Source organism: Brevibacterium yomogidense (assembly GCF_900163715.1).
GTDB classification, from domain to species: domain Bacteria; phylum Actinomycetota; class Actinomycetes; order Actinomycetales; family Brevibacteriaceae; genus Brevibacterium; species Brevibacterium yomogidense_A.
On the sequence record NZ_FWFF01000013.1, the window covers coordinates 1 to 57,671 of the forward strand.

At 68.8% G+C, this 57,671-nt stretch carries 46 protein-coding genes (1 of these 46 running past the window's edge); 17 read left to right on the forward strand and 29 right to left on the reverse strand.

Annotation, left to right across the window (positions count from 1 at the left end; translation table 11 throughout):
- Positions 1-920: 920 nt before the first annotated feature.
- Both FM105_RS07295 and FM105_RS14790 read right to left on the reverse strand, forming a co-directional pair.
- Positions 921-1,148 carry a helix-turn-helix domain-containing protein gene (locus tag FM105_RS07295; RefSeq protein WP_087006823.1) on the reverse strand — a complete coding sequence of 76 codons (228 nt, stop codon included), beginning with the start codon at positions 1,146-1,148 and terminating at the stop codon, positions 921-923.
- 55 nt (positions 1,149-1,203) lie between these two features.
- Positions 1,204-1,566, reverse strand: coding sequence for a helix-turn-helix domain-containing protein (locus FM105_RS14790; protein WP_218777925.1), 363 nt, complete (start codon positions 1,564-1,566; stop codon positions 1,204-1,206).
- 233 nt (positions 1,567-1,799) lie between these two features.
- On the opposite strand from FM105_RS14790, the gene FM105_RS07300 reads away from it, so the two are divergent.
- Positions 1,800-3,164: a tyrosine-type recombinase/integrase gene (locus FM105_RS07300; RefSeq protein WP_087006825.1), complete on the forward strand. Its 1,365-nt coding sequence runs from the start codon at positions 1,800-1,802 to the stop codon at positions 3,162-3,164.
- Between the two features lie 167 nt (positions 3,165-3,331).
- Here FM105_RS07300 and FM105_RS07305 read toward each other — a convergent pair whose 3' ends face one another.
- The 4 genes from FM105_RS07305 to FM105_RS07320 all read right to left on the reverse strand — a co-directional run bounded on the left by FM105_RS07305 (position 3,332) and on the right by FM105_RS07320 (position 8,169).
- A complete protein-coding gene (locus tag FM105_RS07305) occupies positions 3,332-4,123 on the reverse strand; it encodes an isoprenyl transferase (RefSeq protein ID WP_087006827.1) in 792 nt (263 codons plus the stop codon).
- On the reverse strand, positions 4,120-4,848 hold the full coding sequence (gene recO, locus FM105_RS07310) for a DNA repair protein RecO (protein WP_087006829.1): 729 nt from the start codon (positions 4,846-4,848) through the stop codon (positions 4,120-4,122). Before recO ends, FM105_RS07305 begins: the two co-directional genes overlap by 4 nt.
- Positions 4,849-4,969: 121 nt before the next feature.
- Positions 4,970-6,730 (reverse strand): 2-isopropylmalate synthase, encoded by a 1,761-nt coding sequence (leuA, locus tag FM105_RS07315; protein ID WP_087006831.1) that lies wholly within the window; start codon positions 6,728-6,730, stop codon positions 4,970-4,972.
- Between the two features lie 185 nt (positions 6,731-6,915).
- Entirely contained in the window at positions 6,916-8,169 is a 1,254-nt protein-coding gene (locus FM105_RS07320) for a hypothetical protein (RefSeq protein ID WP_087006833.1), read from the reverse strand.
- 91 nt (positions 8,170-8,260) lie between these two features.
- Here FM105_RS07320 and FM105_RS07325 point away from each other — a divergent pair, with 91 nt between their 5' ends.
- The gene (locus FM105_RS07325) at positions 8,261-9,172 is read left to right on the forward strand and encodes a L,D-transpeptidase family protein (RefSeq protein WP_087006835.1); all 912 of its coding nucleotides are present in this window, start codon (positions 8,261-8,263) and stop codon (positions 9,170-9,172) included.
- 8 nt (positions 9,173-9,180) lie between these two features.
- Positions 9,181-10,002 (forward strand): dihydrofolate reductase family protein, encoded by an 822-nt coding sequence (locus FM105_RS07330; RefSeq protein WP_087006837.1) that lies wholly within the window; start codon positions 9,181-9,183, stop codon positions 10,000-10,002.
- Between the two features lie 44 nt (positions 10,003-10,046).
- Here FM105_RS07330 and FM105_RS07335 read toward each other — a convergent pair whose 3' ends face one another.
- Positions 10,047-10,916 carry a hypothetical protein gene (locus FM105_RS07335; RefSeq protein WP_087006839.1) on the reverse strand — a complete coding sequence of 290 codons (870 nt, stop codon included), beginning with the start codon at positions 10,914-10,916 and terminating at the stop codon, positions 10,047-10,049.
- A 68-nt stretch (positions 10,917-10,984) separates the two neighbouring features.
- Positions 10,985-12,199, reverse strand: a complete 1,215-nt coding sequence (locus FM105_RS07340; protein WP_087006841.1) for an alpha/beta hydrolase family protein — start codon at positions 12,197-12,199, stop codon at positions 10,985-10,987.
- A 245-nt stretch (positions 12,200-12,444) separates the two neighbouring features.
- On the opposite strand from FM105_RS07340, the gene msrB reads away from it, so the two are divergent.
- Both msrB and FM105_RS07350 read left to right on the forward strand, forming a co-directional pair.
- Positions 12,445-12,870, forward strand: coding sequence for a peptide-methionine (R)-S-oxide reductase MsrB (msrB, locus tag FM105_RS07345; protein WP_087006843.1), 426 nt, complete (start codon positions 12,445-12,447; stop codon positions 12,868-12,870).
- 29 nt (positions 12,871-12,899) lie between these two features.
- Positions 12,900-13,466, forward strand: coding sequence for a GNAT family N-acetyltransferase (locus FM105_RS07350; RefSeq protein ID WP_179207111.1), 567 nt, complete (start codon positions 12,900-12,902; stop codon positions 13,464-13,466).
- Positions 13,467-13,543: 77 nt separating this feature from the next.
- On the opposite strand, the gene hemQ is transcribed toward FM105_RS07350, so the two are convergent.
- From hemQ to FM105_RS07370, 4 genes are all read right to left on the reverse strand, one after another.
- Entirely contained in the window at positions 13,544-14,254 is a 711-nt protein-coding gene (gene hemQ / locus FM105_RS07355; RefSeq protein ID WP_087006845.1) for a hydrogen peroxide-dependent heme synthase, read from the reverse strand.
- 58 nt (positions 14,255-14,312) lie between these two features.
- On the reverse strand, positions 14,313-15,767 hold the full coding sequence (gene hemG, locus FM105_RS07360; RefSeq protein WP_087006847.1) for a protoporphyrinogen oxidase: 1,455 nt from the start codon (positions 15,765-15,767) through the stop codon (positions 14,313-14,315).
- A gap of 5 nt (positions 15,768-15,772) precedes the next feature.
- Positions 15,773-16,822, reverse strand: a complete 1,050-nt coding sequence (hemE, locus tag FM105_RS07365) for a uroporphyrinogen decarboxylase (protein ID WP_087006849.1) — start codon at positions 16,820-16,822, stop codon at positions 15,773-15,775.
- 64 nt (positions 16,823-16,886) lie between these two features.
- Complete coding sequence (locus FM105_RS07370) at positions 16,887-17,474, reverse strand: flavin reductase family protein (protein ID WP_087006851.1); 588 nt, start codon at positions 17,472-17,474, stop codon at positions 16,887-16,889.
- A 92-nt stretch (positions 17,475-17,566) separates the two neighbouring features.
- Between FM105_RS07370 and FM105_RS07375 the strand changes: the two genes are divergently transcribed.
- Together FM105_RS07375 and FM105_RS07380 are read left to right on the forward strand one after the other, a co-directional pair.
- Positions 17,567-18,181, forward strand: a complete 615-nt coding sequence (locus FM105_RS07375; RefSeq protein ID WP_087007047.1) for a DUF3000 domain-containing protein — start codon at positions 17,567-17,569, stop codon at positions 18,179-18,181.
- A complete protein-coding gene (locus tag FM105_RS07380; RefSeq protein WP_256970287.1) occupies positions 18,178-19,377 on the forward strand; it encodes an HRDC domain-containing protein in 1,200 nt (399 codons plus the stop codon). The genes FM105_RS07375 and FM105_RS07380 overlap by 4 nt, the downstream gene beginning before the upstream one ends.
- Positions 19,378-19,446: 69 nt before the next feature.
- Here the strand turns inward: FM105_RS07380 and dxs are convergent, their stop codons facing one another.
- Positions 19,447-21,351, reverse strand: coding sequence for a 1-deoxy-D-xylulose-5-phosphate synthase (dxs, locus tag FM105_RS07385; RefSeq protein ID WP_087006855.1), 1,905 nt, complete (start codon positions 21,349-21,351; stop codon positions 19,447-19,449).
- Between the two features lie 149 nt (positions 21,352-21,500).
- On the opposite strand from dxs, the gene FM105_RS07390 reads away from it, so the two are divergent.
- Positions 21,501-23,000, forward strand: a complete 1,500-nt coding sequence (locus FM105_RS07390) for a DUF5129 domain-containing protein (RefSeq protein ID WP_179207112.1) — start codon at positions 21,501-21,503, stop codon at positions 22,998-23,000.
- 116 nt (positions 23,001-23,116) lie between these two features.
- On the opposite strand, the gene acnA is transcribed toward FM105_RS07390, so the two are convergent.
- The 4 genes from acnA to dut all read right to left on the reverse strand — a co-directional run bounded on the left by acnA (position 23,117) and on the right by dut (position 28,723).
- The gene (acnA, locus tag FM105_RS07395) at positions 23,117-25,801 is read right to left on the reverse strand and encodes an aconitate hydratase AcnA (RefSeq protein ID WP_087006859.1); all 2,685 of its coding nucleotides are present in this window, start codon (positions 25,799-25,801) and stop codon (positions 23,117-23,119) included.
- 162 nt (positions 25,802-25,963) lie between these two features.
- On the reverse strand, positions 25,964-27,343 hold the full coding sequence (locus FM105_RS07400; RefSeq protein WP_087006861.1) for a class I SAM-dependent RNA methyltransferase: 1,380 nt from the start codon (positions 27,341-27,343) through the stop codon (positions 25,964-25,966).
- Positions 27,344-27,366: 23 nt separating this feature from the next.
- Positions 27,367-28,194, reverse strand: a complete 828-nt coding sequence (locus tag FM105_RS07405) for a DUF3710 domain-containing protein (protein ID WP_087006863.1) — start codon at positions 28,192-28,194, stop codon at positions 27,367-27,369.
- 88 nt (positions 28,195-28,282) lie between these two features.
- Entirely contained in the window at positions 28,283-28,723 is a 441-nt protein-coding gene (gene dut, locus FM105_RS07410; RefSeq protein WP_087006865.1) for a dUTP diphosphatase, read from the reverse strand.
- Positions 28,724-28,816: 93 nt separating this feature from the next.
- Between dut and FM105_RS07415 the strand changes: the two genes are divergently transcribed.
- A complete protein-coding gene (locus tag FM105_RS07415) occupies positions 28,817-29,278 on the forward strand; it encodes a DUF3093 domain-containing protein (RefSeq protein WP_087006866.1) in 462 nt (153 codons plus the stop codon).
- Between the two features lie 165 nt (positions 29,279-29,443).
- Here FM105_RS07415 and FM105_RS07420 read toward each other — a convergent pair whose 3' ends face one another.
- Positions 29,444-29,737 (reverse strand): DUF4193 domain-containing protein, encoded by a 294-nt coding sequence (locus FM105_RS07420; RefSeq protein ID WP_087006868.1) that lies wholly within the window; start codon positions 29,735-29,737, stop codon positions 29,444-29,446.
- Positions 29,738-30,019: 282 nt separating this feature from the next.
- Between FM105_RS07420 and FM105_RS07425 the strand changes: the two genes are divergently transcribed.
- Positions 30,020-30,253: a hypothetical protein gene (locus tag FM105_RS07425; protein ID WP_087006870.1), complete on the forward strand. Its 234-nt coding sequence runs from the start codon at positions 30,020-30,022 to the stop codon at positions 30,251-30,253.
- A gap of 63 nt (positions 30,254-30,316) precedes the next feature.
- On the opposite strand, the gene FM105_RS07430 is transcribed toward FM105_RS07425, so the two are convergent.
- Positions 30,317-31,432 (reverse strand): ferrochelatase, encoded by a 1,116-nt coding sequence (locus tag FM105_RS07430; RefSeq protein WP_256970288.1) that lies wholly within the window; start codon positions 31,430-31,432, stop codon positions 30,317-30,319.
- 168 nt (positions 31,433-31,600) lie between these two features.
- On the opposite strand from FM105_RS07430, the gene sepH reads away from it, so the two are divergent.
- Positions 31,601-33,016, forward strand: a complete 1,416-nt coding sequence (gene sepH / locus FM105_RS07435; RefSeq protein WP_143275846.1) for a septation protein SepH — start codon at positions 31,601-31,603, stop codon at positions 33,014-33,016.
- Here the strand turns inward: sepH and cydC are convergent.
- The 3 genes from cydC to FM105_RS07450 are packed head-to-tail and all read right to left on the reverse strand — an operon-like array spanning position 32,988 to position 39,182.
- Complete coding sequence (gene cydC / locus FM105_RS07440; RefSeq protein WP_087006875.1) at positions 32,988-36,491, reverse strand: thiol reductant ABC exporter subunit CydC; 3,504 nt, start codon at positions 36,489-36,491, stop codon at positions 32,988-32,990. The genes sepH and cydC overlap by 29 nt on opposite strands.
- Positions 36,492-36,509: 18 nt before the next feature.
- Entirely contained in the window at positions 36,510-37,565 is a 1,056-nt protein-coding gene (gene cydB, locus FM105_RS07445; protein ID WP_087006877.1) for a cytochrome d ubiquinol oxidase subunit II, read from the reverse strand.
- A gap of 30 nt (positions 37,566-37,595) precedes the next feature.
- Positions 37,596-39,182 carry a cytochrome ubiquinol oxidase subunit I gene (locus FM105_RS07450; RefSeq protein WP_256970289.1) on the reverse strand — a complete coding sequence of 529 codons (1,587 nt, stop codon included), beginning with the start codon at positions 39,180-39,182 and terminating at the stop codon, positions 37,596-37,598.
- Between the two features lie 251 nt (positions 39,183-39,433).
- On the opposite strand from FM105_RS07450, the gene FM105_RS07455 reads away from it, so the two are divergent.
- On the forward strand, positions 39,434-39,820 hold the full coding sequence (locus FM105_RS07455; protein ID WP_087006881.1) for a BlaI/MecI/CopY family transcriptional regulator: 387 nt from the start codon (positions 39,434-39,436) through the stop codon (positions 39,818-39,820).
- 77 nt (positions 39,821-39,897) lie between these two features.
- Positions 39,898-40,788 (forward strand): M56 family metallopeptidase, encoded by an 891-nt coding sequence (locus tag FM105_RS07460; RefSeq protein ID WP_087006882.1) that lies wholly within the window; start codon positions 39,898-39,900, stop codon positions 40,786-40,788.
- Between the two features lie 7 nt (positions 40,789-40,795).
- Here the strand turns inward: FM105_RS07460 and FM105_RS07465 are convergent, their stop codons facing one another.
- Positions 40,796-42,928: a DNA gyrase/topoisomerase IV subunit B gene (locus FM105_RS07465; protein ID WP_087006884.1), complete on the reverse strand. Its 2,133-nt coding sequence runs from the start codon at positions 42,926-42,928 to the stop codon at positions 40,796-40,798.
- 117 nt (positions 42,929-43,045) lie between these two features.
- Between FM105_RS07465 and FM105_RS07470 the strand changes: the two genes are divergently transcribed.
- Positions 43,046-43,912, forward strand: a complete 867-nt coding sequence (locus FM105_RS07470) for an N-acetylmuramoyl-L-alanine amidase (RefSeq protein ID WP_087006885.1) — start codon at positions 43,046-43,048, stop codon at positions 43,910-43,912.
- Between the two features lie 111 nt (positions 43,913-44,023).
- Entirely contained in the window at positions 44,024-44,815 is a 792-nt protein-coding gene (locus FM105_RS07475; RefSeq protein WP_087006887.1) for a VOC family protein, read from the forward strand.
- A gap of 281 nt (positions 44,816-45,096) precedes the next feature.
- On the opposite strand, the gene FM105_RS07480 is transcribed toward FM105_RS07475, so the two are convergent.
- Positions 45,097-46,629, reverse strand: a complete 1,533-nt coding sequence (locus tag FM105_RS07480; RefSeq protein WP_087006889.1) for an RNA polymerase sigma factor — start codon at positions 46,627-46,629, stop codon at positions 45,097-45,099.
- 216 nt (positions 46,630-46,845) lie between these two features.
- Positions 46,846-48,006 carry a DUF4192 family protein gene (locus FM105_RS07485; RefSeq protein ID WP_101599302.1) on the reverse strand — a complete coding sequence of 387 codons (1,161 nt, stop codon included), beginning with the start codon at positions 48,004-48,006 and terminating at the stop codon, positions 46,846-46,848.
- Between the two features lie 203 nt (positions 48,007-48,209).
- Between FM105_RS07485 and FM105_RS07490 the strand changes: the two genes are divergently transcribed.
- On the forward strand, positions 48,210-49,031 hold the full coding sequence (locus tag FM105_RS07490) for a spermidine synthase (protein WP_179207115.1): 822 nt from the start codon (positions 48,210-48,212) through the stop codon (positions 49,029-49,031).
- 149 nt (positions 49,032-49,180) lie between these two features.
- A complete protein-coding gene (locus FM105_RS07495) occupies positions 49,181-51,490 on the forward strand; it encodes a HelD family protein (protein WP_087006895.1) in 2,310 nt (769 codons plus the stop codon).
- Positions 51,491-51,693: 203 nt separating this feature from the next.
- On the opposite strand, the gene nrdR is transcribed toward FM105_RS07495, so the two are convergent.
- From nrdR to FM105_RS07515, 4 genes are all read right to left on the reverse strand, one after another.
- Complete coding sequence (gene nrdR / locus FM105_RS07500; RefSeq protein WP_087006896.1) at positions 51,694-52,167, reverse strand: transcriptional regulator NrdR; 474 nt, start codon at positions 52,165-52,167, stop codon at positions 51,694-51,696.
- A gap of 3 nt (positions 52,168-52,170) precedes the next feature.
- Entirely contained in the window at positions 52,171-53,529 is a 1,359-nt protein-coding gene (hisD, locus tag FM105_RS07505) for a histidinol dehydrogenase (protein WP_256970290.1), read from the reverse strand.
- Between the two features lie 51 nt (positions 53,530-53,580).
- Entirely contained in the window at positions 53,581-57,135 is a 3,555-nt protein-coding gene (gene dnaE, locus FM105_RS07510) for a DNA polymerase III subunit alpha (RefSeq protein ID WP_087006900.1), read from the reverse strand.
- A gap of 72 nt (positions 57,136-57,207) precedes the next feature.
- A protein-coding gene (locus FM105_RS07515; protein ID WP_087006902.1) for an RluA family pseudouridine synthase crosses the window boundary here: on the reverse strand, positions 57,208-57,671 show its final stretch. It continues 466 nt past the right edge of the window; 464 of the gene's 930 nt are visible here — the last part of the coding sequence; its start codon lies beyond the right edge, outside the window; its stop codon occupies positions 57,208-57,210.

The window sequence follows — 57,671 nt, forward strand, 5'->3', positions numbered from 1 at the left end:
AACGACACGGGCGGATCCCCGGCACCTGGGTCTACACCCTCATCTGCGAAGAGCCAGTTAATGCTGTTGCATTCATGAAACATCCTCGAATAAACAATGAGTAGAGAATTGAGCGCACGCCCAAGGGGCGTGCTCAAACAGGCACGGCTAAGCGCTCGCTACAGAGGGACCGCTTGCGCAAAAACGGCCCGGCCGCCCGGGTCGCCCGGGGGGAATGGGGGTACGGCGAACGCGACGGCCGACGCGGTGCCGTTCCCCGCTGTCTCGCTGGGAAACGACGAGAGCCACGGTTGGATACACTGCTGTATCGTTTGTATCCGGCACTTCGGAAGGAGTCGCCGGCGCGGTCGCCGGCAACGACTCGGGGAGCCTCGAGCACCAGCCAACGGGCAGACCATTCTCCTCGCAGAATGCCGCGAAGAATCCATTGTCGCGTGAAGCAACCTCGAGATTCACCCGCTCAACCGATGGCTTATACCGTCGATGCAATGTCTTGCCCGTCGGATATAGGTGGGCCGGATTGCAGCACGTTCCTCTGCCATTCCCGGCATTCCCGCCACCGCACAAATGATTCAGTTCGCCGCCATTCTTATGGCCGCCGAAGAATGCGACATACGCGAATCGATAAGGCAGCCAAGTAATGCCCCCGGCCTTGAACCGGCCTCGACGATTGTTGGTCGTCGAGCCTCGCCAGTACCAACAGCCCGTGACGGGATCCGGCTGGACCTGAGCCACGAACTCAGCGATCCGCTCTTTCATGTCCACGCCCTGCAGGTAGTCCGGTTCGTGCTTCCGGCAGTAGCCGGGGCGCTTGCGCATCGCCTCGGTCGTGCGCGTGTACCTCCTCGACCGGCACCGCCTGCCGTCATCGTCGCGATGCGAGCACTGGCCGTGCTCGACGAGGATCGCGCTGGACCGGCTCACGCGACCACGCGCTGCTGACGCGCCCAAGAGTCGAGATCCGTCCTGAGGTAGCGCACCTGGTTGCCGAACTTGACGTGAACCGGGGCGCGGGAAGTGCCCGCGTTGTCTGCCAACCAACTCGGGCGCACTCCGAGATACTGCGCGGCCTGCTTGCGCGTCAACGCGATAGGCACGATGTTCACGTGCTCGACCTGATCCGATGCTGTCGCTGTCGCTGTGCTCAATGAGTCTCCTGTGTCTGAGCCATCTCTATGAAGTTGTGTACTGCGCGGCCGTCGATCAGCCGACGCGGTTAAGGCGAAGCCACGCCTCAAGATCCGTGCGGCTGTACCGCACGTACCGACCCACCTTGCAAACCGGCGGATACCCCGGCCTGCCCGCGTTGTCGCGGAGCCAAGTCCACTTCACGCGCAGGAACTCAGCGGCCTCACGCCGCGTCATCATGTCGTCCACACTCACCTCCTCATGTCGGGAATCGTCTGCTGGTGTCGGGTGTGAGGGCACAAAAAAGCCACCGACCGAATCGGTGGCTATCGCTGGGTCAGCGCCCCTCAAGGTAATAAGGGTGTCCGATCCCCGGATCGCGGACATCAGACCCGCTGGGAGTTCGCTGAGCGAGGCGTCCCCGCTTTTCACCCTCATGGTAATAAGGGTGTCGTTTTCGCGAGTTAGCGACATCGGCCCCCCGTGCGTTACCAAATCGTTGCGTTACACCCAGAACGCACAGCGCCCACAGAACGCTCTGTGCGGGCACAGAATCGCCGCTGCGAACGCGAGTGCGGACGCGCCCCTGCTGTGCGCTCCTGGGTGGCACACAGAGCCCAACAACGGCATGCTGGCCGTCAAGAGCACAGGATGAGTGTTAACTTGACCCTATGCGCAGACCGATCATCGAAGACCGCAAACAACAGAACCCGGACATCAAGCCGACCGAATCACGATGGGTAGTCCGCTACTGGACCGGCAGCGGCTACAAGCGCAAACGGTTCAAGCGCCGCAAGGACGCTGAGGTGTTCCGCGACGAATACATACGCGAGCACGACGGGACCAGGACGTTCGACCCCGACGCGGGCAAAGACGTGTTCGTCTCCCAACTGTTCGCAGACTGGATCGCCGTAATCGAAGGCGGCGGAGGCCTCAAGGGCGAAGGCGCTGAACCGTCGACACTCAACTCCTACCGGACGATCTACCGGAACAGCATCGGTCCCCGATGGGACCGGACCGCGCTCGCCAACATCACCCGCGAAGGCGTGTCCGAATGGGTGACCACGATGACAGCGCCGGACGGCAAGCCAGCCACGACCGACCGCAAGAGGAAAGCGCTCGGACAGTTCAAGCGGATGCTCGCGTTCGCAGTCGAACGCGGCATCGTGCGGGTCAATCCAGCGGAGGGCGTGAAGGCGCCGCCAGCGGCGACGGCGACCCCGATCAGACCGCTTGCGCCACGGCAACTCATGCGGCTCGCCGCCCACTCCGAAGAGTGGGGCGACCTAATCCTGTTCGCCGGGATCACCGGCCTGAGGTTCGGAGAACTAGCCGCGCTCCGAGTCCAGGACATCGACACGTTCGACGGGGTAGTCGTCGTCACACGAGCCATCGGCGACGACAACGGGCGACGCTACGTGAAGACGACGAAGACCGGCGAAGAGCGGACGGTGCCGCTCGCGCCGAACGCGGTGCAGATCGCCACCGCGCGAGCGCGGGGCAAGAACGCCGACGACCTCCTGTTCCCCGCCAGCGGCGGACACTGGCTACACGGATCGAACTTCACGAACCGGGTGTTCCGTCCGCTAGTCGCAGACGCCTCAGTCGCCGTCCAGCGACTACAAGAAGCGCTCGGGGTGACGGAACTCAGGCGGGGCAGAGCGCGGTTCGGAGAAGTCACAGAACGCGCTGTGCGCGCCTACCAGGACGACAACGACCTAGACGTCACGGGGATCGCGGACGCGGCTACGCGCGCCGTTCTCGGACTTAGCGACAGCGAGCACCCGCTCGTGCTGCGCGTCGGCGATGAGGACTTCGAGCCGATCGGTTTCCACGGGCTACGACACACAGCCGTGAGCCTCGCCATCCAGGCGGGGGCGAACGTGAAAGCGGTCCAGCGGTTCGCGGGTCACGCGTCCGCGTCGATGACGCTGGACGTCTACGCGGAACTGTTCGATGACGACCTCAGTACCGTCGCTGAACGCCTCGGAACACTGTTCCGTCGCGAGGCCCCGGAACTCGCCGCTCTCGAGTGAGTGGCACTTTAGTGGCACTTGACCCAGCGCCATCCCCGCCAGCACTGGGCTGAGCGCAAGTCTCATAATCCTTTTGTCGCGGGTTCAAGTCCCGCCGGGGGCACCGATGTCCTGACCTGGTGAGGACCGTGACGATTGACAGCGCCGCGCGTGCTGGGCGCACACACTCACGAGCCCTCCGGCTGCGTTGCCACGCTGTCCACCGCTCCCCCGAACCGCCGATCGCGCTTCGCGTATTCGAGGATGGCGGCCCACAGCGTCCTGCGGTCGACGTCCGGCCAGAGCACGTCCTGGAAGACCATCTCTGCATAGGCCGACTGCCACAGCAGGAAGTTCGACGTCCGCTGCTCCCCCGACGACCGCAGGAACAGATCCACGTCGGGGACCTCGGGCGAGTAGAGGCGTGAGGCGATCGACTTCTCCGTCAGCTTCTCCGGTGCGAGGCGGCCCGCAGCGACTTCGCGCGCGACCTCCTTCATCGCGTCCACGAGTTCCGACCGGCCGCCGTAGTTCACGCAGAACTGCAGGACGAGTCCGGTGTTGTCCTTCGTCTGCTCCTGCGCGTCCTCCAGTTCCGTGATGACGGACTTCCACAGCCGTCCCGGCCTGCCGGACCACACGATCCGCACGCCCAGCTCGTCCAGTTCGTCCCTGCGGCGACGGATGACGTCGCGGTTGAAGCCCATGAGGAAGCGCACCTCAGCAGGTGATCGCTTCCAGTTCTCAGTCGAGAACGCGTAGGCGCTCAGGTAGTCGACTCCGGCCTCGATCGCCCCGTGGATCACGTCGAGCAACGAGGCCTCTCCCGCCTTGTGCCCCTCCGTGCGCGGCAGACCCCGCTCATTCGCCCAGCGTCCGTTTCCGTCCATGACGATCGCGACGTGGCGCGGTACGAACGCGCGATCGATCGCCGGCGGCCGCGCGCCGGACGGATGGGGCGGTGGTGCGGGGTAGCTCATGTGCGCTCCAGGACGTTGAGGGAGCGCACGCGGCGCTCCAGATGCCAGTGGACGTAGGCCGTGACGAGCCGCGATGCCTCCAGAGCGGTGTGCACCGGCGTCACTGCCGCGACGGTCCAGTCTCCGGTCAGCAGAGCCGCCATGTGATTGACGGCCGAGGTCGAGGTCAGCGCGGTGCCGTGAGGGCGGCAGTCCGTGCAGACGGTCCCGCCGAGCGCAGCAGAGAAGCCGCGATGCGGGCCGGGCATGCCGCACTGCGCGCAGTCGACGAGGCTGGGTGCCCAGCCGGCCAGCGACATCGCCCGCAGCAGGTAGGCATCGAGGCTCTGCCGCGGAGGATGCTCCATATTGCACAGCGAGCGGATCGCAGACAGCAGCAGGAGGAACTGCCCCCGTGTCCGCGGTTCGTCCTCCGTGAGCTTCTGAGCGGTCTCCGCCATCACCGTCGCAGCCGAGTACACGTCGTAGTCGGCCATGATCCCCCGGGCGAACGGCTCCTTCAGCTCCACCTGGGTGACGATGTCCAAGGACTTGCCGACGTGCGCCTGGAGGTCGACGAACATGAACGGCTCCAGCCGTGAGCCGAACTTCGACTTGGTCCGCCGGATGCCCTTCGCGACAGCGCGGACGAGCCCGTGCTCGCGCGTCAGCAGCACGACGATGCGGTCGGCCTCGCCCAGTTTGTGCCCACCCAGCACGATCGCTTCATCCCGGTAGTACCTCACCGATAGATTGTCTCACTCCCGGCACGGGCGGCCGGGTAGGCACACACCCGAACACGCGCCGAGGCGGTGGTGACGGACCCGTCGGTCGTCACCACCGCCTCGGCGAGGGGTCGCAGCAGCGTCAGCGTGCGGCGCGGTTCACCGCAGAGATGATCGCCTTGAGGGTCGCCTTCGTGATGTTGGGGTGCAGTCCCGCGCCCCACAGCACGCGGTCGCCCACCGCCAGCTCCACGTAGGCGGCGGCCTTCGTGTCCGCGCCCGTGCCGACAGCGTGCTCGCTGTAGTCCTGGAGGCGGATGTCCACATCGAAGTGATCGTTGAGGATCGTCACGAGGGCATCGACGGGACCGTTGCCGCGGCCCTCGTAGACGCGCTCCTGGCCGTCGACGCGCAGGAACGCCTCGATGCGCTCGGAGAGACGACCGGCATCCTCGTCCTCAGCATGGACGGACTCCGTGCGGAGGCTGAGCAGCTCGAAGCGCCCCCACCCGGTCTCGTCCTCCTCGGCGGGGAGGTACTCGTCCGCGAAGATCCTCCAGATCTCCTTCGCGTTCACCTCACCGCCGGTCTCGGTGCGTGCCTGGACGACCTTCGAGAACTCCACCTGCATTCGGCGCGGCATGTCGAGGCCGTGCTCGCTCTTGATGAGGTAGGTGACGCCGCCCTTGCCCGACTGCGAGTTCACGCGGATCACCGCTTCGTAGCTGCGGCCCAGATCCTTCGGGTCGACGGGCAGGTAGGGCATGTCCCATTCCATCCGGTCGACCGGCACGCCCGCCTGGTGCGCCTTGATCTCGCGGTCCGCGAACGCCTTGTTGATCGCGTCCTGGTGCGAGCCGGAGAACGAGGTGAAGACGAGGTCTCCGCCGTACGGATGGCGCTCGTGGACACCGATCTGATTGCAGTCCTCGACCGTGTGGATCACTTCGTCTATATCAGAGAAGTCCAGCTCCGGGTCGACCCCCTGGCTGTAGAGGTTCATCGCGACGGTGACCAGGTCCAGGTTGCCCGTGCGCTCGCCGTTGCCGAACAGGCAGCCTTCGACGCGGTCCGCGCCGGCCATGAGTCCCAGCTCCGCCGCCGCGACACCGGTCCCCCGGTCGTTGTGGGGGTGGAGCGACACGGCGACGTCCTCGCGGTAGGGCATCTGCCGGATGAACCATTCGATCTGGTCCGCGTAGGCGTTGGGCGTGCCGCGCTCCACCGTCGCCGGCAGGTTCACGACCGTCTCGCGTCCCGCGGCGGGCTGCCACATGTCCAGGACGGAGCCCACGATGTCTGCGGCGAACTCCGGTTCGGTGTCTACGAAGATCTCCGGGGAGTACTGGTACCCGAACTCCGCGTCGCCCAGCATCGATTCGGCGTGCTTCATGACCGCCTGGGTGCCGCGCAGGGCGATGTCGCGGGTCTGGTCGAAGCCATCGCCTTCGAAGCCGAAGACAACCTTGCGGAAGACCGGCGCCGTCGCGTTGTACAGGTGGACCGTCGGCTTCTGCGCTCCGCGCAGGCTCTCCACCGTCCGCTCGATCAGGTCCTCGCGCGCCTGCGTGAGGACGCTGATGCGCACGTCGTCCGGGATCGCATCCTCTTCGATGATCTGGCGGACGAAGTCGAAGTCCGGCTGGCTGGCGGCCGGGAAGCCCACCTCGATCTCCTTGAAGCCGAGCTTCACCAGAAGATCGAACATCCGTCGCTTGCGCTCCGGGGTCATCGGATCGATGAGGGCCTGATTGCCGTCGCGCAGATCGGTGCTCAGCCAGCGGGGCGCCTTCGTCAGCCGCTGATCGGGCCATGTGCGGTCCCGCATGTCGAGCTGGATCCGGTCGTAGAACGACTTGTACTTGCTGAACGGCATCGGGCTGGGCTTCTGCAGATTCGCCATTGCTGCTCTCCTTGTCATGCTGGTGCAGAGGAAGGGGCCGACGTGCGCGTCGGACACCGCGGCGAGGATACGGCCCTGTGAGTCAGGCCTCGCCGCGGCGGATAAGGAGGAGCAGTCCCCAGTTCATGCACTCACCCTATGCGCCTTCGCGTGCCGCGTGCATGTCGGCGTCCGCATGATGGACGTCACTCCGCCTGGTCGAATGTCGCGTCCGCCCGTGCCACGGAGAACGCTGCGCCGGTCTCGTCCGATCTGCACGAGACACCGGTCTCCTCCGACGAGCAGGTCATCCCGTGTGCCGTGATCGTCTGTCCGTACTCCAAGGGCTCAGCGTCCGCGGGGAACTCCGCGGGTGTGCAGGAGAACCCTGCACCGTCGCGGTTCGCCACGACGATCGAGCCCCATTCCGCCATCTCGCAGCTGTCCGGCGCGGCGGGGGGTGAGTAGTCGAAGCTCTTCACCACGCAGCGAGCGCGCTCCGCATCGATGGTGCACCCGATGTTGCCCGACGGGGTGGCGAACGATTCGGTGTCTGCCCCCGGCGCCGCGGTCCCGTCGTCCGATTCGTCGACGAGGCCGCCTTCTCCCGTGGAGTCGTCCGTCGCCGGAGGCGGCGGTGCGGCCTGCTGCGACTGTCCGCCGTCCCGCGTCACGGCATCGACGAGGATCCAGCCCCCGATCCCCACGACGATAAGCGCGGACAGCACGACGAACGCGATCGCGAGCACCGGCATGCGGCGCTTGCGCCGCACCGGCTCGGCTTGCCCTGCTGCCGCGTAGCCGCCGCCCGCGGCAGGCGGGGGCGCAGTGGGCTTGGCGGGCGGTGCGGGGTGCCCGCTCTGCACCGCGTACCCCGCAGCCGCGGGGTATCCCGCAGGGGCGGTGGACGGAGCGGCGTGGGGCGGAGCCGTCTGCGGCGCTGCGGGAGCAGCGTGGGGCTGCGCAGCGTGCGGCGCTGTCGGAGGGGCGTCGGGTGCTGACGGCGCCGGATGCGACGGGACGTGCGCGGAGAACACCCCCGGCGGAGCCTGTTCCTGTGCCCGCGCATCGTCCGCCGCACCCGCAGGCGGTGCCTGGACCGCGTCGCCGCTGCCCTCGCGCGGGCCGTCCAGCGCTTCGATCCGCGAGGAGGCCGCCAACTGGCGCAGGTCCTCCATCGACATCATCTGGGTGGACTCGCCGTCATCCTCCGCGGCACGACGCCGAGCCTCCGCCACATCGCCGGGGCTCAGAGCCTGCGTGTCCGCATCCTCTGCGGGAGGAACCTGTTGGCCGCGGTCAGCACTGCGGTGGCCGCCGGCATTCGCCTGACCGGCATCTGCTCGCCCTGCAGCGGCGCGCGACTGATCGATGAAGATCTGCGTCGTGAGCGACGGATCCTCAGGCGCGTGGGGCTGACGGCGCGGCGGTGGGTGCTGCGGCGGAGGTGGAACAGACATAGTGACGACATCCTACGACGGCGAACCTCCATGAACGCTCAGACGGAGCGTCAGCCGTGACTCACGCCTCACCGGGTGGAAGACTGGGCATATGCACGGATTCCGCACTGCCGGCACGCTCCGCAGGTCACCCCGCCCTGCGCCGGTGGTGACCCTCGCCCTCGTCAGTGCATGCGCCGCAGCGATCCTCGCCGTGCCCACCACCGCTCCGGCGGTGCACGCGGCACCCGCAGGAGTCGGCGCCGACTCCCGCACGTTCCCCGCTCCCGCGCAGCGTGCGGCGGTCCACTTCGACGCACCGCTCCAGCGAGCTCCGGACCTCCTCGACGCGTCCGCGGACGACGTGTCCCACGGGTCGTCTCCTGCACCGACCGACGACGCATCCGCGGATGCCGTGTCCACGGTCGACGCGCTCACAGACCCAGCGACCGGACTGGGGCCGGAGACGGCCGCGCAGGTACCGGACGACTCGACGCAGGTCCTCATCGCCTCGGGCGCGGACGACGATTCCACCGAGACCCGGCTGTCGCTCTGGGAACGGGCTGACGACGTCTGGACCCGGACCGCGACGATGGCCGGGCACAACGGCGGCAGCGGATGGCGGGAGGACCGCCGCGAGGGCGACAGGACCTCCCCCGCCGGCGTCTTCAGCCTCAGTGACGCGGGCGGCTACCTGGCCGACCCCGGATCGCTCCTGCCGTATCACCGCGACGAGGGCCTGCGCAGCGGCGCGGAGGCCGTGTACGGCGACGGTTACGCGTCCGTCTTCGACTACGTGATCGCGATCGACTACAACCGGAAGACCGGGGTCGCACCCACGGAGAACACCCGGCCCATGGGCTGGGACGCGGGTGGGAAGATCTGGCTCCACGTCGAGCACGGGAACCCCACACGCGGCTGCATCGCACTCCCGGAGGAGGATATGGAGTTCCTCCTCACCACCCTCGACCCCGACAGATCTCCCCACATCACGATGGGGAGTGAGGAGTACCTCGCACAGTGAATCAGCCCATGAATCACCCCATCGAGCTCTCACAGCTGCACCCCGACCACCGGCCGCTGCCCGCGACCGCTGACGAGGCCGACCTCGTCCGGCTCTACCTCGACCGGAGCGATGCGCCGCGGGGCGGCCTCCACGACGCGGACTCCGCGCGCCCCTGGGTCCGCGCCAACATGGTCTCCACGGTCGACGGCGCCGTCACCGGAGCGGATGACCGGTCGGGCTCCATCTCCTCGCCGGCGGACAAACGGGTCTTCTCCGTCCTGCGCTCGATCGCCGACGCCGTCATCGTGGGTGCGGGCACCGCCCGGGCCGAACGGTACACACGACTGCACGCGAAGACGCGGCACGCCGACCAGCGCGGCGACCGGGGGCAGGACGCCGCGCCGCTGCTCGTCCTCGTGTCCCGGTCCGGGCAGGTGGATCTGGACAGGCTCGACGAAGCGGGCAGCGGCGGAGTCGTCCTGCATGCGTCGCGTGAGCAGTGCGGCCCTGCTCGCCGTGCCGAGCTCGTCGAACAGCTGGGCGAGGACTCGGTGGTCCTCCACGACGCTGCGGTGGAACCCCGTGCCGTGATCGACGATCTGCGCCGGCGGGGCTGTCGCGAGGTCGTGCACGAAGGCGGTCCGGCGCTGCTGGGGACGTGGATCGGGAAGGGCGCCGTGGACGAACTCTGCCTCACGACGTCTCCCCTGCTCGCCGGAGTCCCCGACCCCCAGTCACCCCGTGGTCTGCTCGACGGCCATGCCGGGGACGCCCCCGTCCCGCTGTCGCTGCTGAGCCTGGTCACGGACGGCTCCGCACTCATCCAGCGCTGGGGACTGCCGACGTAGACGTCGGCGCCTGCTCTGCCCCCACGGGAGACTCTCCCGCCGCCTCAGTCGGCAGTGCGCACGAGCTGCTCCAGGGGCAGTGCGGCGGCATCATCGGCCGGGCGCGACAGGAACAGGTCGCAGTGGTACCAGCCGTCCTCCTCCAGACCCCGTGTGTCCAGACCCAGGGCGCGCACCGTGCGCACGGCGGTGTCCTGCTCCTCCTGCGAGTCGAACCGGCGCTGCCGGAACGTGGTGCCGGACAGCTTCTCGGTCACCATTCCGTGGCCTGCCAGCGTTTCAGCGATCGAGTCGTAGGGATACATGCGCAGCACGAAAGCGGCGATCCACGGCTTGCGTCCGTCCGGCAGGGCACTCACCAGGCGGTCGAAGGTGCGCTCCGTGACATAGCCGACCCCGCCGGTGATGGTGAACAGGCTGACATCACGCAGGCCGGCGACGAGTTCTGCCGAGGGCTCGTCCTCCTCCAGGTTCTCCACCCAGCCGTCCGTGTGCAGACCGACCTGGGTCGTGTAGGCGACGGCTTCGGCTGACACGTCGAGACCGAGCACCTCGGGGGCCTCGGGCAAGCGGTGCTCGGAGTAGAACGCATGATCGGCATCGGCCATGGCCTCCGCATCGAGGCCTGACAGAGAGTCATCGGAGTACCGCTCGTAGAGGGCCAGGCGAGTCAGATCCGTGGTGAGCAGTGCGGCGTTGATCCCGTAGGAGCAGCAGATGTCGAGGATCGGACCCTGGTCTGCCGGCGCTGCGGCGAGCTGGGCCCGGCGGACGGCGTTGAACACCGGTCGTGCGTGTTCCGGGATCTGGTATTCCAGAGCGCCGAGCACTCTGTAGTACTCGCGCGGGTCCGGCCGATTGTAGAGATGAGTGAAATCCGCCTTCGCGTACTCCACCGAACAGTCTGTCGTCATGCATGTCCTCCTTCTCCTGTGTCCTACGCTATAGAAGAAAGTTCAACAAGCAGAACCCAGCGTCGCCGTCACAGATCCAGTTTTGACTCGAGGAAGTTCGCCACGTCGTCCTCCCACCGCTCCGGCTCCACGTTCCACTCCTTCGTGTGGGCGGCGGTGTCATAGGCCGGCATCGTCACCAGGTCGAAGCGGACGCGGGCCAGAGCGTGCGAGGGGCCCGATGGGACGAACTGATCATCGTCGGAGTGGATGAGGAGCACGGGCTTGTCGAGCTCTGCTGCACGCGTCACCCAATCCAGCCGCTCCAGATCGATGGGAGTCTCCAGGCCCGTGATCGACCGCGCCCACGGGCGGGTGATCATGTCGAGCGTGAGGCGCGCGATGGGGGTCGGCAGGTAGTTCAGGCGCGCCTGGTTGTCGAGCACGTCGTGCCAATCGACGACGGGACCGTCCAGCACCAGCCCCACGATGAAGCCGCGATTGCGTCCCCGGGAAGCCGCTTGGAACGCGATCGCACCGCCCATCGACCACCCGAAGACGACGACCTGCCGTGCGCCGTGGGCACGCGCATAGTCGATCGCGACATCGACATCGAACCATTCGGTGTCGCCCAGCCCGTAGCGGGAGTGCCCGCCATCGCGCACCTCCGCGTCATTGCGGTAGGACATCGCGATGGAGGGCATCCCGATCGAGTCCAGCACACGGCCGGCCCTCAGGACCTCGGCCCGGGTCGCGCCGCGGCCGTGGACCAGGATCGCCCAGGTGTCGAGCGGTGCCGGGTCCGCCGTCGGCAGCAGCCACGCCGGCAGCTCACCGACGTCGGACTGCAGGACGATGTCCTCGTAGGGGATGTCCAGCTGCGCCGGATGGGTGAAGACCGTCCCGGTCCACCGGCCCCGGCGAGCCGCCGTGAGGTCGCCGGAGATCACCGAGGCGACACGACGAGCGACGGTCCGCGAGACCGGATCGTATTCGAGGATCTCCCCCACCTGCGCGAGACCGCGGCCGCTGTCGAACGTGATCCCGTAGGTGCCGGGGAGGATCGTGTCCTTCGTCGCCGGGAGATGGATGACCAGTTCGTCGTCGAACCCCGACACGTGGAGGATGTCGAGGTCCTCCGGCTGGTTCTCCGGAACGACGATCCGCCGCGCGAAGTAGACCGCGAGACCCGACGAGGCGACTGACACCAGTGCTGCGGCACCGGCGGCCACCCCCGCAGTCGTCACAGCGGCGCGCAGCGCCTTCTCACGCAGTCCGAGATCCCTCGAGGTGTCCTGGCCCATGACCCACGATCCTACCGGCGAAGGCTGAGCGGCGGGAGTCCGGCCCACGATCCTTCCGCCCCCGCGAACACAGTGCGAGCGACCGCGCATCGCGCATGCGGAGGTCCCACCAGCGCGGAGGTCCCACCAGCGCGGAGATCCCACCAGCAGGGAACACCTGGCGACCGCGGGCCGTTACGCTGGTGTGCACCCCACGCGGGTGAGCACACCATCCGACAGCACCGACGAAGGACGAGGGACCGGAAGTGGACGACGACACGACGACACCGACCGCTGCGCGCACAGAGGCCGACTGGCGGGAGATCCTCACTCCGGAGGAGTACCACGTGCTGCGCGAGGCCGGGACGGAGAGGCCCTTCTCCGGGGAGTACGAGAACGACCCCACGATCGGCGTCTACGCCTGCCGCGCGTGCGGCGCTGAGCTGTTCCGCTCGGAGACGAAGTTCGACGCTGCCTGTGGCTGGCCCTCGTTCTACGCGCCGCTGGCAGAGGACCGCGTCCGCTACATCAAGGACACGACCATGGGGATGGAGCGGGTGGAGGTCCGCTGCGCGACCTGCGAGTCCCACATGGGCCATGTGTTCGGCGGCGAGGGCTTCGCCACCCCCACTGACCTGCGCTACTGCATGAACTCACTCAGCCTCCGCCTCGTCGCGGACACCGCCGAGTGACGGACCGGCAGTCCGTCAGGCATCCGGTCGTGTCGACCGCTGAAGCCGGTTCCGGCACGCGCACCGTCTCCGCGGACGGCTGGGTCCTCACATCCACGAGCGGGCTCACGCTGCCGGAGCTCTACGGGATCCTCCAGCTGCGCAGCCGGGTGTTCATCGTCGAGCAGGAATGCGTGTACCTCGACCTGGACGGCGTCGACCTCCTGCCCGACACCCTGCACCTCTTCCTCCCCGCGGAGGGACCTGTCCTGCGCCCTGCTGAGGACTCCCACGGCGGGGACACCGGTCTGAGCGCGGAGCCCCAGGCCTATGCGCGGATCCTCCCGGACGGATACGAGGACGGCCCCGCCGCGCGTCCCGGGGCGCGCAGCGTGGGCCGAGTCGTCACCTCTCCTGATGCCCGCGGCCGAGGCCTCGGTCGCCTGCTCCTGCAGGAGACAGTTCGCCTGTTCGGCCAGCAGGACCTGACGCTCAACGCGCAGTCTCATCTGGTCGGCTACTACGGTGGCTGCGGCTTCTCCGTGTCCGGACCGGGATTCCTGGAGGACGGCATCCCCCATGTGCCGATGCACCGTCCCGGCTCCCCGGGAGCCTGACGCCTCACCTGCAGGCAGGAGGAGGGCGGGCGGATCACGGATCCGCCCGCCCTCCTCCTGCTCCAGGATCTCCCGGATCAGCGCCAGTCGGAGATGATGTCGACCAGTTCGCGGCGAGGACCCGTGAAGAACGGGATCTCCTCGCGCACGTGCAGTCGGGCCTTCGTGTCGCGGAGGTCCCGCATGAGATCGACGATGCGGTCCAACCGATCCGCTTCGAACGCGAGCACCCATTCGTAGTCGCCCAGTGCGAACGCTGACAGGGTGTTGGCCTTCACATCCTTGTAGCCGGCGGCGGCCATGCCGTGGTCACGCAGCATCTGCGACCGCTCCTCCGGCGGCAGCATGTACCACTCGTACGACCGGACGAACGGATACACGCAGATGTAGTCGCCCGCCACGTCGTCTGTGAGGAGCGCCGGCAGGTGCGCCTTGTTGAACTCCGACGGGCGGTGCACCGCCATGGCCGACCACACCGATTCGAGTGCCGCACCCAGGCGCGACCGGCGCACAGCGGAGTACGCCTTCTGGATGAGCTCCGGAGTGGGCGCGTGCCACCAGAACATGATGTCCGCGTCCGCGCGGAATGCGGACACGTCGTAGATGCCTCGCACGACGAGGCCCTGCTGCTCGAGCGGTGCGAGGGACTCCTTCACCTCGTCCGCGACGGCCGCACGATCCTCATCGCCCAGGTCGTCGGCGATGGCGAAGACCGAGTACGCGATGTAGCGGATCTCCTCGTTCAGCTTCTCGATCTGGTCTGACGTGGGCTGTGTGTATTCGCTCAAGGAATCCTCCGTGTGGTGGGTGGCTGGCTCGTAGTGGGTGGCTGACTCGCTGCGGTCATCAGGACAGGAGGCGGTCGACGGTGCTGCGGGCGCGCCCGATGCAGGCGGGGATGCCGACGCCCTCCAGGTAGCTGCCGGTCACCGCGATGCCCGGCAGGTCAGCGGCTGCGGCATCGATCGATCCGACGAGCTGTGCGTGGCCGGGGCGGTACTGGGGCAGCGCGCGCTCCCATCGCTTGACCTCCGCGTGGACGAGGTCGCCCTCGTAGCCCGTGTGCTCCCGCCACTCCGCGAAGGCGGTGTCGAGGAGTGTCTCGTCGTCCTGCAGGGTCCATGCTTCGTCCCCTCTGCGTCCGATGCTCACCCGGACGACGTGATGGTGCTCCGGAAGCGCGTCCGCCATCCAGGGCCACTTGTTCGAGGAGAAGGTCGAGGCCTTCACGAGTCCGCCTGCGCTGGGCGGGACCAGGAACCCGGAGCCCTCGAGGCCCGCTCCGCTGTCACGCATGACACCGGTGAGGACCGCGGATGTCGCGTAGTCGATCTGCTGGAGCAGCGCGGTGAGCCCGCCTGCTGCGCTGTCACCGGAATCCGGGGATCCGGCCGACAGGACATCGTGTGCGGCCCATGCCGGGAGCGCGACGATGACGGCGTCGAACGCCTCAGCACCGGCGTCAGTGGAGACAACGGGCGCACGGCCCCCTGGGGTCACCGCACGGACGCGCGTGCCCAGCCGCAGGACTGCGGCGCGTGCGCTCAGTGCGTCGGTGAGAGCTGTGACGAGGCCGTTGATCCCGCCTGGCAGCGACAGGAAGACCGGCGGCGGCTCCTGTTCACCGCCGGCTGCCGTGGGTGCCGGCGCACGCCAGCCGGCTCCGGGGATGTCCGCGCCCGAGGTCCGGGTGCGGGCCGCCAGCACCTCCGCCACCGCCTCGCGCACGGACGTGCCTGCGCGAGCCGCCGGGAGGAGAGCCGGCAGCGTCGCCTCGAGTGACAGTTCCCGGCATCGGCCCGCATAGACGCCTCCGATGAGCGGATCGAGCACGCGGTCGACGAGCTCATCGCCCAGTCGCGCCGCGAGGAAGTCGCCGCACGACACGTCGCCCTCGATCGCGGGTGTCAGCACTTCTGCGTGCGCACGGGCGATCCCTTCCTCACTGAGGACGCCCCTGAGTGACTCAGGATCCGCGGGAACACCCATGAGGGTCCCCGCCGGGATGGGCGCAGGACCCCGGGGGGTGATGAGCCGCGAGCCATGGGCGCGGGACGGAAAGACCGGGCTGAGTCCGAGCTCCTCGACCAGTCCGCGGGCCTCCGGACGGCGGTGGAGGGAGGCCTCCGCGCCGTCGTCCGCACCGACCGGCAGGTGCCCACCGAGGTCGGTGCGCGACAGGCAGCCTCCCGCGATCTCCGCCGATTCGAAGACTGTCACGTCCGCGCCCCTCTGCAGAGCGGCGTATGCCGCCGTCAGGCCGGAGACTCCAGCGCCGACGACGGCGATCGACTGCGGCATGCGGATCAGGAGCCCAGGATCTCGGAGGAGATCCTGTGGACCTCCTCGACGATGAGCCCGGGGACGGCGGGGTCGGTGTCGGGCAGAACGCCGTGGCCCAGGTTGAAGACGTGTCCGCCGTCGTGGGCGAGGCCTGCTCGCACGATCTCCTCGACGCGCGGACGGAGCACGTCCCACGGCGCGAACAGCATCGCGGGGTCGAGGTTCCCCTGCAGGGCCAGTCCCTGCGGGACCCGCCGAGACGCGTCCGCGAGGTCGACACGGAAATCGACACCGATGACATCAGTGCCGACCGTTGCCATATCGGGCAGCAGCTCACCCGTCTGCACGCCGAAGTGGAAGGACGGGACGTCATGGTGGGACAGCGAGGAGAAGACGGCTGCGGAGTGCGGGAGGACGAACCGCCGGTAGTCCGCGGCGGACAGGTAGCCGGCCCACGAGTCGAACAGCTGGAACGCCTGTGCGCCGGCAGTCAGCTGGACATCGATGAAGGTGGCGGACATGCGACCGAGCTTCTCGAGGATCGCGGAGAACAGCTCCGGATCCCCCAGCATCATCGCCTTCGTCTTCTCGTGGTTGCGGCTGGGACCGCCCTCGATCAGGTAGCTCGCCACGGTGAAGGGTGCGCCGGCGAATCCGATGAGTGCCGTGTCCGGATGCTTCGCATCGAGCTCTGCACGGACCCGGCCGATCGATTCGGCGATGTCCGAGATGGCGTCCGGCGTCAGGTCCTCGAGTCGTTCGAGGTCTGCACGCGTGCGCACCGGGTGCTCGATGACCGGGCCGGTCCCCGGAACGATCTCCACTGCGACTCCGGCCGCTTCCAGCGGCACGACGATATCGGAGAAGAAGATCGCCGCATCGACGCCGTGCCGGCGGACGGGCTGCAGGGTGATCTCCGAGACGAGATCCGGGGTGCGGCAGGACTCCAGCATGCTCGTGCCGGCGCGCAGCTCACGGTATTCGGGGAGGGACCTCCCCGCCTGCCTCATGAACCACACCGGAGTGCGGCTGACGGACTCTGAGCGAGCGGCGGAGACCAGGGTGTTCTGCATGGGGCCCAGTCTCGCAGACCGCCGCGCCCGACGAGAACACCGCTGTGCCGCGGTACGGCAAATCTCAGCTGGTGGGCGCCCCGTCGTCCGGCAGCCGGTGGAACGCGCGATTGCGGTAGACGAGCGCGTCACCGGGATCACCGCTCCTCACCTCCGTGATCTCCGCCACGACCACGACGGCCTCGCCGAGTTCGACCGTGTGGGTCACGTGGCCGACGAGTGACGCGGATGCGTCTGCCAGCACCGGCGTGCCGTCCGGCAGGTACTCCCACCCCTCAGCAGGGGTGAAGCGCTGGGTGCCGTGCATCGCGAACGTCTGTGCGAGGCCGGCGTGCCGGGCGTTCACGAGGTTCACACTGAGCGCATCCGCGTCCAGCAGCCCCACGGCGGAGCGGCTGGACCGCATCAGTGAGAAGAGGACAGTCGTCGGTGTGACGGACACACTCGCGACGCTCGAGGCGGTCATGCCGACGGGTCCCGCCTCGCCGGATGCCGCGATGATCGCGATCCCACCGGGGTGGTGCCTGAAAGCCGTTCTGAATGCGGCGCTCAGATCCTGGTCGCTCGTCGCGGGTGTCGTCGTGTCCACAGCCGTCATCGCCCTCCGTTCCACCGCTGCGGCGGCCCGCTCACCGGGCCGCATGCGGCTCATGCTCCTCAATGCCCGAATGCATCCGATCTATTCCGGGATGACCACGGCGTGGATCCTCTGTGTCGCACCCCTCAGCCCCTATCGTGGACGACGTGGCATCACCGTCCTCGCTCCATCCCGTCCCCCAGTCGTTCTCACGAGTGAAGAATGTGCTCGAGGGAGTCGCCGACGTGCCCCATGTCTCCGTCTCCGCGATCCGGGCACCGTCGAAGCTCGCCCCGTTCGCCACCGCGATCGGCGCTGAGGTCCACGCCGATGCCTCGTTCCAGCGAGTGTCCGGCGAGGAGATCGACGAGCTCGCCACCGGGCGCGTGGTGGTGCTCCACGATCCGGCCGCCCCCGACGAATGGCAGGGGGACTTCCGCATCGTCTCCTACATCCGAGCGGAGCTGGAGCACGACATGGGCAACGAGGCCCTGCTGGGCGCCGTCGCCTGGTCCTGGCTGACGGATGCCCTCGAATCGCACGACTGCGACGTGCGTGCCGCCGGCGGCACGACGACGCGGGTGCTCTCCGAGAGCTTCGGCACCCTCGCCGCGCGGCCGTCCACGATCGACCTCGAGCTGCGCGCTTCGTGGACTCCCGTCCTCGATGAGCCCGAGGACATCACAGACCACTTCGACGCATGGGTGGACCTGCTCACGACGATCGCCGGACTGCCCCCGCTGCCCGCCGGCGTCACTGCTCTCCCCGGGCGGCGCCGGTGAGCTCAGGAAGCACGGATGAGACGCTGCCCCTGCTCAGTGCGCCGGTCGACGGGGTCCCCGACGTCATCGACACGGCAGCCGGTCTCGACGAGGCCGCGCGCTCGCTCGCCGCGGGGACCGGATCAGTCGCCGTCGACGCGGAGAGGGCCTCGGGGTACCGGTACGGTCAGCGGGCGTTCCTCGTCCAGCTCCGACGCGAGGGTGCGGGCACGATCCTCATCGACCCCGAACCGTTCCCAGACCTCCGTGCACTCGACGACGTGCTCCGCGGCACCGAGTGGGTCCTGCACGCCTCGACCCAAGACCTCCCCTGCCTCGCTGATCTCGATATGAAGCCGGACGCTCTGTTCGACACAGAGGTCGCGGCCCGCTTCCTGGGGTTCGAGCGCTTCGGGCTCGCCGCTGTCGTCGGCGAGACGGTCGGCGTGCGGCTCGCGAAGGAGCACTCCGCCGTCGACTGGTCCACCCGACCGCTGCCGGAGTCATGGCTGGCGTACGCCGCGCTCGACGTCGAGGTGCTCCTCGACGTCGCCGACGATCTGGACGCCCGTCTGCACGCGACGGGACTGGCCGAATACGCACAGCAGGAGTTCGAGCACCTCCTCGACTTCACGCCGACCGTCCACGACGAGCCGTGGCGCCGCCTCAACGGCCTCGGATCCCTCAAGGTGCCCCGTCAGCTCGGCCGTGCCCGTGAGCTGTGGACATCCCGCGAGGCGATCGCCCGTGACGGCGACACGGCCCCCAGCCGCATCCTGCGCGACCGCGAGATCGTCGCACTCTCATCCGCCCGGGTCCGCACCGCCGACGATGTGTTCCGCACACTGGGCACCGGTCGCCTCACACGACGGCACGCACAGCGGTGGGCCGACGCGCTGATGCGGGCGGATTCACTGCCCGAGCAGGATCTCCCCCGCCGGCACAGGGCCACTGCGCCGGGTCGGAGGATGGACCGCGCACTCGTCAAGGAGCGCACGGATGCGCTGAAGACCGGGATGAGGGACCTGTCTGAGACCACGGGCATCCCCCACGACCTGCTGCTGCAGCCGGCGCTCGTGCGCAGCGCCGCAGCACTGCCCGATCCGGGCGACCCGGACGCTCTCGAGGAGTTCCTCGTCGACGCCGGAGCCCGGCAGTGGCAGCGGGAGCTGTCTCTGCCGGTGCTGGTCGACGCGGCTCGCTCTGTGAGGGGCTGAACGGACCCGCCTCACCGGGCCCGGGCCGGCGTCACTGGCACTTCGAACTTCACGTGCCGCGGGCCGGGCTCACTGGCCCCGTGGCAGCCTCGCGAGGATCTGCTCGGTCATCGCGTCGACCGTGAGCCCCGCGTATTCGAGGATCTCGTCGCGCGTGCCCTGGGGAAGGAACCCGTCGGGCACGCCCAGCTCGACGACGCCCACCGTCGAGTCGTCCGCGCGCAGCTCCTGCCGCAGACGCGAGCCGACTCCTCCCGTGCGGATCCCGTCCTCGATGACCGCGGCCAAGCGGTGCGACTGTGCCATGCCCTGCACGGATTCCGGGACGGGCAGCGCCCACCGCGGATCGACGACCGTCGCTCCGATGCCCGCGTCGGCGAGTCGCCGGCGCACGGCCAGCGCACGGTCCGCCAGCGCGCCCACGGACACGATGAGCACGTCCGGGGACAGGCCCTCCGGGACCTCCGCGAGCACATCCGCCCCATCGTCGGTGCGGCGCAGATGCGAGATCTCCGTGCCGACCTTGCCGCGTGAGAAGCGGACCACGGTCGGAGCGTCGTCGACCGCGACCGCCTCTCCGAGCTCCTCGACGAGACGCTCCGCATCACGCGGCGCTGCGAGGCGGAGGCCCGGCACGGCCTGCAGCAGGGCCATGTCCCAGATGCCGTGGTGGCTCGCCCCGTCCGGCCCCGTCACTCCGGCCCGGTCGAGGACGAACGTCACGCCCTGACGATGCAGGGCGACGTCCATGAGGAGCTGGTCGTATGCCCGGTTCATGAACGTCGCGTAGAGGCAGACGACCGGGTGCAGTCCTCCGTAGGACAATCCGGCGGCAGAGGCGACCGCGTGCTGCTCCGCGATGCCCACGTCGAACACGCGCTCGGGGAACTCGTCGCGGAAGCGGGTGAGCCCCACCGGATCGAGCATGGCCGCGGTGATCGCGACGATGTCCTCGCGATCCCTGGCGAGCTCCGTGATCGCGTCGCCGAATGCGCTGGTCCAGGACCGTCCGGTGCTCGGCTGCGACTTCCCGGTGATCGGGTCGATCACGCCCACCGCGTGGAACTGGTCGACCTCGTCCTCGATCGCGGGGCCGTAGCCGTATCCCTTCCGTGTGACGGTGTGCACGACGACCGGACCGCTCTCGAAGTCCTTCGCGAGCTGCAGTGCCCGTTCGACGGCTTCCTGATCGTGGCCGTCGACCGGCCCGATGTACTTGAGCCCCAGCTCGTCGAAGATCCCCGTGTGGTCGTCGGCCGTCATATCGCGCAGTCCGCGCTTCATCCCCCGCATGGCGGTGTACGCCGCTCGGCCGGGGGGCCCGGACTGCTGCAGCCGCTCCTTGCCCCACGAGAGCAGCTTCTCGTAGCTGTTCGACGCGCGCAGCTCATCGAGGTGCGCCGCCATGCCGCCGACGGTGGGCGCGTAGGAGCGTCCGTTGTCGTTGATGACGATGACGAGCTTGCGCGGTGGACGGGAATCATCCGCCGCGATGGTGTTGAGCGCCTCCCACGCGACTCCGCCGGTCAGGGCCCCGTCGCCGATCACGGCGACCACCCAGCGGTCGTCCTCGCCGCGCAGCTGATGCGCCTTGGCGATCCCGTCCGCCCAGGACAGCGAGGTCGAGGCGTGCGAGTTCTCGACGACGTCGTGCTCGCTCTCGTCCCGCGAGGGGTATCCCGACAGCCCGCCGCGCTGGCGCAGCGTCGCGAAGCGATCGCGACGACCCGTCACGTACTTGTGGACGTAGGACTGGTGTCCCACGTCCAGGAGGATCGTGTCCGCCGGGCTCTCGAACACGCGATGAAGTGCGAAGGTGAGCTCGACGACTCCCAGATTGGGGCCCAGGTGGCCGCCGGTGCGCGAGACCGTCGCGACGAGGTCCTCACGGACCTCCTTGGCGTACACCTCGCATTCGGCGAGGGACAGGGCCCGCAGGTCTGCGGGTGAGGAGACGGACTCCAGGAAAGTCATCGGGGGGCGACTCCTAACGGGAGGGCGAACGACGTTCCATCCTAACGCCTGCAGACGATGCGGCCGCCCATCGGGCACGGCGGGTGGCAGGATGGAGTGAGACGCCTGTGCCGTCGCATGGAGCGTGATCGCGGAGCAGAAGGATGAGCATGACGTCAACGGATCGATTCGCACGGACGGTGCGCACTGTCTCGGTGGTGTCCGGAGCATTCATCGTGCTCTGCCTCTTGACCACCATCGCACTGGCAGTGCTCGGTCGCCCGGATGAGCAGATCACCGCCGTTGAGGTCCACGATGATGCCGAGGTCCTGGACACCGTCCTCGTCGAGGAGGAGATCGCGGCGCTGGACACGTACTCCCCTGTCCGTGTGGTCGTCTGGACGCGCGACGGTGCGCAGAGCGACAACGTCAATGCGGAGACGCTCGAGTGGGCCAGGGGCAGGCCCGACGATGGGCTCCTCTCCCCAGACGGCCGGTATTGGGCGGACGGTACGCTCGTCGTCACTCTGTCCGTCGAGGAGACGACCGGAACGGGCAGCGGCGAGGTGGGCACGTACTTCGGCGAGGACATCGCCGTCGAGCCTCCCAGCGCGCAGCAGGAGCTCCAAGCCCATGGTTACGACCATTTCCAAGCGCTCAACTGGGACACGGGCGTCGTCGCGATCGCGGACGCAGCCGCCGGTGAGATGGCGCGTCCCGCATGGACCCGCTTCGGCATCACATTCGGGATCCCCGTCGGCCTTGCGCTGCTGGCCGCAGCGAACATCGTGGGAGTTCGGACGATGAGCCGACGCTTCCTCGCGGCGAACGACCGCTTCTCGGTCACGACACAGGACGTCCACACGACCGTGTCGGAGTCGGAGTACGTGCTCGACCTCGACCACGGATTCGGCAGCCGGATCAAGAGCACCGCAGGATCAGTCCTGCGCCAGTACGACCGCACGCTCGAAGACCGCGATGCGATCGCGGAGGCTTCCGTATGGACGGTCAACGCGGCCAACATCCCCCTCTGGCGGGACATCCGCAGCATCCGCAGCTCCGCAGAGGATATCGAGGACTCGTCGGGACTGCTCCGTCGTGCAACGACCCTCTATATGGGCAGCGGCGAATGGAAGCAGGTCTGGGACGAGGAGATCGAAGAGACCGCCGAGCACCTGCGAACCGCGCGGGACGACGGAGGCCTGCGACGACGGGCCGGAGCCACCGCGGCTGCAGAGCTCCATGATTTCTGCACGACCGCGCTCGTGCGGCTGGAGGACGTCGCCGATCGCGGCGCTGCAGGTGGAGGCGAGAACATCTCAGAATGCCTCGGCGAGATCGCTGAGATCCGAGGCGAGCTCACGCAGCGGATGACGGCGATCGAGAGAGCCGCCGCACCGAAGAACAGTGCGAAGGCCCGGTACGTGGACAGAGCCATCGCGGATGAGAGGTGGAGGCGCAACGACCGGTCGCGATCCATCACAGGATTCTATGACCGCCGCTCGTTCTACTCGCCCCGGTCCTTCATCGTGGGGTTCGCAGTCGGCGCGCGCAGCCACCGCAGAGCTGTGGAGCGCGAGAAGCGTGTTCAGAGTTCGGGAGGTTCACGAACCAGCTACGGGGCCTCGGGCGGCGGATTCCGCGGATCAGGAAGCTCCTCCCGCTTCTGAGATGCGCCGGGCAGCAGCGGCACGACGAAGCCCCCACCGGATCGGTGGGGGCTTCTCCATGATCGGCCGCAGCCGGTGATCACCCGCGGCGATCGCTCATCGCAGCGGGCCTCCGATCACGCGGTCGCGAGCTGACGCAGGACGTACTGGAGGATGCCGCCGTTGCGGTAGTAGTCCGCCTCGCCGGGCGTGTCGATGCGGAGCACCGCGTCGAACTCGACCTTCGTACCGTCCTCCTTCGTCGCCGTCACGTGGAGCGTCGACGGGGTCTTGCCCTCGTTCAGCTCCGTGACACCGGAGATGTCGAACGTCTCCGTGCCGTCGAGGCCCAGGGACTCCGCGTTCTCACCGGCGGGGAACTGCATCGGCAGCACGCCCATGCCGATGAGGTTCGAGCGGTGGATGCGCTCGAAGCTCTCCGAGATGACAGCGGCGACGCCCAGGAGCTTCGTGCCCTTGGCGGCCCAGTCGCGCGACGAACCGGAGCCGTACTCCTTGCCGCCCAGGACCACCAGCGGGATGCCGGCGGCCTGGTAGTTCTGCGACGCATCGTAGATGGTCGTCTGCGGCGCGCCCTCCTGCGTGAAGTCGCGGGTGAAGCCGCCCTGCACGCCGTCCAGGAGCTGGTTCTGGAGACGGATGTTCGCGAACGTGCCGCGGATCATCACTTCGTGGTTGCCGCGGCGCGAGCCGTAGGAGTTGAAGTCCTTGCGCTCGACGCCGTTCTCCACGAGGTACCTGCCGGCGGGGGTGTCCGCCTTGAAGGAGCCCGCCGGGGAGATGTGGTCCGTCGTGACGGAGTCGCCCAGCTTCGCCAGGACACGAGCACCGGTGACGTCCTCGACGGGGGACGTCTCGAGGGTCATGCCGTCGAAGTATGGGGGCTTCCGCACGTAGGTGGAGCTGTCCTCCCACTCGAAGACGTTGCCCGCCGGTGTGTCGAGCGCCTTCCAGCGGTCGTCGCCGTCGAAGATCGTCCCGTACTCGGTCGTGAACATGTCCGTGCTGATCGAGGACTGGATGAGCTCCTCGATCTCCTCCGGTGCGGGCCAGATGTCCTTGAGGTAGACATCATTGCCGTCCGTGTCCTGCCCCAGCGGCTGTCCCTCGAAGTCGAAGTCCATCGTGCCGGCCAGCGCGTAGGCGATGACCAGCGGAGGCGACGCGAGGTAGTTCATCTTCACGTCGGGGCTGATGCGGCCCTCGAAGTTGCGGTTGCCGGACAGCACGGCGGAGACGGAGAGGTCGTTGTCCTGGATGGACTGCGAGATCTCCTCCTCGAGCGGACCCGAGTTGCCGATGCACGTCGTGCAGCCGTAGCCGACGATGTAGAAGTTGAGCGCTTCGAGGTCCGGGATGAGACCGGCCTTCTCGTAGTACTCCGTGACGACCTTGGAGCCCGGAGCGATCGAGGTCTTCACCCACGGCTTCGAGTTGAGGCCCTTCTCACGAGCCTTCCGCGCGAGCAGACCGGCCGCCATCATGACGGACGGGTTCGACGTGTTCGTGCAGGACGTGATCGAGGCGATCGCGACCGCACCGTTCGCGAGCTCGAACTCGCGACCGTCGGCAGTGGCGACGGGAGCGGACTTCTGCTCGTCGCCGGGCTGCGCGTAGTTGTGGATGTCCTTCGCGAACTGCGACTTCGCGTCGGACAGCTCGATGCGGTCCTGCGGACGCTTCGGACCGGAGATCGACGGCACGACCGTCGACAGATCCAGTTCGAGGTACTCGGAGAACTCGATCTCGGCCTCCGGGTCGTGCCAGAGTCCCTGTTCCTTCGCGTACGTCTCGACCAGCGCCATCTGCTCCTCGTCGCGACCGGTGAGACGGAGGTAGTCCATCGTCACCTGGTCGATCGGGAACATCGCGGCGGTGGATCCGAACTCGGGGCTCATGTTGCCGATCGTCGCGCGGTTCGCCAGCGGGACGGCGGAGACGCCCTTGCCGTAGAACTCGACGAACTTTCCGACGACGCCGTGCTGGCGGAGCATGTCCGTGATCGTGAGGACGACGTCCGTCGCGGTGACGCCCGACGGGATCTCACCGGTGAGCTTGAAGCCCACGACCGGCGGGATCAGCATCGACACCGGCTGGCCGAGCATCGCGGCCTCAGCCTCGATGCCGCCCACGCCCCAGCCCAGGACGCCCAGGCCGTTCACCATGGTGGTGTGGGAGTCGGTGCCCACGAGGGTGTCCGGGTATGCGCGCAGCACACCGTCGACCTCGCGGGGCATGATGACGCGAGCCAGGTACTCGATGTTCACCTGGTGGACGATGCCCATGCCCGGGGGGACGACCTTGAAGTCGTCGAATGCCGTCTGGCCCCACCGCAGGAACTGGTAGCGCTCGCCGTTGCGCTGGTACTCGATGTCCATGTTGCGCTCGATGGCGTTCGCGTTGCCGAACGAGTCGATCTGCACAGAGTGGTCGATGACGAGCTCAGCGGGCGCGAGCGGGTTCACCTTGTTCGGATCGCCGCCCAGCTCCTTGACCGCTTCGCGCATCGTGGCGAGGTCGACGATGCACGGCACGCCGGTGAAGTCCTGCATGACCACGCGCGCAGGGGTGAACTGGATCTCGTGGCTGGGAGCGGCCTTCGGATCCCAGGCCGCCAGAGTGCGGATGTGATCGGCGGTGATGTTCGCGCCGTCCTCCGTCCGCAGGAGGTTTTCGAGCAGCACCTTGAGGCTGAACGGAAGCTTCTGAGAGCCCTCCACCGCATCGAGGCGGAAGATCTCGTAGTTCTTGCCGTTGACCTCAAGCATGCTCTTGGACGTGAAACTGTCGACGTTGCTCAACGTGTTTCTCCTCTTCTGCAGCTCTCGACACTCGCGGATGCCCGCGCCTGCCGAATTAGGCAATGCGGATGTTCCGTAAAGTATCTTGATGTCAAGATACATTCTATCGTGTCCGGATGCCCCCGGCCATTCGCCCCTCGGACTTCTCCCGGAATCGCCGAGTCAGCGGTCGAGGACTGCGACGAACTCCAGGTGCCCCGTGACGGGGAAGAGATCGTGCGCGACCACCGATGAGACCCGGAAGCCGCCGGCGACGAGCCTCTTCAGGTCGCGCGCGAGGGTGGCACCGTCGCACGATACGTGGACGATCCGCTGGACGGATGACGCGAGGAGCGCATCCACGACTGCGGGTCCCGCCCCCGTTCGAGGCGGGTCGAGCACGGCTGTGCGCGCAGCGGCGAAGTCCGGTGCCCCTTCGACCCTTCCCACGTCGAATCGCGCATCGAGACCGCGCGCGTTCGCGACCGCGTCGGCCACCGCCTGCGCGGAGCCCTCGATCCCCGCGATGGAATGCCCCTGCTCCGCGAGGCCGATCCCCAGCAGGCCCGCACCACAATAGAGGTCCAGCACGGTCCCGCCGTCGGGGTCGCCCACTGCGGAGCGCACCGACGATACGAGAACGGCGGCCGCATCGCGGTGCACCTGCCAGAACCCATCGCCCCGCACGCGCAGGTCACGATCGACTCCCGGCACTCGTTCGCGCACCCATCCGTCTCCCTGCACGGTGTGGAGGGGGCGGGCGAACCGACCGCCGCGATTGCGCGCGCCTCTGCCGCGTGCGCGGGTCCCCGCTTCCGCGAGGATGCTCCATTCGCCGGGCCAGTCACGGGTCTGGCTGACCACCGCTTCGGCCTGCTCACGGGCACCGCCTCCGCGCAGGACCACCGCACCGGAATCATGTCCGGCTGCCACTTCGACCCGGGTGACCCCGGGAAGGCGGAGGTCAGTGAGACCCAGCGCATTCACCTCGTCGACGGCCAGAGGGATGATCCCCGCGTCATAGGGGATGACCGTGTGGCTGCCGGGGGCCAGCATGCCGAGCCGTCCATCTGCATCGACCGCGCTCTGCACCCGCGTGCGCCATGCCGTCCCGTCCAGGACGCCTTCCCTGTCCGGGGCGCCTTCCGTGTCCGGGGCGCCTTCGCGGCTCGCGGACTCAGCTGCGGCCTCCAGCGGTGCCGGCAGGACGCGGAAGCCCACCTGCGACGCATCGAGACCGCCGATCCGCTCGAGCTGGTCGGCTGCCGCCTGCTCCTTGAGCGCACGGGAGTGCACCAGTGCGACGTGGGCGAACTCGAGGCCGCCCGCACCCGGGACCCCCAGCGCGATGCGGCGGTCGGTGACGCGGTGGGGCGATGCCTCACGCACCTCGACCGTCCTCGCACGGAGCACGCGGCGGGACTCCCCCGTGATCTCCGCGTCGACCGTCTCCCCCGGGATGGCCCCGGCGACGAACACCGTGCGTCCGTCGTGGTGCGCCAGGGATTCGCCGCCCGCGGCGGGGCGGAGGATCTCAAGCGTCACACGGTCCTGTCCGCTCATCTGCGCTCCCTGAGGTGCCCGGGTCAGCGGACTTCCGCGATCTCCGGACCGCGCTCGAACGGGTTCAGGTCATCTGAATCGGCGGGCTCGGCGTCCGTCTGCACACCTGCGGCCTGCTCACCATCAGCCGTCTTTGCCGGAGTGATGTTCGGCGCGGTGAGGGGAATCAGCTCGCGCGGAGGCATCGCGTCGCCGCCCCGATCGACGACGACGCCGCGGAGCAGATCCACGAGCTCCGCGCGCGGCTCCTTCTCCGTGACAGCGGTGCCGGAGAAGACTGCGCGGAGGAACCAGCGCGGGCCGTCGATGCCCGCGAAGCGCGTGACGCGCACACCCGTGCGTCCGTCCTTCGCCCGGACGGGCACCTGGCAGACGAGCTCGTTCCCGAGGTCCGTGTAGAGCTCGTCGGCCTTGCCCCGACGACGTCGCACGCCGTCCGCGATCTCGTCGCGGATCGACTTCCAGAGGCCCTCGCCGCGCGGAGCCGCGAAGACCTGCAGCTGCATCGCGGCCTTGCCGTGCACCATGGTGACGCCGAGCACCCTGTCCGACTTTTCCTCCGTCTCGAGCCTGATCTGCATGCCGTCCAGCACCGGCACTGCGAGCGCGCCCATCTTCAGACGGTGGCGATCGGGCACGGAGTCGTCGACGTCGAAGGGACCCTTCTCCGTACGATCGCGGGGAGCCTCCTTCGGGTCGACGACGAACTCATCGTCCTCGACGGGCGCTTCCGCACTCGGATCGGCGGCGTCCTGCGGAACGTCGACGTCCTCCGCGACGTCCGTCGCGTCGTCAGCGACCACGGACGACGCGTCCGGGCGCTTCTTCTTGAATCGGTCGAAAAGTCCCATGGATCCTTCCTTCGGCAGTGCACTGACGAGTCTAGTGCTGTCGCGACCGACGTCACGGTCGGCTGTGTCGACGTGCGGACGTCGCGGGTCAGTCGGACGCGGAGAAGCCTCCGGTCGAACCGAAGCCGCCGACACCTCGTTCCGTGTCGTCGAGCTGGTCGACGATGGTGAAGCGCGCATGCGCGACCGCCTGGACCACGAGCTGGGCGATGCGGTCGCCCCGCTGAACCGTGTATGTGGTGTCCGGATCGAGGTTGACGAGCGGCACCTTGATCTCACCGCGGTATCCGGCATCGATCGTGCCGGGAGCATTCACGACGGTGACTCCGTGCTTCGAGGAGAGCCCGGAGCGGGGGTGTATGAAGCCTGCATGCCCGGCCGGCAGCGCGATCGCCACCCCGGTCGCGACGACCGCCCGCGCGAAGGGCGCCAGCTCGACGTCCTCATCCGCGTACAGGTCGGCTCCCGCATCGTCGGCATGTGCGTACGCGGGCACGACCGCGTCCTCACTCAGCACCTTCACTCGCACGGCGGGTCGCGCACCCTGAGCGTCTCTCTGATCAGTCACGGCGCCACTCTACACAGCGGGTGAGCGCCAGTGGCCGTATGGGAAGATGAGGCCATGACCACCACCTCCTCGACCGTGTACAGCGAACGCCTCTCCCCCAGCGCCGGATGGTGGATCACGCTGATGCTCCTGTCTGCGATGACGTCCCTCCTGGTGCTTCCGCTCACGCAGGTGGGTGCGGTCGTCCTGCCGCTCCTCGTGGCGGCCGCGGTGATCATCTGGATGCGCTCGCTGTCCGCACGCGTCGTCGTGACCGAGGAGTCGTTCATCGCCGGCCGCGCCCGGATCGACAGGAGCTTCATCAGCGGCGTCACCGGCTTCGATGCGCAGGAGTCCTTCGCTCAGCGCGGCCATCTGCTCGACGTTCGCGCCTTCCTCCTGCTGCGCCCGTGGGTCAAGACCGTCGTGCGCATCGAGATCGCAGACCCGTCCGACCCCACCCCGTACTGGCTGGTCTCCACGCGGAAGCCGCAGTCCCTGGCCGCGCTCCTGTCTCCGTCACCCGCCACCGCCTGAGCTTCCGCCTCGCGCGCCCGCGCACACGGGACCCGTGCTCGCGCCCGCCCGCACGTGAAGAGGGGAGGGACCGCGATCGCGGTCCCTCCCCTCTTCGCACAGCAGTCCCGGGAGTCGCCTCCCCCTGAGAGCACGCCGGATCGATCGCCCGATCCGGTCAGGGCTTCACCCCATGCAGTCGGTGCAGATCATCGCGTCTGCGTCGGCGAGCTGCGAACGGTGCCTGACCAGGAAGCACTCCATGCAGGTGAACTCGTCGTTCTGCTTCGGCAGCACGCGCACGGACAGCTCTTCATTCGAGAGATCCGCGCCCGGCAGCTCGAATCCCTCAGCAACGGCGGCCTCATCCTCGTCGACCTGGCTCGCCATCTGCTGGTTTCGCTGCGCCTTCAGCTCTTCGATCGAGTCGTTGCTGAGTTCCTCGTCCTGCTTCTTCGGCGCATCGTAGTCGGTTGCCATCTGGCGTGATCACTCTCCGGGAAATCGGTGCTGTTCGGAGGTGATTGAAACCTACCTCCGGCTGTGTCCCCTGCATTCTGCACGGACACCCCCGACCGCGCAAGAGGAAAAGCGATGAATCCAGTGTGATTCACGTCCGATTCACGACGTGACGTGCTCACCACCAGGATCCGTCAAGGGTCGGGTGGGAGGATCACGGTGAGAAGCTCCTGCGATTCCCTGTTCGCAGGAGCTGACCGCGCGAGCCCCGGGTCGTGCGGTCGCCGCATGGAAGGAGTAGTCATGAGCAGGTTCCGACGTGGGCTCGACGAACGCATCGCTGAACTGCGGCATCGGCTCGCCGCAGCACGCGAGGACGACGACCAGCATGAGGAGGATGTTCTCCTCGGCGACTTGGAGACCCTGGTCGACATCGCGGGCCGAAGCGATGTGGACACCACCGAACTGGAGGCCGTCCTCGCGGTGGAGACGGGTGCGATCCCGATCATCCCGTCCCCCGACGACAGCACTGCCTGAAGACGACAGCACTGCCTGAGCGAGTCGCCGGAACGACTCAGCAGTGCGCGGCGCGGCGGCCCCTCAGACGGCCCAGGTCGGGTGCGTCGGCCGTTCGACCGCTCCCAGGCAGCAGTCGATCGCGCACGCGCCGCTGCCAGGGACCAGGGGCCCCTCGGCCGTGACGGCAGGTGCGTCCACATCGTCGCCCCGCACCTGTGCGGCCCTCTCTTCCAGGAGATCCACGAGTCCCGCGACGAACTGGGGCCGCACGCCGACGGTGCCCGCGCGGACGAAGTCCATCCCCAGCCTCTGGGCCGTCTCCCGCGCTTCAGTGTCGAGGTCGAACTTGACCTCCATGTGATCGGACACGAAGCCCATGGGCACCAGCACGACACCGGTGACACCCTGCTCCGAGAGCTCCTCCATCCGGTCATTCACATCCGGCTCCGACCACGGGACGTGCGGCGCGCCGGATCGTGAGCAGAAGACGAGCTCCGATTCCAGCACGGCGCGCTCGCCCAGTTCGCCCGTCACCCAGTCGATGAGCTGGCGGTGCTGCGCTTCGTAGCCCGCAGTCCGCTTCTGCGATGCGGTCTCCATGGCTTCGGGGATCGAGTGCGTCACGTAGAGGATCCGCTGGCGCTGCGCATCGAGGCCGCCCGTCAGCTGCTCGAGCTGGTCGAGCCCCTCTCGCACGCAGGCGAGCTCCGCCTGCGCGAAGCCGGGGTGGTTGTAGTACTGCCGGATCTTGTCGAACTCGACGCTCAGACCCTCATCTGCCAGCGCCCTTACGGTCCCGGCGAAGTCCTCGCGATACTGCCGGCAGGACGAGTAGCTCGAGTACGCGGACGTGTCGATCGCGAGCAGGCGTGCACTGCCGCTGTCCTGTGCGAGCGCACGCGCCGCGTCGGTGAGATACGGCTCCCAGTTGCGGTTGCCCCACACGATCGGCGTGCGCAGGCCGCGCTCCGCCATCTCCTGCTCGAGCGCCGCGAGCAGCGCCCGGTTCTGGTCGTTGATCGGCGAGCGTCCGCCGAAGCCGTAGTAGTGCTCGCCGACCTCGACGAGCCGCTCGTCCGGTATGCCGCGGCCCGCCGTGACGTTCTGCAGGAACGGAAGCACGTCCGCGTCCTTCTCCGGTCCGCCGAACGACATGAGGACGACTGCGTCGAATGGTTCAAGGTGTTTGTCAGTCACAGGGAACAGGGTATCCGCTCGCGCCGGGACGACGGGACGGGCCCTGGGCGCAAGAGGTTCGGTCTCACACCGTGGTCCGATCTGCGACTCGCGGACGCAGGTCCGCGTCGTGGGCACGAGTCCGTGACACGATCGGAATCAGCCGTGACGTGCGAGGAGGAACCCACGATGACCCAGTTGACCCTGCGCGGGCTGACGGATGACGAGGATGCACTGGTCCTCGTCGACCCGACGGGCACGGAGCATCGACTGCCCGTGGACGACGCTGTCATCGGCGCCGTCCGGCGCGCTCGCCGCGCCCATGCATCCGAGGCCCCCCGCGGAGACGCCCTGCGCCCCCGCGCGATCCAGGCGATGGTCCGCTCCGGTCTGACGGCGGAGGACATCGCCGCAGAGACAGGCGAGGACGTCGAGCACATCCGACGGTACGAGCGTCCCGTGCTCGATGAGCGCCGCCACATCGCGCAGCAGGCCGGACGCGTGCTCGTCTATCCGGACACGGACACCGGCTCGCCCACGCCCCTCGCAGAGCTCGCCCTCGAACGGCTCGAACTCCGCGAGGTCGACCCCGAGTCGATGGAGTGGGACGCGTGGAAGCGCCAGGACGGCACGTGGTACGTCGAGCTCTCCTTCGTCGCAGGGTCGCGACGACGAGCCGCCGGCTGGACCTATGCGCGCGGCTCCGTCGTCGCCCAGGACGATGAGGCCCGCTGGCTCTCCGACTCCGGCCCCACCGATTCAGGCCCGATCCCCGACTTCGGCTCCGGGTCGGAGAGGCGCTTGAGCGCCGGCGACCCGCTCCCACCGGCCTCACCGCGCAGCGCGCCGACCCGCGACCATCAGACGGAGACGGGTCGGATCCTCGAGAGCCTGCGCCGTCGACGCGGCGTCACCCCGGCCCCGACGGACGAACCGGGCCGCCCCGCCGGCCCTTCAGCCGCCGGACCTGCCGCAGGCGCATCCGCGGACGATGCCGCCCCGCCTGCGCCGCCCGTCGGATCGGACGCTCCGTCGGCGGCCCCCAGCGGTCTCCGCCTGGTCGGCGACGCGGACGACCGGACCATCGACGGAGCGCACAGCGCGCCCAGCAGCCCGGACGAGGCACAGGACGCGAGCGTCGTCGCGCTGCCGTCCACCGATGGCGACGGTGCGGGATCGTCGCACGACCAGCACCCGGACCAGCACACCGAGCCTATCGGCACGCCTCGATTCGATTCTCCCGCGCCGGATGCCCCGCAGGCTCCCAGCGGATCGGACGGCGCTGCGCACTCCGGACCGTCGGCCGCCGAGGCCGCCCCCCAGGAGCCCGCCGGCGGGCCGGGCGCGGACCATCCCTCCCTGCTCGACGATCCGGCCCTGTCCGGATGGGACAGCACGGCGGGAACCGCGGTTGAGGAGTCTCCCTCCGCCTCCGCGAAGGTCTTCCCCGGAACCGTTCCGAGCACGGGGGACTCCGCGGAGACCTCGGCAGAGGACACCGCCGCGCAGGACTCCGCGCCGCCGGACGCCGCCAAGCGTCGTCGCGGACGCTCGTCCGTCCCCAGCTGGGACGAGATCATGTTCGGCGGTCGCGGGAAGGACTGACCAGGCGTATCCGCGTGCCCCGATCTCCCACGGCGGACTCGTCGTGGGAGACGAGGATCATCCCCACGTCGGCGAGCACCTCATCGAGGTCCGTCAGCAGAGCCTGCGCCGTCGGCGGATCCAGGTGCGCAGTGGGTTCGTCGAGCACCACGACGTCGGCACCCACCAGCAGCGTCCGTGCGACGGCCAGCCGCTGACGCTGTCCACCTGACAGGCGCGATCCGCCGGCACCGACCCGCGCATCCAGCCCCCGCTCCGACAGCAGAGTGCCCAGCCCGGCCCGGGTGAGGGCATCGGCGAGCTCGTCGTCATCGGGGGCCTCGTCCCGCGGCCGGGCGATGAGCAGGTTCCCCCGCAGGGTCGAGTCGAACACGTGCGCCTCCTGCGGACACCATGCGATGAGACCCGCCACGTCCGCGGGCCCCAGCCCCTCTGCGCTCACCCCGTTCACCAGCACGCGGCCTGCCGTGGGTTCGAGGAACCGCAGCAGGGCACTCACGAGGGTCGTCTTCCCTGAACCGGATGGTCCCGTCACGACCGTGGCACCCGGGATCGGGAAATCGGCGCTGAGTCCGCTGATGACCGGTTCGTCCGTGTCCGGCCACTGCAGAGCGAGGTCCTCGACCGCGAGCGTGCTGACCGTCTCCGGTGCACCCGCCGAGGCAGCACTGTCGGCACCCTCCGGACGAGGAGGGTCATCGAGGTCGTCGATCCCCGACAGCACGGTCCGCAGCGCGGGCCACTGCTGGATCGCTGCGAGCGAGTCGAGGAGAGCATCGGTGAGACCGAGAGGCAGCAGCACGGCCACCGCGAGCATCTCCGCGCTGAGTGCTCCGCCGGCCACCGCGGGACCCAGCAGCATGAGGATGGCCACGGCTGCGGATGTGCAGGCGGCGACGACGACCGCCTCACCCGCCCCTGTCGCACGCAGCGCCCGTTGCTCGCTCGCGGCCGCCCGCTCGTCCTGCTCCTCGAAGGCCGCGGTGGGAGCGCGCCACGCGCCGTCGGGAATGAGGTCGGCGCGCGCAGAGAGCAGCCCCACGACGCCGGACAGCACCGCTGCTCGAGCATCCACGCGCACCGCGCTGGCACGCCGATCGGCTGCGAGTGCGGCCCATGCGGCCGGGCCCAGGGCGATGCCCAGGCTGACCAGCCCGACAACTCCCGCCACGGAGTCGATGGCGAAGAGCACACAGGTCGCCGCGGCGCTGACCAGCACTGCGACGAGGGGCGGCAGCACGACGCGCGGGACCAGGTCGCGGATGTCATCGACGTCGGCGATGAGCGTGCGCAGCGCACCTCCCCCGCGCGCGATCCGCCGGTCCGCCGTGCCCCGGTGCGCGAAGCGGTCCCACAGTCGCACGCGCAGCCGCGTGAGCGAGTCGAGGACCGCGTCGTGGAGCCACAGCCTCTGCGCGTAGGCGAAGACCGCGCGGGACAGTCCGAAGAAGCGCACCCCCACGATCGCGACGAGCAGGTACATGATGGGCGGCTGCGCCGACGCACGCACGATGAGCCATGCGGACACACCGGTCAGCGCGGCACCCGCCGCGGTGGACAGGACACCGAAGAGGACGGCGAGCAGGAACTTGCCGCTGAACGGATTCACCGCACGCACCAGGCGGGTGAGCAGTCGACGCGTCGAGGGGCGCGGTACGGCGGCCGGTGCGGTGAGGGGCGCGTGCTCATGCGCCTGAGGACCGGCATCAGCGGGCTGGAGCGCGATGCGCTCGGCGGTACGGGGTGCGCTGGACTGCGCATCGGTCACATCGCTCTGGTCGAGGGTGACATCGCACTGGTCGAGGTCGATCCGTCCCGCCTCGACGCGCGCCCGACGATCAGCGAGACCGGCGAGAGCCTCGTCATGGGTGGCCGCGATGACCGGCACCGTGTCGGCGAGGTCCGCGATCTGTGCACGGATGCGCGCCGCGATCGCCTCGTCGAGGTGCGCTGTCGGCTCGTCGAGCACGACCAGACCCGCGCCTGCCATGACTGATGCCCGGGCACGGGCGAGCGACAGCCTCCGCTGCTGGCCGGGACTCAGCGCCTCGCACGGCATGTCCGGATCCACCGGCAGGCACGCGAACCGCAGGCATGCGGCCAGGGCCGCTCTGCGTGCCGCGGAGTCGGCCGCCGCCGTCCGCAGATCATCGGGGAGTCGCAGCGCGATCTCCTCCCCCACCGTCCGGGCGACGACGGTGGGACGCTGAGCCGCGTACGCCACGCGGTCGGGGACGCGGATCGTGCCGGAGACCTCCGCCCCAGCCTCATCGCGCAGCAGTCCTGCGAGGACCGACAGCATCGTCGACTTGCCCGCTCCCGAGGTCCCGGTGAGGACCGTGAGGCCCCGCGTTCCGAGGTCCGCACTCACCCGGTCGAGGACGGGGACCGCCTGCCCCTCGTACCGGACGGTGAGGCCGGTGACCGCGATCCTGTCCGATGCCGTCGTGAGAGAGGGAGCGACGGGCCGATCGATGATGTCCCGCATGCGGTCGTATGCCGCCAGGCCGTTCTCCGTCGAGTGGAAGGCGGCGCCCAGCCGGCGCAGCGGCAGATAGCATTCCGGCGCGAGGACCAGCGCGAGCAGTCCCTCCTCCAGCCCCATGTGCCCGTACACCAGCCGGATGCCCACGAACACCGCGACGACGGCGACGGACAGCGTCGCGATGAGCTCGAGCGCCAGAGCGGAGAGGAACGCCACACGCAGGGTCGTCATGGTCGTGTCGCGGTAGGAAGAGGACACATCGCGCAGTGCGGCGGTCTGGGCGGGCAGTCGCCCCAGCCCCACGAGGACGGGGACGCCGCGCGCCAGTTCCACGAGGTGTCCCGACAGCCGGTCGAGTGACCGGGTCGCCTCATGGACGCGTTCCGCCGTGTACTGGCCGATGAGGATCATGAACAGCGGGACGAGCGGCAGGGTGAGGACCACGATGAGTGCGCTGACCCAGTCGGCCCACAGGATGCGCGCGCCCACGACCAGGGGCACGACCGCACTGGCGGTGAGCGCGGGCACCACCGCGGTGAAGTAGTCGTCGACCTCATCGAGCGACCGGGTCGCCAGCAGCGCGAGCGCCCCGTCCGTTCCCTGCAGGTCGCGTCCGGTGCCGCGGAAGACCCGCGCGATGAACCTCCGGCGCAGGCCTGTCTTCGCCCCGGCCGAACTCATGCCTCCGACCGCCTTCCCCGCCCAGGCGGCGACCGCCTGGCACAGGATGCCCACGATGCCGATCACGAGCGGTTCCCTGAGTGCACCGCCCTCCATCGCGCGCACGATGCCCCGCGCGATCGCATCCGCGACGAGGACCAGTCCTGCCGCCTGGAGCGCCGCGACGGCACTCGAGGCCCACAGGCCGAACCGGCCCGACGGCGAGTCGAGCGCGAGCCGCAGCGGGGACCGGCGACCGGTGGGGGCCTCGGCAGCGGTGGCCGCATTCGATGCGTGTGCGGACTCCGAGGAGCCGGCGGTGACTGTCATGGCGGCAGGGCTCTTCCGTCAGGGCGTCAGCGACGCGTGACCGCGGATCGCGACGGGCACGGTGTGAGCCGGTGGGATGTGATCGACCGTGAGGCGCTTCGCGAACACGGAGTAGCTCCAGGCCTGGTAGGCGAGCACGGCCGGGACGCCCACAGCCGCGACCGCGACCATGACCCCCAGGGTGTAGTCAGAGGACGAGGCGGTGTGGATCGTGAGGTCGAACGCGGGATCCAACGTCGACGGCAGCACGACGGGGAACGCCGTGGTGAAGATCCCGCCGATGCTCGCAGCGAGGAATGCGGACTGCCCCAGGAAGGCCGACTTCTCCCCGCCCGCGCGCAGGCGCATCCACGCGTACGCCGCAGCGACGACGGCGAGGCCGGTGAGCGACCAGCCGATGACTCCCCCGTCGGACTGCACCTGCACGAGCACCGCCCAGCCCAACAGCGGCAGGACGAGGACGGGGGCCCAGCGGGTCGCGAGTGCGTGCGCACGACGACGCACGGACCCGTCGGTCTTGAGTGTGAGGAAGAGGAGGCCGTGGAGCACGGAGAAGCACACGGTCCCGACGCCGCCGATCAGTGCCGGCGGCGTGAGCCAGGCGAAGGCTCCGCCGGTGTTGTCGCCGTTCGCGTCGAGCGGCAGTCCCGTCGTCGTGAGCGCGAGCATCGCCCCCACGCAGAACGCCGCGACGAGCGAGCCTCCGGACAGGCACCATGTCCACCCGTCGACCCAGCGCTGCGAGTACCCGCGCTTGCCGCGGTACTCGATCGAGACGGCGCGGAGGATCAGCGCCAGGAGGGTGAACGTGAGCGGCAGGTAGAGAGCCGAGAACAGGCTCGCGTACCAGAGCGGGAACGCGGCGAACATCGCTCCGGCCGCCGTCACGAGCCAGACCTCGTTCCCGTCCCACACCGGACCGATGGTGTTGAGGAGCAGCCTCCGCTCCCTCTCGTCACGGGCGAAGGTCTTCATGAGGATGCCGATGCCCAGGTCGAACCCCTCGAGGAAGAGGAAGCCCAGCCACAGCACGGCGATGAGCACGAACCAGATCACGGGCAGCAGGTCAGCCATGTCGTCTCCTTGGTCTCCGGATCCGGGGTCTCAGTATGCGAACGACAGGACATCGTCCTCGTCGCCGTCGACGCTCGCGCGGGTGGGCTTCGCCGGGTCGTCGGCCAGTTCGGGCATCGCGGAGACGACGCCTCCGCGGGCGTACTGCATGATGAGCTTCAGCTCCACGACCATGAGCACTCCGTAGACCAGGGTCAGGAGGATGACCGATGTGAGCAGCTCCGCCGCACTCACGGACGGAGAGACCGCCGCGGCCGTGTAGAGGAACACGCCGTCGATGCCGCTGGGATCGGGGTTGGGGGCCACGACGAAGGGCTGCCTGCCCATCTCCGTGAAGATCCAGCCGGCCGAGTTCGCGATGAAGGGTGCGGCGATCCCCCACAGTGCCAGTCGGGAGAGGAACTTCGACCGCGGAACCGTGCCCTTGCGGGTGACGAGGAGTGCGAAGGCCGCGGCCGCAGCCGCGAGCGCGCCGAAGCCGATCATGAGTCGGAAGCCCCAGTAGGTGATGAACATCGAGGGCTGGTAGTCGATCTCCTCCCCGGAGTGCTCGCCGTACATCTCGCCCTCCGGCATGTGCGTGCCGTAGGCCTCCTCGTATTCGGGGATGAGGGTCTTCACCCCGGGCACATCCGTGTCGAAGTCGCCCTTCGCGAGGAACGACAGCACACCGGGGATCTCGATGATCGGCGTGACGTCCTCGCAGCTGTTCGACTCCAGGTCGCCGATCGTCAGCACTGAGAACGCGGTCCCGTCGTGGCACGCCGCTTCAGCGGAGGCCATCTTCATGGGCTGCTGCTCGTACATGAGCTTCGCCTGGATGTCTCCGGTGAGCGCGACTGCCGCGAAGGAGAACACCGCGACCCATCCGCCGATCCGCAGGGACCTCCACCACACGGCGTAGTCCTTCTCGTCCCGTCCGGGGACGTCCGGAGCGGAGCCGACCACCACCCGACCCGACTCGTCGACGGTGTCGATGCCGTCGACTCTGCGGCGCCACAGATGGTGCCAGGAGATGCCCAGCAGGAGCGCCGCGCCGACGGACAGCGCGCCCGCGAGCGCATGGCTCGTCGCGGCCAGTGCGGTGTTGTTGGTGAGCACTGCGACGACGTCGGTCATGACGGGGCGGCCGTCGATGAGCTCCACGCCGACCGGGTGCTGCATCCACGAGTTCGCCACGATGATGAAGTAGGCGGACAGCCACGATCCGATCACCGCGCACCAGAGGACCGTGAGGTGGGCGCGTCTGCTGATGCGCCCCCAGCCGAAGATCCAGACACCGATGAAGATCGATTCGAGGAAGAACGCGAGCAGCGCCTCCATCGCCAGCGGAGCACCGAACACGTCGCCCACGAAGCGGGAGTACTCGCTCCAGGCCATGCCGAACTGGAACTCCTGGACGAGGCCGGTGGCCACGCCCATGATGAAGTTGATGAGATAGAGCTTGCCCCAGAACTTCGTGGCCCGCAGCCACACGTCGTTCCCCGTGCGGTGCCACATCGTCTGCAGCACGGCGACCAGGACGCCCAGCCCCAGGGTGAGCGGGACCATCCAGAAGTGGTACACGGTCGTGATGCCGAACTGCCAGCGCGCGATGAGCACGGGATCGAGTTCCACGGAGCCTCCTGAGAGCGGCCGCGGCCCCGCTGACCGGACACCGCGTCTTCTACAGCTCGTAGAATACGGCAGCTCGCCCGCTGCGCACGAACCCATTCACCCCGCGCACAGATTCGTCTCACAGAACGGACGCTTCATGAGAACGTCTGTCAGGTATCCTCCAGGCTCCGCGTGGTAGATTCATGGCTACGCGTGCGCGCGCCCGGCGGGTGCACGATCAGCATCACAGTGCAGCAGCGAACGGAGAATCGGTGGAGAACCTCGGAGAACTCGAGCGCGGCGTGATGGACGCCCTGTGGTCACAGCGCGAAGGTCTCTCCGCCGCCGCACTGCGAGACGCCCTGGCGGATCGCGGTCTCGCACTCACGACGGTCCACACGGTCCTCACGCGACTCGAGAAGAAGGGGTACGTGGTCCGCGACCGCAGCACCCGCCCTCATCTCTACAGCGCCTCGTCGAGCCGGGAGGAGCACGTCTCCGACCTCCTCTCCGAAGTCCTCGACCAGGCGGGCGATCGCCGCGCGGTCCTCGCGCGCTTCCTCGGTACGGTGTCGCTGTCCGACTCCGCCTTCCTCCGCGGCATCCTGGACAGCCGCCTGCGCCACACGGACCCTCCGCGCCACTCCGAGGTCGGCTGACGGCCCGTGCGAATCGCCCCTCGGGCTGACGCACACACCTTCGACACGACCGGACCCGCTGCGGTCCGGCGCGATCCATGACCGCCATCGGCTTCGCACTCGTCATCCTGGCCGTCGTCCTCGCGTGGCCCATCCCGGAAGCGGTCGCCGCAGCGCAGAACCGCTCGCGGCGCACGGCGGACCCGGTCGCGGCGGTGATCATCTGGCAGGCGATCGGTGTGGCGGGCGGCTTCTCGCTGATCTCCGCGTGCATCGCCTTCGCCCTCGCACCCCTGGTCCACGTGCCCGGCGTGCGACTGGACGATGCACTCGATTGGTGGCGGTGGCCCCTGCTCATCGCAGGCGTCGGGCTGCTCGTGCTGCTCCTGGGCTCCCTCCTCTGGGAGGCCAGGTCCGCACGACTGCATCGCGCACGGCACCGCGAGGTCCTCTCCCTCGTCTCCGAACCGCGAGGAGGAGCGCCGGAGACGCGGGTGATCGACACGGATCATGCCCTCGCCTATTCGGTCGCGGGAGGTTCCGGGACCACAGTCGTGTCGACCGGACTGCTGGCGCTCCTCGACGACGATGAGCGGGACGCCGTGCTGGCGCATGAGCGCGAGCATCTGCGGCTCAGACACGACCTGCTGACGCTCGCATTCGCGTCCTGGCATCGGATGCTGCCGTTCCTGCCCGCGACGCGGACCGCGCTCCAGGCCGTGAGCGCGGCGATCGAGGTCATGGCTGACGACGCCGCGCGCCGTTCCGTGTCCGACAGTGCGTTCATCCGTGCGCTCACGAAGGTGTCCGCCAAGCAGGCCGACGGCTCGAAGGACTACGACCCGGACCTCACGGACGTGCGCATCGCCAGGCTGTCCGCCCCGGTCGTCGCCGACACGGTGAGGCCGAGGATCCGCGCGGTCATCTACGCCGTGTGCCTCGTGGCAGTGCCCCCGCTCATCCTCATCGGGACGATCGTGTACAGCTGAGCGGCCCTCACGCGTCGATGCGCTCCGCGTCGAGCGCCGCGGCGCCTGCGACGATGAACTCCTTGCGCGGCGCGACCTCGGAGCCCATGAGGAGTGCGAACGTGTGCTCCGCCGCCTCCGCGTCCGCCATCGTCACGCGCCTGAGGCTGCGCAGTGCCGGATCCATCGTGGTCTCCGCCAGCTGGTCCGCGTCCATCTCCCCCAGTCCCTTGTAGCGCTGGATCGGCTCCTTGTACGTCTTCTTCTGCTTCACGAGCTTCGCGAGCAGCGCGTTGAGCTCTGCCTCCGAGTACGTGTAGATGACCTCGTTCGGCTTCCCCCGTCCCGTCACCACTTCGACGCGGTGCAGCGGAGGGACAGCGGCGAAGACGCGCCCTGCTTCGACCAGCGGACGCATGTAGCGGAAGAAGAGTGTGAGCAGGAGCGTCCGGATGTGCGCACCGTCGACGTCCGCATCCGTCATGATGATGACCTTGCCGTAGCGGGCCTGGTCGACGGCGAAGCTGCGGCCCGCTCCGGCCCCCACCACCTGGATGAGCGCGGAGCACTCCGTGTTCGCGAGCATGTCCGCCACGGATGCCTTCTGCACGTTCAGGATCTTGCCGCGGATCGGGAAGAGCGCCTGGTGCTCGGAATCCCGGGCCGCCTTCGCCGTCCCCATCGCGGAATCGCCCTCGACGATGAACAGCTCCGTGTCCTCGTGGTCGCTCACGCGGCAGTCGTAGAGCTTGGCCGGCAGCGACGACGACTCCAGCGCCGTCTTCCGGCGCTGGTTCTCACGATGCGTCCGTGCGGAGATCCGCGCCTTCATCTCCGAGACGACCTTCTCCAGCAGACGGCCGGCCTGGGCCTTCGTCTGCCGGTGCGACGAATCGAGCTGCGCGGACAGCTGCTTCTCCACGGTCTGCGCCACGATCCGCTTGACGGCGGCGGTCCCGAGCACCTCCTTCGTCTGGCCCTCGAACTGCGGCTCGGCCAGACGGACCGTCACGACGGCGGTGAGGCCCGCGAGCACATCGTCCTTCTCCAGCTTGTCCTTGCCGACCTTGAGCTTCCGGGCGTTCGCGTCGACCGCCTTGCGCACCGTCTTGAGGAGGGACTGCTCGAAGCCGGCCACGTGGGTCCCGCCCTTGGGGGTCGCGATGATGTTGACGAAGCTCTTCAGCTTCGTCTCGAAGCCCGTGCCCCACCGCAGTGCGATGTCGACGGCCACGTCGCGCGTGACGTCCTGGGACACCATGCGGCCGTCCTCGCCGAGCACCGGGACCGTCTCCGTGAACGTCCCCTCCCCGTCGAGCCTCCAGACATCGGTGATGATCGGATCCGCCGCGAGGTGATCGACGAACTCGGAGATGCCGCCCTCGTAGCGGAACTCCTCTGTCCGGGTCTGCACGATCTCGCCGTTCTCATCGCGCACGACACCGCGCTCGTCCGTCACCCTGATGCCCAGACCGGGGATCAGGAACGCGGTCTGCCGAGCACGGTCCGCGAGTTCGCTGTACTGGAACTCCGCATCGGGCAGGAAGATCTGGGGATCGGCCCAGTAGCGCACCTTCGTGCCGGTGGCGCCGCGCTTCGCCTTCCCCACGACGTCGAGCGGTGTGGGCTCTGTGAAGGGCGTGAAGGGGTTGTCGGCCGACAGCTGTCCCGAGGAGTCGTCGAACCGTCCTGGCTCGCCGCGGCGGAACGACATCCGGTGCACCTTCGATCCGCGCGTGACCTCGACATCGAGGCGCGCGGAGAGAGCGTTGACGACGGAGGCGCCCACGCCGTGGAGGCCGCCGGCCGCCGCATAGGATCCGCCGCCGAACTTGCCGCCCGCATGCAGCTTTGTCATGACGACCTCGACGCCGCTGAGGCCGGTGCGCGGTTCGATGTCCACGGGGATCCCGCGCCCCTCGTCCGCGACGGTCACGGAGCCATCGGCGTAGAGCGTGATGTCGATCGTCGAGCCGTAGCCGCCCAGCGCCTCATCGACGGAGTTGTCGATGACCTCCCACAGGCAGTGCATGAGGCCGCGGGTATCGGTGGTGCCGATGTACATTCCGGGCCGCTTGCGGACCGCTTCGAGCCCGGACAGCACGGACAGGTGCCGAGCATCGTAGCTCTCGTCCTCATTCTTCTTCGCGCTGCGCGCCACCGAGGCTCCCTTCGCTTACGGATCCGACGCTCCATTCTAGAGCGCCGGGCGTCCGGATGACGGGAACGGGCCCCTCAGGCGCGCCGCCGTCGGCCCGTGTGCGACATACTCGATGGCATGTCCAACATCGCACACTTCACGTTTGCCGTGGGCGTCCTCGCCGTCGCCGCCGTGCTGTCCGGCTGCGGCGCGGACACCGGGTCCCCGTCGCATTCCGCCGCACCGCACACGGTGACCGCGGAGCCGGCGTCCGAATCCGCCCGGGCGACCGGACCAGCGCCGGCGCCCGGGGCCTCGGGCACGGAGGATGCCGCAGCCGAGGCCCCCGCGGCTCCGCTGTCCGGACTCACCATCGCGGTCGATCCCGGCCACAACGGCGGCAACGGTGCGAATCCGGGCACGATCGGCCAGAGCGTTCCGGACGGCCGGGGCGGGACCAAGGACTGCAACACCGTCGGCACGGAATCAGCAGACGGATACCCGGAGCACCGGTTCGCATGGGAGACGGCAGAGGCGCTGGAGGATGCTCTGACGGATGCCGGGGCTGACGTGGTCCTCAGCCGGACCGACGACGACGGGGTGGGGCCCTGCGTCGATGAGCGCGGGACGTTCGCCGACGATGCGGACGCCCTGGTGAGTCTGCATGCGAATGGCACGGAGGACGATTCCGCCAGCGGCTTCCACGTCATCGCCGCTCCCGCGGGAGGTCGTGCCGACGACGGGGTCGCAGACTCATCCGAGCTCCTCGGCACGGCCCTCGCATCCGAGCTGGAGGAGGCGGGGCTCAGCCGCAATCCCGCATACGACGAGCTGGTCGTGCGGGACGACCTCGCGACGCTCAACAATGCTGCGGTCCCGGCGGTCATGCTCGAGGCCGGCGAGATGCGCAATGCGGGCGACGCCCGGATGCTCGAGTCCGACGAGGGGCAGCAGCGGATCAGCCGGTCCATCGTCGATGCGCTCACCGTCGCGCTCGTGGACTGACCGCCCGTGCACCGCGCGCACCGGTCGGCAGGTATCGGTTCGGCACAGGACCTAGACTGTCGGGGCGCGGCCCGGAGCCGCGGCACATCTCCCCCGACGCCAGGAGCCGTGATGGCACCCCTTCCGTACGACCCGCCCTTCGGCGCACCCTGCTGGTTCGAGCTCAGCTCGCCGGACCCCGATGCCGCTGAGGGCTTCTACTCCGAGCTCCTCGGATGGCGGTTCGAGGGCGCAGGGCCCCTGGGACTCGGCAGCGCCGCGCACGCGGACGGCCGGCGCGTCGCCGGAGTGAGCGCGCAGCCGCCCGGCCAGCAGGGTCCTGCCTTCTGGTCGGTCTACTTCCGGGTCGAGGAGCTGTCCGCGTACCTCGCGCAGGTGGATGAGGCCGGCGGGCAGGCGCTCATGGCGATCCCGGACTTCGACGGCTCCGCTGGAGTCGCGCTGACGTCCGATCCCGCAGGGACGGCGTTCGGCGTGCTCGCCTACGACGACGACCGCGCGATGCAGTCCTTCGGCACGGCAGGGGCGGTCCACTGGACGGAGCTCTTCACGGCAGACCCGACGGTCCGTGACTTCTACGCATCGGCGTTCGGGTGGGGCTTCACCTCCCTCACGGGTGCGGACGTCGCATCGGGCGATCCGGACGCGGGCGCCGCTCAGCAGGGGTACTGGGCCATCGAGCAGGCGGGGAACAGGATCGGCGGAGTCTTCGACGCCTCGGCCGTGTCCATCCCCGCGCACTGGGAGGCGCACATCCACGTGCCGGACGTCGACGCACTGGAGGACCGCGTCCGCGAGCTGGGCGGGGATGTGCTCGCCGCCCCCCATGATTCGCACCACGGTCGGGTCGGGCGCTTCATCGATGCGCAGAACGCTGCCTTCACACTGGTGACCCCCGCCTGATCGGTCCTTCTAGGAGAGGGTGGCCACTCGTTCAGGAGGGACGGGCCACCTGGTTCAAGAGGGGCGGGCCACTCGTACAGGAGGGGCCGGCTGCTCCCCAGGATCGGCTGAGCACTCCGTGCGAAGGACCCTGTGCGAAGGACCCCGCGCACAGCTCAGCCCCGTCTGCGAGCAGACGGGGCTGAGCTGTCATCCGGACCTCTGTCGGTCCTCGTGCCGTGCCGGTGCTCGAACACATCCGGCTCGCGAGGAGCACGACCGGGGTCGGCAGGGCTCCGGAGTCAGTCGAGGTAGTCGCGCAGGACCTGGGAGCGCGAGGGATGACGCAGCTTCGCCATGGTCTTCGACTCGATCTGCCGGATCCGCTCACGGGTCACGCCGTAGACCTTGCCGATCTCATCGAGCGTCTTCGGCTGTCCGTCGTTGAGGCCGAAGCGCATGGACACGACTCCGGCTTCACGCTCGGAGAGCGTGTCGAGGACCGAGTGCAGCTGCTCCTGGAGGAGCGTGAAGCTCACCGAGTCCGCGGGGACGACGGCTTCGGAGTCCTCGATGAGGTCGCCGAACTCCGAGTCGCCGTCCTCACCCAGCGGGGTGTGCAGCGAGATCGGCTCCCGACCGTACTTCTGCACCTCGACGACGCGCTCCGGCGTCATGTCGAGTTCCTTCGCGAGCTCTTCCGGAGCGGGCTCGCGGCCCAGGTCCTGAAGCATCTGGCGCTGCACGCGGGCGAGCTTGTTGATCACCTCGACCATGTGCACGGGGATGCGGATGGTGCGGGCCTGGTCGGCCATCGCGCGGGTGATCGCCTGCCGGATCCACCACGTCGCGTAGGTCGAGAACTTGAAGCCCTTGGTGTAGTCGAACTTCTCCACCGCGCGGATGAGGCCCAGGTTCCCCTCCTGGATCAGGTCCAGGAAGAGCATTCCCCGGCCGGTGTAGCGCTTCGCGAGCGACACCACGAGGCGGAGGTTGGCTTCGAGGAGGTGGTTCTTCGCGATCCGGCCGTCGTGGATGATCCACTGGTACTCGCGCACCACCTTGGGGTCGGTCACGTCGCCCTGCTTCACGAGGTGATCGGCATACATCCCCGCCTCGATGCGCTTCGCGAGGTCGACTTCCTCTGCGGCGTTGAGCAGCGCGACCTTGCCGATCTGCTTGAGGTAGTCCTTGACGGGGTCCGCAGTCGCACCGGCGGACACGACCTGCTGCGCCGGCTGATCTTCGTCGTCCGCGTCGGAGACGACGAAGCCGCCGGCCTCCTTGACCTCTTCGTCCTTCTCCTCCTCGACCGAGTTCTTGGTCTCCGTGGTCTCGTTCGGATCCGTGTCCTCGACGCCGGCCTCTTCGAGCGTCGTCGACTCTGCGTTCTCGATGCCCTCGTCGCCCTTGGCCGCGGTGGCCTTCTTCGCTGCGGGCTTCTTCGCCGCAGTGGTCTTCGCGGCAGCGGTCTTGGCCGCCGTCGTCTTGGCTGCAGTGGTCTTCGCGGCGGTGGTCTTCGCGGCGGGAGCCTTGGCCGCTGTGGACTTGGTCGCCGTGGTCTTCGCTGCTGTCGTCTTCGCGGCGGTCGTCTTCGTCGTGGTGCTCTTCGTCGCCGTGGTCTTGGCCGCGGTGGTCTTCGTCGCTGTCGACTTCGCTGCCGTGGCCTTCGCTGACGCCGGCTTCTTGGCTGCGGTCGTCTTGGCTGCGGTCTTCGCCGTCGAGGACGTCGCCTTCTTCGCAGCAGTGGTCTTCGTCGGCGCTGCTGCGGTCGGCTTCTCAGCGCCTTCGCTGCTGGTCTGAGCGCTCGAGCTTCCCGTATCCTTCGTGGGCACGTGCGAACCTTTCGGCAGAGGGCGGAGGCCACCGGGCCCATCCGGGCACCAGTAAGACCCATGTCAAACTGCGCGGAGGCATGGACCTCCGGCATGGCGTTCGACCGGGTCAACACTCCATCATTGCACGGTATTCCCCCCACACCCAAACCGAGGGGCGTCTTCTCCCCCTCTCTCCCCTGCTCTCTCCCACTCTTCCCCCGACGGGGCCGCCCCTCACCTCCGATGCAGCCACCGCGGTGGGATCCCGTTGTCGATCGCCCTCCGCAGCATGGAGGCGAGCCGGTGGTCCGGGTCGACGGAGAGCGCGCACTCGACGTAGTGGTGCGCGAACGACATGCGGCCCCGCGCCCATTCGAACCACGCGATGAGGGCCAGCACATCCGCACGCGCGCCATCGTCCACCAGCGGCAGGCAGCGGCGCAGCCATTCCACCGCTTCCGCGAGCGCGTCGTGCCGCGGCGGGTCGGGCGACAGTCCGACCATGTGCTCCGCCGCTCCTCCTCCGTCGACGCAGCGCCGCGCGTACGGGAGGAACGCTCCCGGCGCACATCCGCGCAGACGCTCGGGGAGGAAGTCGGGGTGGTCACCGGCGAGGAGCATCTGGATGATGTCCCGGTCCGCGACCGTGCGGCAGAGGAGCTCGAGAGCCAGAACCGCGCGCGGGTCGACCACCAGTGGCACATCGGGCACCTCCCCCGCCGCGCGAGCACGTGCCCGCGCATCCAGCAGCAGGGTCTCCGACACGAGCCCGTCGACGAGCTCCGCAGCCGCGAACCTCTCCCTGCGCAGCGCCGCGACCGCAGCCGCCGTCGCGGCGTCCGGCTCTGGGATCCGCACGGAGGCCGCGAAGCTCTCCGCCACCGGCGCGGTCGCCGATCCGCGGCTGGTCATCGATCCCGTCGGCCGCACCGAGTCGAGCGCGGACGACTCCGTCGCACCCACCTCCCCGCAGCCTCCCCTGCCGGACCACAGCGCGGGGAACACGGAGAATCCCATGTCGCGGAGCACGTCTGTCACGAGGTCGAGTCCGGTGAGGAGCACCGTCACTGCGGCGAGTTCGGCATCGGGCATCGGTTCGCGGTCGTCCCAGCCCATGTGGAAGTCCGCGAGGACATCGCTGTAGAGGACGGGGAAGATCGTGTCGGCGTCCGGCACCGCCAGCAGGGGTTCGGTGAAGCGGAGGACGTCCGGGACGTCCAGCACCGCCGCATCCTCGACTGCGAGGTTGACGCGCAGGCTGGGACCGATGTGTCCGATCTTCGGGCCTATCCTCGTCGCCGTCACGAGCACCAGGGAATCCTCCGGCGGATAGCCCAGCAGCTGCGGGACGATGCCGACGAGGTCAGGGCCATGGGTCACTCTCTGCGTATTCATAGCCGCAGTCCACGCTTCCGCCCTCGCCGACGACAGACCCCTGAGCCTCCTGTGGAGCGCACGTCCCCGATCCACCGGGCACTGTGCGCACGGACCGACCGCGGCGGCACTCGCCTGTGACGCACTGCCGGTGCCGGTCCCCGACCGCTGCGCCCGACGACCTCCAGACGGCCTCCAGGCGGCGCAGCGGATACGCTTGTCCGATGTCCGCTCGTCGCGCACGGTCCGGGTCCCGGACCTCGCCCTCCCCTCCGACGGGGCCGGTCCCCGCCGATACGGGAACCGCGTCCTTCGACGCCGTGCCAGGCGACCCGCACGCATACGTGCTCACGCTGAATGGCGTCCCCTCGTCTCCCTACCACGCGCACGACCCCGAGGTCCTGGGGTTCGAGTACCTGCGCTGGATCGCCCACCTCACCGCCGCCGCCCTGCCCGCGGGACGGTCCGTGCGCGCCGTCCACATCGGCGGAGCCGCATGCGCACTCCCCCGCCACCTCGACGCGATCAGGCCCGGGTCGCGCCAGACGGTGGTCGAGATCGATGCGGCCCTCGCGGACTGGGTGCGCACGCACCTCGATCTGCCGCGCTCTCCCGCACTCGCGATCCGCGCGGCCGACGGAGCGGTGGAGATCACGCGCTTCCGTCCCGACAGCATCGACCTCATCGTCCGTGACGCCTTCGCGGGAGACACGACCCCGGCGCCCCTGTCCTCACCCGCGTGGTTCGATGCGGTGCACGCGGCGCTCGGACCCCACGGGGTCTACATCGCGAACGTCGCGGACGCGGCGGATCGGTCGGCCCTCCGGTCCGAGGTCGATGCCCTGCGCACGCGCTTCTCCCACGTGCTCGCCGTCGCCGAACCCACCCAGTTCCGCAGGCGGCGACGGGGCAACGTCGTCGTCGCGGCGACCCACGACCCGATCGACGCCCACGCCGTCGAGGCTGCAGTCCGCGGAGACGGGGCCTCCGTCAGGTCCGGTGCCGGGCTGCTCTCCCACCTGGGGCCGGCGCACTCCCGTCGGTGACGCCGCACCGCGCATGCGGTGAGCCGGACCGTACGCGCACCCCACCGCGAGGTGACGACAGGGCGAACTCCTGACTGCTTCGGACTCCGCTGCACGCTTCGGTACCGCGGATGCGCCATAATGGATTGCCCACATCTCAGAAAGGCGACATGACCGAGCGAAGCGAAATCGCGCACGAGCAGGCGCAGATCGACACCCTGTACGCCCGCCTCGACGAACTGCGCGCGGAGACGCGCGCGTCCCTGTCATCGGTGCGCAGGTCGAAGGTGGGCGGCCACCACCAGAACCGTTCCGAGCGCGATGCCTTCGCGACGATGTACGAAGACGCCCTGATCCGCTATCAGTCGGCGGAGGACGGGCTCTGCTTCGGACGCATCGATGCCTCCGATGGGGAGACGACCTACATCGGACGCATCGGCCTCTCCGCTCAGGACCGCACGCAGCTGCTCATGGATTGGCGTGCGCCCGCGTCCGAGCCCTTCTACCGCGCCACCGCCGCTGAGCCCAGCGGCCTGGTCCGACGGCGTCATATCGCCACGCGCGCACGGACCGTGACAGGTGTCGAGGACGACGTGCTCGACCTCGAGGGGCTCGATGAGGAGGAGCGGTCCCGACTGCAGGGCGAGGGCGCGCTCATGGCATCGCTCGACGCTCGTCGCACGGGCAGGATGGGCGACATCGTCGCCACGATCCAGTCGGAGCAGGATCGGATCATCCGCCGCGACCTGGCCGGCACCCTCGTCGTCCAGGGCGGTCCGGGCACGGGGAAGACGGCCGTCGCCCTCCACCGCGCGGCCTACCTCCTCTATCGGCACCGTCAGCGCATCGCGAAGTCGGGTGTGCTCCTCATCGGCCCGTCGCCGGTCTTCCTGCGGTACATCGAGCGGGTGCTGCCGTCGTTGGGCGAGACCGGAGCCGTACTCCTCACCCCGGGCCAGCTGATGCCCGGCGTGGACACCTCCCGGCGCGATGCGGCCGACACCGCCGCCGTCAAGGGCGACCTCCGGATGGCCGACGTCGTGCGCAAGATGGTGCGCTCCTACCAGCGGGTCCCGACCGAGGAGCAGCGCCTGGGAGTCGGACCGTACGCGGTCACTCTGCGGCCATCGGACGTGCGGACGGCACGCGAGCGCGCACGACGGACCGATGACAGCCACAACGCCGCCCGCACCGTCTTCGTCCAGGTCCTGCTCCGATCACTCGCGGAGGAACTGGCCCGGGCCCAGGGCCTCGACAGCCCCGGAGAGCGCCTTCCCGAGCTCCTGGAGGACCTGCGCGCGTCACGTGATGTGCGGATCGCGGTCAACCTCTGCTGGCTTCCGCTCACCACCACGGGCGTCCTCGACGCGATGCTCTCGAAGCGCCACCGACTCACCGCCGCGTCCCGCGGCATCCTGTCCGCAGCGGAGGTCGACACCCTGCTCCGCCCCAAGGGCGCACCCCTCACCGTCGAGGACGTCCCGCTGCTCGACGAGATCGCCGAACTCATCGGCACGGACGGGACCCCGGCCGACCGGGGGCAGGACCCGGAGGTCGAGTACGCCGAGGCCGTCGTCGACATGACGGACACGGGCACCTGGGTCACTCCGCAGCAGCTCGCCCAGAGGTACAGGGAGACGGCCGCCGCGGGCGAGGTCTCGGACCGTGCGGCGAACGACCGGGAGTGGACCTTCGGCCACCTCGTGGCCGATGAGGCGCAGGAGCTCTCCCCCATGCAGCTCCGCCTCCTCTTCCGCCGTGTGCCCAGCAAGTCCGCGACCCTCGTCGGGGACCTCGCGCAGGCATCGGCGACGGATGCGAGCCGCACGTGGCACTCGGTCCTGAGCCCGCACGTCGGTGACCGGTTCGGGCTCGAGGAGCTCACGGTGTCCTATCGGACTCCGCGCTCGATCATGGGGCCGGCCAATGCACTCCTCGCCGCCCGATTCCCCGCCCTCACGCTGCCTGAAGCAGTGCGCGACGGCGACGAATCGCCCAGGCGGCGACGGTACGACTCCGTGCAGGCGCTCGTCGAAGAGCTGCCCGCGATCATCGGACGGGAAGCAGCGGCAGTGGACGGCGGCCGCGTCGCCGTCATCGTGCCCGAGGCGCTCATGGAGCTGGTCGAGCACGCGATCGCCGCGGAGTCGGCTGAGTCGGCAGAGCAGTCAGGATCGGGAGCGCTCCGATTCGAGGACGTCGGATTCGGACCCACTGCCATCGATCATCGGATCGCCGTGCTCACTCCGTACGACGCGAAGGGCCTCGAGTTCGACTCCGTCATCGTCGCGGAGCCGGCGCTCATCGCCCCGCTGCAGGCGGACCCGGAAGGCGATCGGTCGACCGACGCGGGGATCGGCGCACTGTACGTCGCACTCACACGCTCGACGTCCCGCCTGGCGATCCTCGCCGCCAATCCGTCCATTCTCGACGAGCACTTCACGGAGACGGTGCCCGGTGCAGACGCACCGGGCGGATGAATGAAGACCGCCGGCGGCGTCGGCTTCCCCTCCGATGCCGCCGGCGGCGGGCGCACCGTCGGTGCGCAGTTGTCATCTTACACACATGGCACGCCCACCGCGCAATTCATTCGACCTCCGGCGCACCATGGTCTGCGCACCTCCGCGCGGCACCGCTGCGTGGACGCTGAACTGCAGGGACACCGCCGCCGGGGCAGCAGTCCTCAGGACGCGGGATCTGACCCGGCGGCCTCTGCATCGCGTCGCAGCGACGCGATCGCCGCTTCGAAGTCCTCCAGGGTGTCGAAGCCCTGGTAGACACTGGCGAACCGCAGGTAGGCGATCTGGTCGAGCTCACGCAGCGGCTCCAGAATAGCCAGACCGACCTCGTCCGCATCGATCTCTGCGACGCCCAGGCCGCGGATCTTCTCCTCCACCCGCTGCGCGAGCTTCGCCAGATCATCGTCATTCACGGGTCGTCCCTGACAGGCCTTGCGCACGCCGGTGACGATCTTCTGGCGTGAGAACTCCTCGGAGACGCCCGATCTCTTGATCACCGCGAGGCTGGTGGCCTCCATCGTCGTGAACCGACGGTTGCACTGGGGGCACTGGCGGCGGCGGCGGATCGAGGAGCCGTCCTCCGCGGTGCGGGAGTCCACGACGCGGGAATCCGGGTGGCGGCAGAAGGGACAGTGCACGGCTCAGCCCTCCTGTGACCGGTCGGCGAACCGCACGGAGACCGACTCGCCGTGGGCCGGGAGCCTCTCCGCCGTCGCGAGCGAGCTGATGTGATCGGCGACCTCTGCCAGGGCGTCCCTCGTGTACTCGACCACCTGACTCACGCGCAGGAAGGCATGCACGGAGAGGCAGTCGCCGAACGCCGCCGTGCCCATGGTCGGAAGCACGTGGTTCGACCCCGCGATGTAGTCGCCCAGGGCGACGGGCGTGTGCGGGCCGACGAACACCGCACCGCCGTTGACGATCCGTCCGGCGACATCCCGGGCATCCGCGACGTGGAGTTCGACGTGCTCCCCCGCATACGCGTTGACGACCGCGATCCCCGCGTCCACCGAGTCCACGAGGACGATCCCCGACTGGGGGCCGGCGAGGCTCGTCGCGATGCGCTCCGCGTGCTCGGCCGCAGCGCTCCGGGTCCCCAGGTGTGCGTCGACCGCGTGGGCAAGCGACGGCGAGTCCGTCACGAGCACCGCGGCGGCGAGGGGGTCGTGCTCCGCCTGGCTGATGAGGTCCGCAGCGACGTATTCGGGGTCCGCGGCAGAGTCTGCCAGGACGATGATCTCCGTCGGTCCGGCGACGGCGTCGATTCCGACGTGCTCGCGCACCAGGGCCTTGGCCGTCGCGACGTACGCGTTGCCCGGTCCGGTGATGATGTCGACCGGCTCCATCGACTCCGCAGTGCCGAGCTCGCCGTCCTCGTCTGAGAAGCCGAAGGCGAACGCACCGATCGCCTGCGCCCCGCCGATGGCCCAGACCTCTCCGACGCCCAGGAGGTGCGCCGCGGCGAGCACGGTGGGGTGCGGCAGTCCGGTGTCCCGCTGCGGAGGCGAGGAGATGGCGATCGAGCGGACGCCCGCCTCCTGCGCAGGGACCGCATTCATGACGACCGAGGACGGGTAGACCGCGAGCCCACCGGGGACGTAGAGGCCCACACGGTCAGCGGGCAGATGCCGGGTGGTGATCGACGCGCCGTCGGCGACGGTGGTCGTCCGCGGTGAGGGGACCTCGGCCGCGGACACCGTGCGCACGCGCCGGATGGCCTCCTCCAGCCCGGCACGCACGGCGGGATCGAGGTTCTCCACCGACTCCGCGAGTGCGGTGGCGGGGACGCGGAACGTCCCGGTCGTCACGCCGTCGAAGCGCGCGGTCGCATCCGCGACTGCGGCGCGCCCGCGATCGCGGATGTCGTCCAGCAGCGGTCGGACTGCTTCCAGCGGCGCGTTCTGCTCCGCTGACGCTCGCGGCAGACGGGACCGCAGCGTGCGGCGATCGAGCGCGGTTCCGCGCAGGTCGATGAGGGAGATGTTCTCGAGCGTGTCCACGACGTCCATCCTAGTAGTGCCCGGCGTGCGGCCTCTGCGTCCGCCGCAGCCTCAGCGCAGGCAGTTGGGTCCCAGCAGTGCTTTGAGATCGCCGAACAGGCTGGGGCCCAGGTTCACTCGATAGGTGCGGTCCAGCCGCAGGACGCAGCGCCGGCCGGACTGGACGAGGGTGAGGTGCACGTCCGTCGCTCCGCGGTGGGATTCGAGGACGGTGCCCAGCCTCTCCACCACGGGTGCGGTGCACCGCTCCCACGGCATCGTGATCGTAAGCGGACGGTCCGCCGGATCCGTCACGTCCGGGAGGGTCATCGACTGGGCCATCATGCTCGTCGGCCTGTCGTCGGATGTCCGCACGCGGCCCGTCACGGCGATGACGAGGTCCGTCGTGAGGATGCCGGCCACCGGTTCGTAGGAATCGCCGAAGAACATGACCTCCATCGACGCTTCCAGGTCCTCGACGGTCACGATGCCGTAGGGCCTGCCGCTGTTCTTGGACACCTTCCGCTGCACGCCGGTGATCATCCCGCAGATGGTCACCTGTGAGCCGTCGGACCGACCGCGCTCCGGGTCGATGAGCTCCGCGATGGAGAGCTCGGCCTCCGCGGCGAGGACGCCCTCGAGTCCGTTGAGCGGGTGATCCGAGACGTAGAGCCCGATCATCTCGCGCTCGAACGCGAGCTTCTCCTTCTTGTCCCACTCCGGCCGTTCCGGAACGGGCACGGTGAAGGCCGGCTCCGCGTCATCGTCGCCGCCCAGCCCCGCGAAGAGGTCGAACTGGCCGTGCGCCTCCTGGCGCTTCACACCGATGACCGCGTCCACCGCCTCTTCGTGGACCTCCACGAGTGCCCGCCTGGTGTCGCCCAGTGAGTCGAAGGCGCCGGACTTGATGAGCGATTCGATCGTGCGCTTGTTGCACACGTGCGCGGGGACCTTGTCGAGGAAGTCCCCGAACGTCGTGTAGTCGCCCTTCTCCTCACGGCCGGCCACGATGCCCTCCACCACGTTCTGCCCCACATTGCGCACTGCGCCCATGCCGAACCGGATGTCGTTCCCGACCGGTGTGAAGTTCGCGTGCGATCCGTTGACGTCCGGCGGCAGCACGGTGATCTGCAGCCGGCGGCACTCGTTCAGGTAGATCGCCAGCTTGTCCTTGTTGTCGCCCACGGAGGTCAGGAGCGCTGCCATGTACTCGGCCGGATAGTGGGCCTTGAGGTAGGCGGTCCAATAGGAGACGAGGCCGTAGGCCGCCGAGTGGGCCTTGTTGAAGGCGTAGTCGGAGAACGGGAGCAGGATGTCCCACAGCGCCTGCGCGGCCGCTTCGGAGAACCCGTTGGACTTCATCCCCTCGAAGAAGCCCACCTGCTGCTTGTCGAGCTCGGACTTCTTCTTCTTGCCCATCGCACGACGCAGGATGTCTGCCTGGCCCAGGCTGTAGCCCGCGACCTTCTGCGCGATCGCCATCACCTGCTCCTGGTAGATGATGAGGCCGTAGGTGGTGCTGAGGATCTCCGCGAGCGGTTCCTCGAGCTCCGCGTGGATCGGTGTGATGTCCTGGCGCCCGTTCTTGCGCAGCGCGTAGTTCGTGTGCGAGTCCGCACCCATCGGGCCCGGACGGTACAGCGCCAGGGTCGCGGAGATGTCCTCGAAGTTGTCGGGCTGCATGAGTCGCAGGAGTCCCTGCAGGCCGCCGCCGTCCAGCTGGAAGACGCCCAGCGTGTCGCCGCGCGACAGCAGCTTGTACGAATCGGGGTCGTCGAGGGTCAGCTGCTCGAGATCCAGGTCGATGTCCCGGTTGAGGCGGATGTTCTCGATCGCATCGGAGATGATCGTGAGGTTCCGCAGGCCCAGGAAGTCCATCTTGATGAGGCCCAGGCCCTCAGAGGTGGGGTAGTCGAACTGGGTGATGACCTGGCCGTCCTGGAAGCGGCGCATGATCGGGATGACGTCGATGATCGGCTCCGAGGACATGATGACCCCGGCTGCGTGGACACCCCACTGCCGCTTCAGCCCCTCGAGGCCCTTCGCGGTCTCGAACACCTCGCGGGCCTCCGGGTCCGTCTCGAGCAGGGACCGGAACTCACCCGCCTCGTTGTAGCGGGGGGCCTTCGTGTCCTCGATGTCCGCCAGGGGGATGTCCTTGGCCATCGCCGCTGGCGGCAGCGCCTTCGTGAGGTGCTCACCCATGCTGAACGGCTTGCCCAGCACTCGTGCGGAGTCCTTCAGGGCCTGCTTCGTCTTGATGGTGCCGTACGTGACGATCATCGACACGTACTCCGCTCCGTACTTCCTCGTCACGTATTCGATGACCTCGCCGCGGCGGCGATCATCGAAGTCGACGTCGAAGTCGGGCATGGAGACGCGCTCCGGGTTGAGGAAGCGCTCGAAGAACAGACCGTGCTGGAGCGGGTCCAGGTCCGTGATGCGCATCGCGTAGGCCACCATCGACCCTGCACCGGATCCGCGCCCGGGCCCCACGCGGATCCCGTTGTCCTTCGACCAGTTGATGAAGTCCGCGACGACGAGGAAGTAGCCCGGGAACCCCATGCCGACGATGACGTCGATCTCGTAGTCCGCCTGCTTGCGGACATCATCGGGGATCCCCCCGGGGTACCGGTAGTGGAGTCCCTTCTCGACCTCCTTGATGAGCCACGACGTCTCGTCCTCGCCTTCCGGAGTGGGGAAGCGCGGCATGTAGTTCGCGCTCGTGTCGAACGACACCTCGCACATGTCGGCGATCCTCAGCGTGTTATCGCACGCTTCCGGGATCTCCCGGAAGAGGTGTCGCATCTCCGCAGCTGACTTGAGGTAGTAGCCGGTGCCGCCGAACGCGAAGCGGGACCCGCCCTGGTCATAGGTCGGCTCGATCAGCTTCGAACCCGACTGGATGGCGAGGAGCGCTTCGTGCGCCTTCGCATCCGACTCGTTCGTGTAGTGGAGGTCGTTGGTCGCCACCAGCGGGATGTCGAGCTCCTTCGACAGGCGCAGGAGGTCCTTCGAGACGCGCTTCTCGATGCTGAGGCCGTGGTCCATGACCTCGCAGAAGTAGTTCTCCGCGCCGAAGATCTCGCGGTACTCGCCCGCCGCCCGCTTCGCCTCCTCGTACTGCCCCAGTCGCAGTCGGACCTGGACCTCGCCGGACGGGCATCCGGTCGTCGCGATGATGCCCTCGGAGTAGGAGTTGAGGAGTTCACGGTCGATGCGCGGCCATTTGCCGAACGCGGAGTCGAGTGACGCGATGGACGACGCCCGGAACAGGTTCTGCATGCCCGTGTTGTTCTTCGACAGCATCGTCATGTGCGTGTAGGCGCCGCCGCCGGAAAGATCGTCGCTCTTCTGCGATTCGTCCGTCCGCCACTTCACGCGGGTCTTGTCGTTCCGTGCGGTCCCCGGTGTCACGTAGGCCTCGACTCCGATGATCGGCTTGATCCCCGCATCGGTCGCCTGGCTCCAGAAGTCGAATGCTCCGAAGAGGTAGCCGTGGTCGGTGGTCGCAAGGGCCTTCTGGCCCTGCGCATTCACCGCGGACATGAGATCGCCCAGACGGGCCGCCCCGTCGAGCATCGAGTACTCGGTGTGGACGTGGAGGTGGACGAAGTCATCGGTCATCGCGTCGTGCTCTTCCTGTCTGTCGCTGTGCCATCATGCTGCGATGTCTCGTGCATCGCCGACGTGCGCACGTCATCCCTGAGCGGCCTCGAGCGTGTCGAGTGCCTCCCGGAGGTCCTGCGGGTACGGGCTCTCGAACTCCATCCATTCGCCCGTCTCCGGGTGTTCGATGCCCAGCCTCGTCGCGTGCAGCCACTGCCGGGTGAGCCCCAGCCGTTCCCCCAGCACCGGGTCTGCTCCGTACGGAAGATCGCCGCAGCAGGGGTGCTTGGTCGCGGACATGTGCACGCGGATCTGGTGCGTGCGCCCCGTCTCCAGATCGACCTCGACGAGGCTCGCGGAGCGGAACGCCTCGAGGACCTTGTAGTGGGTCACGGCATGCTTGCCGTCGCTGCGGACCGCGTAGAGGCCGTCGCGGCGCGGATTGCGGCCGATCGGTGCTTCGATGGTGCCGATGACCGGATCCGGCAGACCCTGGACGAGCGCGTGGTAGGTCTTCGACACCGTGCGCTCCTTGAAGGCCCGTTTCAGGACCG

Excerpts from the sequence above, each read along its gene's own strand:
- FM105_RS07460 (WP_087006882.1), top strand. The coding sequence starts at position 39,898 with ATGACCGCCATCGGCTTCGCACTCGTCATCCTGGCCGTCGTCCTCGCG.
- FM105_RS07420 (WP_087006868.1), bottom strand. The coding sequence starts at position 29,737 with ATGGCAACCGACTACGATGCGCCGAAGAAGCAGGACGAGGAACTCAGC.
- FM105_RS07470 (WP_087006885.1), top strand. The coding sequence starts at position 43,046 with ATGTCCAACATCGCACACTTCACGTTTGCCGTGGGCGTCCTCGCCGTC.
- FM105_RS07485 (WP_101599302.1), bottom strand. The coding sequence starts at position 48,006 with ATGAATACGCAGAGAGTGACCCATGGCCCTGACCTCGTCGGCATCGTC.
- FM105_RS07330 (WP_087006837.1), top strand. The coding sequence starts at position 9,181 with ATGAATCACCCCATCGAGCTCTCACAGCTGCACCCCGACCACCGGCCG.
- FM105_RS07425 (WP_087006870.1), top strand. The coding sequence starts at position 30,020 with ATGAGCAGGTTCCGACGTGGGCTCGACGAACGCATCGCTGAACTGCGG.
- FM105_RS07405 (WP_087006863.1), bottom strand. The coding sequence starts at position 28,194 with ATGGGACTTTTCGACCGATTCAAGAAGAAGCGCCCGGACGCGTCGTCC.
- FM105_RS07320 (WP_087006833.1), bottom strand. The coding sequence starts at position 8,169 with ATGTCTGTTCCACCTCCGCCGCAGCACCCACCGCCGCGCCGTCAGCCC.
- cydB (WP_087006877.1), bottom strand. The coding sequence starts at position 37,565 with ATGGCTGACCTGCTGCCCGTGATCTGGTTCGTGCTCATCGCCGTGCTG.
- leuA (WP_087006831.1), bottom strand. The coding sequence starts at position 6,730 with ATGGCGAATCTGCAGAAGCCCAGCCCGATGCCGTTCAGCAAGTACAAG.
- FM105_RS07335 (WP_087006839.1), bottom strand. The coding sequence starts at position 10,916 with ATGACGACAGACTGTTCGGTGGAGTACGCGAAGGCGGATTTCACTCAT.
- FM105_RS07495 (WP_087006895.1), top strand. The coding sequence starts at position 49,181 with ATGACCGAGCGAAGCGAAATCGCGCACGAGCAGGCGCAGATCGACACC.
- FM105_RS07325 (WP_087006835.1), top strand. The coding sequence starts at position 8,261 with ATGCACGGATTCCGCACTGCCGGCACGCTCCGCAGGTCACCCCGCCCT.
- FM105_RS07340 (WP_087006841.1), bottom strand. The coding sequence starts at position 12,199 with ATGGGCCAGGACACCTCGAGGGATCTCGGACTGCGTGAGAAGGCGCTG.
- FM105_RS14790 (WP_218777925.1), bottom strand. The coding sequence starts at position 1,566 with ATGAGGGTGAAAAGCGGGGACGCCTCGCTCAGCGAACTCCCAGCGGGT.
- dnaE (WP_087006900.1), bottom strand. The coding sequence starts at position 57,135 with ATGACCGATGACTTCGTCCACCTCCACGTCCACACCGAGTACTCGATG.
- sepH (WP_143275846.1), top strand. The coding sequence starts at position 31,601 with ATGACCCAGTTGACCCTGCGCGGGCTGACGGATGACGAGGATGCACTG.
- dxs (WP_087006855.1), bottom strand. The coding sequence starts at position 21,351 with ATGACTTTCCTGGAGTCCGTCTCCTCACCCGCAGACCTGCGGGCCCTG.
- FM105_RS07305 (WP_087006827.1), bottom strand. The coding sequence starts at position 4,123 with ATGAGCTACCCCGCACCACCGCCCCATCCGTCCGGCGCGCGGCCGCCG.
- FM105_RS07370 (WP_087006851.1), bottom strand. The coding sequence starts at position 17,474 with ATGAGCCGCATGCGGCCCGGTGAGCGGGCCGCCGCAGCGGTGGAACGG.
- FM105_RS07300 (WP_087006825.1), top strand. The coding sequence starts at position 1,800 with ATGCGCAGACCGATCATCGAAGACCGCAAACAACAGAACCCGGACATC.
- FM105_RS07390 (WP_179207112.1), top strand. The coding sequence starts at position 21,501 with ATGACGTCAACGGATCGATTCGCACGGACGGTGCGCACTGTCTCGGTG.
- hemG (WP_087006847.1), bottom strand. The coding sequence starts at position 15,767 with ATGCCGCAGTCGATCGCCGTCGTCGGCGCTGGAGTCTCCGGCCTGACG.
- cydC (WP_087006875.1), bottom strand. The coding sequence starts at position 36,491 with ATGACAGTCACCGCCGGCTCCTCGGAGTCCGCACACGCATCGAATGCG.
- FM105_RS07475 (WP_087006887.1), top strand. The coding sequence starts at position 44,024 with ATGGCACCCCTTCCGTACGACCCGCCCTTCGGCGCACCCTGCTGGTTC.
- FM105_RS07400 (WP_087006861.1), bottom strand. The coding sequence starts at position 27,343 with ATGAGCGGACAGGACCGTGTGACGCTTGAGATCCTCCGCCCCGCCGCG.
- FM105_RS07490 (WP_179207115.1), top strand. The coding sequence starts at position 48,210 with ATGTCCGCTCGTCGCGCACGGTCCGGGTCCCGGACCTCGCCCTCCCCT.
- hemE (WP_087006849.1), bottom strand. The coding sequence starts at position 16,822 with ATGCAGAACACCCTGGTCTCCGCCGCTCGCTCAGAGTCCGTCAGCCGC.
- FM105_RS07415 (WP_087006866.1), top strand. The coding sequence starts at position 28,817 with ATGACCACCACCTCCTCGACCGTGTACAGCGAACGCCTCTCCCCCAGC.